Here is a 57,671-nt window from a genome sequence, read left to right on the forward strand (position 1 = left end):
AGAGGAAACACTCCTTCCCATTCCGAACAGGAAAGTTAAGCTCTATAGCGCCGATGGTACTGCATGGGAGACCGTGTGGGAGAGTAGGACGTTGCCAGGTAAGTAACGAAAAGAGATAGTTTAATTACTATCTCTTTTTTTATATGTTAATATTATAAATTTTAAAATATTATAAAAAAATTACACTTGTAAAAATATAATATATTACCTGTTATAATATGGTACTATTATATTGGAAGATTGAAATGATATGTGAAGGATGTGAATTGTTGAATATAATAATATTTATTTTAGGAATAATATGTATAGCATATTTTTTATTTGTTAATATGATCTTTGGATATACTACATTCAGTTCCTTTTATTTAGTTATAGGTATAATTATGATATTATATGGAATCTTTATAACTAAGCTATTAAAAATTGAAGCCTTCAAGAGAATATTTAAACCATTAAAATTGTTATTATTATGTGGAATATTAATATTTATAATTACTGAACTGTGTATAATTTTTTATCCTAAGACTTCAGAGAAAAGCTGTAATTATATTGTTGTTTTAGGAGCGGGGATAAGAGGAGAAAATCTAACTACAACATTAAGAGATAGATTAAATGCTACATTAGATTATATTAATAATACAAATTATGATGGTAAGATAATAGTTTCAGGAGGACAAGGACCTGGAGAAAGCATTACTGAAGCTGAGGCTATGAGAAGATATTTAGTGGAAAAAGGAATTAACAATAATAGAATAATATTAGAAGATAAGGCAACTAATACTTTTCAAAATTTCAAATATTCAAAAGATATAATAGAAAATTTAAATGAGGGTAATACAAAAAATAGTAATATTAAAGTAGTAACAACAGATTTTCATGCATTAAGAAGTAATATAATAGGTAAAAGAAACGGATATGAAAATATTAGTTTTTATACAAGTAACACTAAATGGTATCTTGTACCTTCAATGTATGCTAGAGAATTTTTTGCAGTATTTAAGTCTATAGTCTTTGACAGATAAATTTAGATTTAATTATTTGAGTATTTTCTGTATAAAATATGTTATATACTCATAAGAGTATAATATATAGATTACTATATAAATATGTTTAAATGTGTACATAGGTTGGAAAGTAGAAAATTATAAATTGGAGATAATAGTTATGGAAAGAGATATAGATAAATTAAAGGGTAAGGTAGTAAAGCATTTTAAGGGGAAGCTTTATTTAGTTATGGATATAGCTAAACATTCTGAAACAATGGAGGAGCTTGTTGTATATAAGGCTTTATATGGAGATTATGGTATTTTTGTTAGACCAAAGGATATGTTTTTAAGTAAGGTCGATAAAATAAAGTATCCAAATTGTACTCAAGAATATAGATTTCAAGAAATTGATGATGAAGATATTTTAAATATAATGAAAGTATTAAATAGTAAACAAAATATGTAAAAAGTTTCTAAAGAGTAAAAATAATGTATTATTTTTACTCTTTTTTACATTAATGCTTAAAATTTAACAAAAAAAGGCGTATAATGTTAATCAGATGTAAATGTTTTCTGAGAAAATTCTTTGAAATCAAGATATAGATTAAATTGTTATAATAGTAAATAGTTGTATATTAGTTATAAAAATAACAATACTAGGAAAATAAGTATAAAACAAGTAAAATTATAGGTGGAAATCTTATTTAATTAAAATATTAAAAGAATAAGGAGGTAACAAATTGAGTACAGGATGGCTTTTTGTATTAGCTCTAATACCTATAATATGGCTTATAGTATCCTTGGGAATTTTTAAGATGCCAGGGGATAAGGCGTGTCCAATAGCCTTATTAATAACTATATTGTTATCAATCTTTGTATGGAAATTTACCTTTATAGATAGCATAACAGCTACTCTTGAAGGGATTGCATTAGCTTTATGGCCTATAATGATTGTAATAATTGCAGCTGTATTTACTTATAATCTATCTTTACATACAGGTAGTATGGAAATCATTAAGAAAATGATGATGGAAATAACTACTGACAAAAGAATTTTAGTATTGATTCTTGCGTGGGGATTTGGAGGATTTTTAGAGGCTATTGCAGGTTTTGGAACTGCTGTTGCTATACCTGCTAGTATAATGGCGGGACTTGGATTTAATCCACTTTTTGCAGCAATAATTTGTTTAATAGCAAATACAACTCCTACAGCTTTTGGTGCTATAGGACTTCCAGTTACAACCCTTGCACAGGTAGCTAATTTAAATGTAAATGAACTATCCTATGCTGTAAGCATTCAGTTATTTTTATTTATTATTGTAGTTCCATTTATATTGGTTATGATAACAGGAAAATCTGTTAAGGCAATAAAGGGAGTTTTTGGGATTACATTAATTTCTGGAATAGCTTTTGCATTGCCACAAGTTTTAATTGCTAAGTATATTGGAGCTGAATTACCAGCAATATTAGGTTCAATTCTTTCTATGGCATCTACAGTTTTAGTAGCTAAGGTGTTTTATAAGAAATCATCTAATAAAAGTGGTAGTTTAACTATAAAAAAGAAACTTTGGGCTTGGACTCCATTTATTTTAGTATTTTTATTTATATTTTTCACTTCATCACTTTTCCCATTTATTAATGAGAAGTTAGCTTTAGTGAAAACATCAATAAAAATTTATTCAGGAAGTGGTGCAAAACCTTATACATTTTTATGGCTTGCAACTCCTGGAACATTAATAATAATAGCTACATACATAGGAGGTTTTATTCAAGGGGCAAAGTTTAAAGAAATATCAATAGTTCTTTTTAAAACAATTAAACAAATGGGTAAGTCAGCTATAACAATAATGGCTATAGTAGCTTTGGCTAAGGTTATGGGTTATAGTGGAATGATTAAGTCAATATCAGTAGTTTTAGTATCAATTACAGGTGGATTTTATCCAATAATTGCGCCTCTTATAGGGGCACTTGGAACTTTTGTAACAGGTAGCGATACTTCTGCAAACGTTTTATTTGGGGGACTTCAAGTTGAAGTTGCAAAGACTTTAGATTTAAATCCATATTGGCTTGCAGCAGCAAATACTTGTGGAGCTACTGCTGGAAAGATGATATCTCCACAAAGTATAGCAGTTGCAACAGCAGCAACAGGACTTGTTGGAGAAGAAGGAAAGATATTAAATTCAACATTAAAATTTTGTTTAGTGTTTGTAATATTATTTGGACTTATAACTTATTTGTTAGGGCCTGTATTTGGGTTTTAATTTAGAAAATACAAAAATAATTAATATTAATTATTTTAAAAGATAGGAGAGATTCAAGTGGAAATTTTACAAAGAGGTTTTGAAAAACCTACAAAGAGAGTAGAAATTTTAAAAGAGGAAATTTTAGCTGCTTTTCCTGAAATTGAAGTGGATAGAGCTAGAATTTTAACTGATTCTTTCAAAAAAACAGAAGATGAACCTATAATAATAAGAAAAGCAAAGGCACTGAGGGATCTTTTAGAAAAGATGCCTATAACAATTAGAAAAGGTGAACTTATTGTAGGTAGTTTAACTAAAAGTCCAAGGTCTGCTCAAGTTTATCCTGAGTTTTCTAATAAATGGCTTGTAGATGAATTTGATAAATTAGAAAAAAGAACATCTGATGCATTTAAAATTTCAGAAGATACTAAAAGGGAATTAAAAGAAATATTTAAATATTGGGATGGAAAAACAGTAAGTGAACTTGCTACTTCCTATATGCCAGAATCAACAAAAAAGGCTATGAAGGCAAATGTATTTACTGTAGCTAATTATCATTTTAATGGACTTGGCCATATATCTGTTGATTATGAAAAGGTCTTAAAAAATGGATTTAGTGGAATAATAAAAGAAGTTAAAAATGAAATTAATAAATCTGTAGAAAGCGACCCTAATTATATTCATAAAAAAATGTTTTGGGATTCAATTTTAATTTGCTGTAATGCTGCTATAGATTATGCCCATAGATATGCTGATCTTGCAAAGGAATTAGCAAGTACTGAAAAGGATGAGAAGAGACAAAAAGAATTATTAGAAATATCAAGAATTTGTAATAAGGTTCCTGAATATCCAGCTGAAACTTTCTATGAAGCTTGTCAATCTTTCTGGTTTATTCAATTAATAATAAGCTTAGAATCAAATGGACATGCTATTTCTCCTGCTCGTTTTGATCAATATATGAATCCTTTTTATGAAAAAGATTTAAAAGAATCAGAAAAATCAGAGGCGTTTAATAGGGAAGTACTTCACTGCTTATGGGTTAAGTTTAATGATTTAACAAAGGTTCGTGATGAAACTACAACAAAAGCTTTTAGTGGTTATTCTATGTTTCAAAATTTAATAGTAGGTGGACAAACTCCTGAAGGTAAGGATGCAACAAATGATTTATCTTATTTATGTATGGATGCAACAGGAAGTTTAAAGTTACCTCAACCTTCTTTATCAGTTAGGGTTTGGAACAATTCACCTGATGAATTTTTAATAAGAGCCTGTGAATTAGCTCGTTTAGGAACAGGATTACCTGCCTTTTATAATGATGAAGTAATAATACCTATGCTTGTAAATCAAGGTTTAACTTTAGAAGATGCTAGAGATTATGGAATTGTTGGTTGTGTTGAACCACAAAAACCTGCTAAAACAGATGGTTGGTATGATGCTGCCTTCTTTAATCTAGCTAAAGTTTTGGAGATTGCAATTAATGATGGATTTGAAAATGGAAAGAAGGTTGGAGCAGATACTGGAAAATTTGAAGAATTTAAGAATATAGATGATTTAATAGATGCTTATAAAAAGCAAATACATTTCTTTGTTAATCATATGGTTGCAGCTGATAATTGTGTGGATATTGCTCATAGAGAAAGAGCACCACTTCCATTTTTATCATGTATGTTAGATGACTGTATTCCTTTAGGAAAATCAATACAAGAAGGTGGAGGACATTACCGTTTTTCAGGACCTTTAGGTGTTGGAGTTGCTAATATTGGTAATTCATTTATGGCAATAAAGAAATTAGTATTTGATGAAAAGAAAATTTCACTAGAGGATTTAAAAGAGGCACTTAACAATAATTTTGGTAAAGATTTAGAAGACTTTGATAAAAAAATGAAATATGAAAATATTAGACAAATGCTTTTAAATAGATCACCTAAGTTTGGTAATGATATAGATGAAGTTGATGAATTTACAAGGGAAGGTTCTCTTATATATTGTGAGGAAGTTCTTAAACATCACAATCAACGTGGTGGAAAATTCTTACCTGGATTATATCCTGTATCAAACAATGTACATTTAGGTTCATTAGTAGGTGCAACACCTGATGGAAGAAATTCAGGAGAACCAATTGCAGATGGAGTTTCTCCAACTAGAGGAACTGATGTAAATGGTCCAACAGCTGCTGCAAATTCAGTAGCAAAATTAGATCACTTTAGTGCACCTAGTGGAACACTATTAAATCAAAAATTTAATCCTTCAGCAATTGATGGTGATAATGGACTTAAAAATTTAATGAATTTAATTAGAAGTTACTTTGATAAAAAGGGAATGCATATGCAATTTAATATTATAAGTAAAGAAACTTTACTTAAGGCACAAAAGCATCCTGAAAAATATAGAGATTTAATAGTTAGAGTTGCAGGATATAGCGCTCAGTTTATATGCCTAGATAAAGGTGTTCAAGATGACATTATAAAGAGAACAGAATTAGAGTTATAAGTTAAATAATAAGTATTTTAATTTATATTGTAGTGGTTAACTCTCTTATTCAAATATTTAAAAATTTTAATTAAGAAGGATAAATAATATGAGCAGTATAGTTAATTACGAAGAAAAAGGTTTAATATTTAACATACAGAGATTTTCAGTAAATGATGGTCCTGGACTTAGAACAATTGTTTTTTTGAAGGGGTGTCCATTAAATTGTTTATGGTGTAGTAATCCAGAATCCAAGCATCCTTATGAAGAGTTAATGTTTAATAATAAAAATTGTATAGGCTGTCACAATTGTGAAAACATATGTGAATATGATGCTATAGATTTTAATAACAGTTATAGAATAAATAAAGAAAAATGCATTAACTGTAACAAGTGTGTGGATGTATGTTATTCTGATGCTTTAGTAAATATGGGACAGCATAAAACCATAAAGGAAGTATTAGAAATAGTAAAAAAAGATTTTGTACAATTTAGGCGTTCAGGAGGTGGAGTTACATTATCAGGTGGGGAACCTTTAATGCAACCTAAGTTTTCAAAAGAACTTCTTAAAGGGTGCAAGGAATCTTTAATAAATACAGCAATAGAGACAACTGCTTTTGCAGAAAGCTCTGCAATAAATGAAGTTTTTCCCTGGGTGGATTTAGCATTAATAGATATTAAAAATATAGATGATGAAAAACATAAAAAATATGTTGGACAAAGTAATAAAAAAATACTTGAAAATATAAAATTAATAGATAATCTGTGCAAAAAAATAATAATAAGAGTTCCTATAATTCCAAATTTTAATTGTGATGAAGATAGTATTAGAGATATTGCAAGGTTTGCAAAAAATCTTAATAACTTACTTGAAATTCATATACTACCTTATCATAGATTAGGAGTTAATAAATATGAATGTTTAGGAATAGATTATAAAATGCCAGAGGATATAAGTAGTCCTACTAAAGAAACTATGGAAAAACTTAAAAATATTGTGGAAGAGGAAGGAATAAAGTGTAATATTGGAGCTGTTTAAAAACTTAATATTATTGTAAACGTTTATTAAAGCTTAAATATTACTTTTAAATTAGAAAGGTGTGAAACTTATGAATATTTTTGTATGTATAAAGCAAGTACCTGGTACTTCTAAAGTTGAAGTAGATCCAGTTACAGGAGTATTAAAAAGAGATGGTGTTGACACAAAGATGAATCCATATGATTTATATGCGTTAGAAACAGCATTAGAAATAAAGGAAAATGAAGGTGGAGAACTAAAGGTAATTAGTATGGGACCACCTCAAGCAATGGAAGTTATAAAAGAAGCATATGCCATGGGAGCTGATGATGGATATTTAGTATCTGATAGAAAGTTTGCTGGAGCTGATGTTTTAGCAACAAGTTATACTTTATCTCAAGGTATAAGAAAAATGGGTGACTTCGATATAATTTTATGTGGAAAGCAAACAACAGATGGGGATACAGCTCAAGTAGGTCCTGAAATGGCTGAGTATTTAAATATTCCTCATGTTGCAAATGTTAGAAGAATTATTGAAGTTAAAAAGGATTCTATAGTAGTAGAGATGGATATGCCAAACACTGTAGAAATAGTAGATGTTAAGTTCCCATGTTTACTTACAGTAGAGAAAGATATTTTCCAACCAAGACTACCATCATATAAGAAAAAGGTAGCTACAAAAGATAGAGAAATAAAAGTAATAAGTCTAAAGGACTTTGAAGATAAAAATGAAAAGAAATATGGTTTAAATGGTTCACCAACTCAAGTTGAAAGAATTTTCCCACCAGAAGTAAATAATGATAGAGAAATGTGGGAAGGCGAATCAGAAGAGTTAAGTGATAAGATGACTTCAAAATTAAAGGAACTAAAATTTATTTAGGGGGATTAATGATATGGCTAAACTTGTAATTAATCAAGACAAAGTAGGAAATATAGAAGAAATGATAAAAATATGCCCATTTGGAGCTATGGAAAATGTTAATGGAAAGCTTGAAATAAATGCTTCATGTAAAATGTGTAAAGTATGTGTTAGAAAAGGTCCAAAAGGTGCAGTTGAATATGTTGAAGAAGATGTTGTTGAAATTGACAAGAGTAAATGGAATGGAATTACAGTTTATGTAGACCACGTGGAAGGCAATATTCACCCAGTTACATATGAACTTATAGGAAAAGCTAGAGAATTAGCATCTAAAGTAAATCAAAAAGTTTATTGTTTGTTTATGGGATATAACATAAAGGAAAGAGCAAAGGAACTTCTTCATTATGGAGTAGATGAAGTTTTTGTATATGATAAAAAGGAATTAGAAAACTTTAAAATAGAACCTTATACAGCAGTTTTTGAAGACTTTATAAATAAAGTTAAACCAGCAGTTTTATTAGTTGGTGCAACAACAGTTGGAAGATCACTTGCTCCAAGGGTTGCAGCTAGATTTAGAACTGGATTAACAGCAGACTGTACTATATTAGATATAAAGGAAAATACAGATTTAGTTCAAATAAGACCAGCTTTTGGTGGGAATATAATGGCTCAAATTGTTACTCCAAATTCAAGACCACAAATGGCAACTGTTAGATATAAAGTAATGACAGCACCAGAAAGATCAGAAGAAGCTAAGGGAGAAATAAAGATATGTGATATAAGTGATGAAAAGCTTTTATCAAATATGAAGGTTAAAGAAGTAGCACCTAAAAAAGCTGAAAAAGGAATTGAATCTGCTGATGTAATAGTTGTTGCAGGAAGAGGAATTAAGACAAAAGATGATATGGAAATGATTAATGAACTTGCAGAACTTTTAAATGGAGAAGTTGCAGTTACTAGACCATTAATTGAAAATGGATGGGCTGATGCAAAAAAACAAGTTGGATTAAGTGGTAGAACAGTTAGACCAAAACTTATAATAACTTGTGGAGTTTCAGGTGCTGTTCAATTTACAGCTGGAATGAACAATTCAGATTATATTTTCTCTATTAATAAAGATGAAAAAGCACCTATATTCAAGGTAGCTAACTATGGAATTGTTGGAGATATATATGAAGTAGTTCCAAAATTAATAGAAAAGATAAAGGTTCAAAGGGGTGCATAAATTATGGATTACAAGAAGATAGAGTTAAAGGATATTGAATTTATAAAAGGAATTATAAATGATGATGAAAGAATTTTACTTGGAAATGATATAAATGAAGAATATAGTCATGATGAATTAGGAGATATAAAAAAGTTTCCTGATATAGTTGTTAAGGTAGCTTCAACAGAAGAGGTTTCAAAAATAATGAAATACGCCTATGACAATAACATAACAGTAACAGCAAGAGGTGCTGGAACTGGACTTGTTGGAGCAGCAGTTCCAATCTTTGGTGGAATTATAATTGATTTAAGTGGAATGGATAAAATCTTAGAACTTGATGAAGATAATTTAACTCTTACTGTAGAACCAGGTGTTCTTTTAATGAATATTTCAAAGTTTGTAGAGGAAAATGATTTATTTTATCCACCAGATCCAGGAGAAAAAACTGCTACAATAGGTGGAAATATAAGTACAAATGCTGGTGGTATGAGAGCTGTAAAATATGGTGTTACAAGAGATTATGTAAGAGGACTTGAAGTTGTATTACCTAATGGAGAAATAGCTGAATTTGGTGGAAAGGTAGTTAAAAATAGTTCTGGATATGCCCTTAAAGATTTAATTGTTGGTTCAGAAGGAACATTAGCAATTGTAACTAAGGCAATATTAAAACTAATGCCATTACCAAAAAAGGCAATAAGTCTTTTGGTGCCATTTAAAGATTTAGAAACTGCTATTGAAACAGTTCCTAAAATAATAAAATCAAAATCAGTTCCAACTGCCATTGAGTTTATGCAAAGGGAACTTATAATTGCTGCTGAAGAATTTTTAGGAAAGAAGTTCCCAGATAGTCAATCAGATGCATATTTAATATTAACTTTTGATGGAAATAGTAAAGAAGAAATAGAAAATAATTATGATAAAGTTGCAAAAATATGTTTAGAAGCTGGTGCTTTAGATGTATTAATTTCAGATACAGATGAAAGACAAGAATCAATATGGAAAGCAAGGGGAGCATTCTTAGAAGCTATTAAAGCTTCAACAACTGAACTTGAAGAAGTTGACGTAGTTGTTCCTAGAAATAAAGTGGCTGAATTTGTTAAATTTACTCATGAATTAGAAAATAAGATTAATATAAGGATACAATCATTTGGACATGCTGGTGATGGAAATCTTCATATATATATGTTAAAGGATAATTTAACTGAAGAAGAATGGAAAGAAAAACTAAACAAAACAATGGAATGCATGTATGCTAAAGCTAGAGAACTTAAAGGACAGGTTTCAGGAGAACATGGTATAGGATATGCTAAAGTTCCATATTTAGAAGAATCTATTACAAATGAAACATTAGAAATAATGAGGGGAATTAAAAAAGTATTTGATCCTAAAAATATATTAAACCCAGGAAAAGTATGTGAATAAAAGATTTTCATAGGTAATGAAATATTAATTTATAGTGTATCTATAAAGAAGTATTAGTTTAAAAATAAGTTAATTATAAAAAGGGCAAGGTAATAAAGTCTAAGTAGGAATGTAAATTTTAAAAAATTATTATAATATTCCTAATTAGTGTATTACTTTGCTTTTTTATTATAGTTTTTTAAGATGTTTTTATAGCTAAATAGTTAATGTTCATTTAAAATATATATTAAATTAAGTATATATTTTTAGTAGAGTTTTGTTTTTAGATAGCCCTTTAGACTTACTTAATTTGGCAGAGGGTTTTTATTAAGATGATTTTACAGTTCTATCTAAAAGCAACACTAGTTTAGAATATAGTTTAAATAAAAAAGATGCAGAATAAATAATGGGAGGTAGCTAATGAAAAATAATTGTAATTGTAGTGATTGTAGTGAAGGAGAACCAATATGTGCAAGACATATATCAATTTTTTCAGCATTATCTGATGAAGAACTTAAAAATATTATTAGTATGGTTACAAGAAAAGAATATTTAAAGGGGGAAGTTCTTTGCAGAGAAGGAGAAGTATATAATAGTTTATTTCTTATTAGAGAAGGAAAAATAAAGATTTCTAAAATAACAAGAGATGGAAAAGAGCAGATACTTCACATATTAACTAAGGGTGATTTTTTTGGAGAAACAAATCTTTTTGATGATATAATTAGTAGTTTTACTGCAACAGCTATAACTAATTCAAGGGTATGCATATTATCAAGGGGGGATTTGGAAGGTATATTAAATAAGAATCCATCTATATCAATGAAAATATTGAAGGAGTTAACTCATAGGTTATCAGAAACAGAAGATTTAGCAAAGGTTTTAGCAACTAAGGATGTAGAATCTAGAATAGCTAATATGCTTTTGGAGTTTTCAAATAAGTATGGAAAGACTGTTGATGGAAATATCTATTTAGAAGTTCCACTAAATAGAGAAGATATGGCTAATTACTGTGGTGTCACAAGGGAAACTATAAGTAGGAAATTATCTAAATTAGAAGATGATAATATTATTGAACTTAAGGGAAATAAAGTAATAATAATAAAAAATATAGATTTATTAAAAGATATAGGGGAATAAAATTCACTATGGTTAAAAAATACAATAGTTTAAAGGATATTTATAGCTCAGTCATTTGCTTAAATTTAGTATTTATAAGAATATTATTTTTTAAGTATATAGATTAAGGGCTATTTTTTTATTTGGATCTGTTTTAAATTAAGGGTGGAAGTAGATAGTATAAAAGTGGACAAATTCATATGCGGCTATTATAGCAGACAGTTAAAATAATAAAACTGTTCTATAATGGGTTCAAATCACCTTGTCCACTTTTACTTTAAATCAAAATGTATTTAAAATTATACATAAAATCTAAGGGATAAATTGAAATTTAATCAATATATTTTTGTAACCAATGCTTGAATACATTCAACTATTCTTCTGTATGAAAGTAATGTTCCACTTCGTCCATGACTTATAATCTTAGATTAAATTAATTATTACATTAAATATTTGTTTCTTTACTTAATTTAGAAACTGCTAATGAAAAACTAAATATAGCTATTATAATAATTAAACCTAATATAATAATGATTTGTAACTCATTAATAGGATCACCAGACAGTAAAGCCCTTATCAAATTTATTATATGAGTAAATGGATTTAAACTTATAGCTACTGAAAGTGCTCCTGTTAATTTATCTGCTGGAAAAAGTGCAGTACTTAAAAAAAAGATAGGTAATACAATAGCATTCATAGCCGTTTCATATACTACTTCATTTGGAAGTGCTAGGCTTATTAAGTACGTAATTGATGCTAAGCATAAAGCCGTAAAAAATATAATTAATAAAATAATTAAAAATGCTAATAAACTAGTATGAATCTTTACTGAAAAGAATAAGCTTACCAAAAACATAATTCCTACTTCTAGAAATGTACAAATTACTGCCTCGAGTAGTTGTCCAAGAACTATAAATTTCCTACTAATTGGTGCAATAAGTATCCTATAGAAACTTCCATCATTTTTCATTAAATAATTCATAATTCCACTGCTACTACAAGCTCCAAAGCTTACTAGCATTATAAGTCCTGGTAATATAAATTCTGTGTAATTATTAATTCCAAGACCACTCATTGTTTGACTTGCAACAGCACTATAAAGTATAAGCCAAAGCATTGGTTGTAATATAGTAATAACTATAGTAAATTTATTATTAAATCTCCATTTAATATTTCTTTCTAAGAGCGCTAAAATAGTCATTAAATTTCCTCCAATCCATTTGTTTCTGTTGCTTTAAGAAACACATCATCTAAAGTTGGCTTAACTATTTCAATTCCTTCAAAGTTTATCTCCATATCAATTAGCCACTGATTTATTATTGTAAACTCTTTCTTAGTATCTTTTGAGTGGATTACAACTTGTTCATTACATAAAAATACCTTATTATAATCATTAAGTTTTCTAAGTTTAGCTAAGCATTCTTTTGCTTGAGTTTTATCTTTAAATTTTATAGTGATAATATTTTGTTTAATTAAATCTCTAAGTTTGTTTGGAGTTCCTTGTATAACTTCTTGTCCATTCTTTATAATACAAATAGTATCACTTAATTTATCAGCCTCATCAAGATAATGGGTTGTAAAAAAAATTGTAGTATTGAATTCATTTCTAATTTTTTTCATCATTTTCCACATAGCCATGCGTGATTGTATATCCATACCAACTGTAGTCTCATCCAAAAATAAAATCTGTGGATTTGACATTAGATTTAAGGCAATATCTAATCGTCTTTTTACCCCTCCAGAGTAAGATGATACAGGATATGCTAAATATCGTTCTAACTCAAAACATTCTATTAATGTTTTCATCCTTTTCTCAGCTTCATATTTAGGAATTTTATATAATTTACTTTGAAACATCATATTTTCTTCTAGTGATAAATATGTGTCTATTGATATTTTCTGTGATACACATGCAATATGCTTTCTTATCTCTTTACTTTCTTTATAAACATCATTTCCAAGTATTTTTACTATACCTGAGGTTGGTTTAATATATGTTGTAAGTATCTTAATTAATGTTGACTTTCCTGCACCATTTTTCCCTAATAGGGAAAAAATTTTACCCTTTTCAACATTTAATGAAATACTATTTAAAGCTTCAACACCATTATTGTACTGTTTAAATACATTTTCTACATAAATAGCATCCATGCTACTGCTCCTTAATAGGGAATATAATTTCTGTAATATACTTATCTGGATTTCCTTTTAAAAACATCCCTGGACCTTTGATAAATACTTCTCTAAATTCACTCATTAATTCAAGTTTGTTTTGAGCTGCATATGCATCTATTATTTCATATGCATTAAACATAGTTTCATATGGACCTATATGAGTAACGCATATTGCCTTTACTCTATTAGTTTCCTTTACTTCAATTCCATTTCCACTTGGAATCATATCCGTAGGAACACACAGTTCAATATCTCCAAATTTAGTTTTAGAATTCATTTTTAAGTAGTTAAAAAATGGTGCGCCATTTACCTTTCCTCTAATTGACTTGAACACATTAGGGAACACCTTATTTGCTTCGGTTACTAGTCCTTTATATCTAATAAAAGCTACCCTCATTGGTTCTATCTCTCTAATTTCAATATTATATTTCATAAATTTAATCATTCCTCTCTTTTTTTATGCTCATCCATATTTCTGAATATCCACAATTGCTTTTCTCAGCTACAAATGGATATACCTCTATATCTGCAATTTCTGAGTGCTTATATCCTGAAAAAGGAAGCCACTCCATAAAAAAGCGTTTATAGATATTTTGTATTGACTCTTTAAAGGGTCCGTTATTTTCAAATACAACCCACATTGTTGAAGGAATTTCAAATTCATACATACCTTTTGGAGCTGGTTTATCTGTTTCTGTAGCTATATAGTAAAAAATCTCATTACTTTTATTATAAAGTGATATTCCAAAAATATTTTTTTCTACATTATTGTTTAAGTTTAAAATCTGCTGAAATATTTGACTCTTCTTTGTATTCTCCCAGAATTCTGGAATAGACTTATAATTTTCATCCATGTTATAAGTTAATGGAATTCTAACTCCAACTAGCCTTATTGGAGATTTTTCCTCTATTTTATATGTCATATCACTGCCTCCTTCTATTTGAATTGAGAATTTAATTGGAGGGTATGCACGTAACATGCAACCTTGTGATTTTGCTACAACAGGACTTATTCCATGTACACTTTGAAATGCACGGTTAAACGCTGTTGGGGATGTATAACCATATTTCAATGCAACGTCTAAAACTTTTACATCTTGTGACTGTAGTTCAAAAGATGCTTGTGTCATTTTTCTTCTCCTTATGTATTCAACTAGTGTTATCCCAGTTACATAAGCAAACATTCTTTGAAAGTAATTAGTTGAACAACAAGCTATTTGTGCTGCTTTTTCATACGAAATATCTCCATCTAAATTTTCCTCTATATATTCAATCGCCTTGCTGAACTTTTTTAACCACTGCATAATCTTACCTCCTTGATATAAGAATACTTTATCATCAAATTTATTTCCTCGCATTTTTTGATTTGATTTGTAAACTTTATATTTTAAATAGAGGTTTATAGTAGATATTATAAAAGTGGACAAATTGATATGTTCCCATTATAGTAGACAGTTAAAATAATAAAACTGTTCTATAATGGGTTCAAATCATCTTGTCCACTTTTACTTTAAATCAAAATATATTTAAAATTATGCATAGAATCTAAGGGATAAATTGAAATTTAATCAATATGCTTTTGTAACCAATGCTTGAATACATTCAACTGTTCTTTTGTATGAAAGTAATGTTCTCCCTCGTCCATGACTTCTAATCTACAGCAGTACTTTTTGACGAAATAATTAATATCTTCAAATTCACACAATTTATCTTTTGCTCCATACATGATATATGTATCTTTATTCCATGTACTAATAGGGTGTTGTTTTACATAACAGAAATAATCCCAATATAACTTTTGACCAATTGGTGTTTCTATGGTAGTTTCCGTCTTCAAACGTTCTGGTGTTATATTAAACCATAGCATCATATTTTCTATAATTCTTTCCATATTAACTACTGGTGATAAAAATAATGCCTTTTTCAACATATCATTTTTATAGGCTAAAAGACTAAAATAAGCTCCTATACTACATGCAAATAAGCTCACTTCTTCCCAATGCTCTTTTGCATAGTTCATAATTATAGATAAATCACTAACGCAAAATTATACTTTGCAAGGTGTACTATGATTTTTTCTTTCACCATGCTCTGGCAAATCAAAACTTAATACTTGATAACCTTTTTGAAGTGCTTCTTCAGCTAAAATTTGAATCACAATATCTTCTTTATTGGACATATTTCCATGTACTGCAATAAAAAGTTTTTTACTTTTTTCTCCCCATAAGACTGTAGGAATATTATTAATATTAAATCTATCCTTAATCATGTTTCCTCCATAATTTATAGAGGTGATACCCTCCATAAAAGCTCTTTATTTTTCTTGTTTCTCATAATAAATTCCTCCTTTCTCAGTTAATTCTATATAAAGTATGTTAACTGCAAATTTACTTTTCCTCATTTTTATTTTTTACACTATCTAATCCTGCTCCAATAGCTACACCAACACCTGCTCCAATGGCTAAATTATCAAATACTATTAAACCTAAAGTAACACCAAAGCATAATCCTAATACTACATAACTTGTACTTTTCATATTTTTTACATCCTAAAAATTAGTATTTATCTATGTAATATCAAAAGTGCCTTTATTTCACACCATATAATAATTATCCAAAACTTTATATTAGTATTATACATAATTTATGGATTATAATTCCAGTTTTTAGTTTTTACTATTTTAATTTTCTAGAGAATTTAAGTTAGATTTTATAAAAATTTTTAAAATTTGATTCAAATCATATTAAAACACTAAGAATTAAATTAAAATCAGCTCATAGTAATTGAGAGAAGAGATTAAGGGAGTGATTTTAATGAATAAATTAAATATAAATCAAAGCTTAGGAGATATAGTAGAGTATATCCAGGGGCTGCAAGAATATTCAATAAAGAAGGAATTGACTATTGCTGTCATGGAAATAGAACATTAGAAAGTGCATTAATTGAAAAAGATATAAATTTTAAGGAATTTTTAGACTATATAAATAAAGCTTATGATGAGTTTTTAAATTCAAAGGAAGCTTATATAGATTGGAGATTAGAAGATCCAAATAAATTAATTGAAAATATAGTTGATACACATCATGCCTTTACTTATAGGGAACTTAATGAAATAGATCAGTTATTAGTTAAGATTTTAAAGGTTCATTATAGTCATAGTGGAGAGGAATTAAAAACAGTTCATAGATTATTTGGAGCATTAAAAACAGAACTTGAAGAACATTTAATTAAGGAAGAGGAAGAGTTGTTCCCAATGATAAAGGAGTATTTAATAAATAAATCTCCAAAACTAAGGGATGAAATAATGCAATTTATAGGAATTATAGAAAATGAGCATACAGGGGCAGGACATATATTACAAGATTTATATAGAGAAACAAATGGATATAAAACACCAGAGGGTGCTTGTACAACATTTAATTTAGTTTATAAAAAGTTAGATGCTTTGGAAAAAGATTTATTTATTCATATTCATAAGGAAAATAGTATTTTATTTAAGATTCTTTAATTTAGGAGGGAATATTTATGGAACAAAAAAGAATTAATGAGTTAACAGAACTTTTAAGAAAATTAAATTCAGGAAATATATCAGAAGACTTAAGAAAAGAAGCACTAGAAATAGTTAAAAATATAGATCCAACAGAATTATCAATTGCAGAGCAAAATTTAATTGATGATGGAATGAATCCACAGGATTTAAGACATTTATGTGATATTCATATGGAAGTATTAAGTGAGGAACTTGAGAAAATAAAAAGTAAATTAGAAACTGGACATGTAGTTAATACACTTATTGTTGAACATGATAAAATTTTAGAATTTTTATCAAGTTTGGAAGAATTAAATACTAAAATACAAGACTTAAAAAGTATAAAGGGACATGAAGACTATATAGAAGATTTAAAAAATCTTGCAGATAATATATTAGGTGCAGAGCCACACCATAAAAGGGAAGAGGAAGTTTTATTTATTGAACTAGAGAAAAGAGGAATTACAGGTCCAACTAGAATAATGAGAATGGAACATGATGATTTAAGAGGGAAGAAAATGGCTTTAAAGGAACTAGCAAATTGCATAAATTATATGGATTTTGAAGATTTTAAAGAAAGGTTACAAGAGTTAACTTCATATATAGTATTTAATTTAAGAGATCATATATTCAAGGAAAATTCTATATTATATCCAACTGCCATTGATACTATAAAGGATGAAAAACTTTGGGAAGATATGAGAAAAAAATGTGATGAATTAGGGTACTGCATCTTTACTCCAAAAGAAATTTTATAAAATTTTAAGGTTGTAACATTAGTTACAGAAGAATTTAATTCAGGGTAGTATACTAAACATTGTAATCAAGGTTTGGTTACGAAATTAAAAATGAACATAAAAATCATCTAGAAATTAATTATAAATATGTTTTTTAAGGAGGAATTTGAACATGTCAATGTTTTGTTTTCAATGTCAAGAAACAGCAGGATGTAAAGGCTGTACAGTAAGAGGAGTTTGCGGAAAAACTGAGGATGTTGCAAAAATACAAGATTTATTAATTTTTGCTACAAAGGGATTAGCAACAGTAGAAGTAGAAGGTAGAAAAGTTGGGATTATAGATAATAAAGTAGATAAGTATATAGTAGAAAATCTTTTTGTTACAATAACAAATGCTAACTTTGATTTTAAGGCTATAGAAAATAGAGTTAAAGAAACTTTAAGATTAAGAGAAGATTTAAAAAAGAGAGTAGAAGCTAAAGGTGGAAATCCAGTAGGAAAAGACCTTAAAGGTTGTGCAACTTGGACTGCAAGTACAGAGGAAGAAATGATGGAAAAGGCTTCAAAGGTTGGAGTTTTATCTACAGAAAATGAAGATGTAAGAAGCTTAAGAGAGCTTATAGTTTATGGATTAAAAGGTTTAGCAGCATATATGAAACATGCTATGAATTTAGGATATGATAAAGATGAAATACATGCATTTATATCAGAAGCTTTAGTAAAAACTTTAGATGATTCATTAACAGCAGATGAATTAACAGCTTTAGCTTTAGAATGTGGTAAATTTGGTGTTGATGGAATGGCACTTTTAGATGCTGCAAACACTGGAACTTATGGAAATCCTGAAATAACTAAGGTTGATATTGGAGTTAGAAAAAATCCTGGTATATTAATTTCAGGTCATGATTTAAGAGATTTAAAAATGTTATTAGAACAAACTAAGGGCACAGGGGTAGATGTATATACTCATGGAGAAATGCTTGCTGGACAATACTATCCAGAGTTTAAAAAATATGAAAACTTTGCAGGTAATTACGGAAATGCTTGGTGGTTACAAAATAAAGAGTTTGCTTCATTTAATGGACCAATACTTATGACAACAAACTGTATTACACCAGTTCAAGATTCATATAGAGATAGAATATTTACAACTGGAGCTGTTGGATATGAAGGTTGTACTCATATAAATGCAGATGAAAATGGAAATAAAGACTTTACAGAAATAATAGAATTAGCTAAAAAATGTGAAGCACCAACAGAAATAGAAAAAGGAGAAATAGTTGGTGGATTTGCACATAATCAAGTTTTAGCTTTAGCTGACCAAGTAGTTGATGCAATAAAGAGTGGAGCAATAAAGAGATTCTTTGTAATGGCAGGCTGTGATGGTAGAGCAAAATCTAGAAATTACTATACAGAATTTGCAGAAAAATTACCAAAGGATGCTGTAATTTTAACAGCAGGATGTGCTAAGTATAAATATAATAAATTAAATCTTGGAGATATAAATGGAATTCCAAGAGTGTTAGATGCAGGACAATGTAATGACTCATACTCATTAGTAGTAATTGCACTTAAACTTGCTGAAGTATTTGGATTAGATGATGTAAATGAATTACCAATATCATATAACATAGCTTGGTATGAACAAAAAGCTGTAATAGTACTATTATCATTATTACACTTAGGAGTTAAAAACATACATTTAGGACCAACATTACCAGCATTCCTTTCACCAAATGTAGCTAAAGTATTAGTTGATAACTTTGGAATTGGTGGAATATCAAATGTAGAAGATGACATGAAGATATTTTATGGAGAAGAATAAAAAATAATCTATTTTTATAAAATAGTTTAAAATATGAAAGGTAGCATGAATTTTAGTACATGCTACCTTTTATTTTACTGCTATTTTAAAATTAATATATGTTTGTAGTTTAAAGAAAAATAAATATTGAATTTAAAACTAACATTAAATATTTACTTTATTAATTTAGCTAAGATAATAAATCTAGCATCATCAAATTCATAACTACAGGTCGAAAGAGTTAGAATTTTACTATCATTATTAAAGGTCAGTTTTCTACTAACTATTGATTTGGAATTTATCATTTTTATATAATTACTAAAATCATCTTTGTGTGAAAAATCAGTTATTAAATAATTATCTGATCCTTTTACAATAGCACCTGAAAATATTTCATAAGTATATTTTTTATTGTCTTTAAATAGATAAATGTATTTATTATTATTAAAAAAAGTTTTATCTTTAAAATTATCTAAAGTTCCAAACATACTTTTATTTTTCATATTGTGACCAAAAATAATTAAATTTTGAGATTTATTTATATTATCCCTTGAGTCTAAAAAAATAGAACCACCAATACTATTTTTTTTATAAAAATTGTGATTTAAATAAAACTCATTATTATTAGTTTGGACAACAGGGTAATTTATATTTGTTCCAGGAACTTCAATCCAAAATTTATAATCTGAATTTATTTTAGATAAATCATCTTTATTTATTAATTGAATTTCTTTGTTTACTGAGTCTATTTTATGATATTCATATAAGCGATTTATTAACATAGCGCCTGAAAATATTATTATAACTATAAGAATAATATTAATAGTCCTTTTTATAGATTTCTTCACTTAATTCACCTTTGCTTTATAAATTTAATTTAATTATAAATAAGTATATCATTTCAAAATAATTTTTACTATATATAACAAAATGTCCTATAATTTATAGTAAAGTTATGATAGAATAATAAATAATGATAATACAACGTTAAATAATGATAAGAATATGTTAAATTAGTGTAATATGTTAGAAACTAAGAAATCTATTTTTAATTTGGGCATCTAATAAAAATAGATGGAGTTAATGATGCAACCGACTAGCTTATATTTTTTATAAGGTAGTCTTTTTTTGCGAAAAAATTTACTTAATAAGGGAAAAAATAAGTTTTATTAGTAACTTAGGAGGTTTTTATGAAAAGGAAAAAGAAAATAAGAAATAGTTTTCTAATTTTAATAGGTATTATATTTTTAACTGCAGGAATAAATTTTAAGGTTTTTGCATCTAATGAAAATGAAAAAAATATAAGAACATCCAATAATGATTTGCTTGAAATAAGCAAAACTGCAAAAGCAATTCATAATGAAAGATCTGATCAATTAAAGGATAGAAGTTATAATATAGATTTAAATGTAAAGGCTAAGGAAGAAGCTTTAAAAAATCAAAAGCCTAAGGATATTATTTTGGTTTTAGATCAATCTGGAAGTATGAGGCATCCGAATTCTGGTGAAAAAAAACCAATAGATTCTTTAAAAGAATCAGTTAAAAATTTTTCCGATGGAGTATTAAAAAATCCTAAAAATCAAATATCAATTATTACTTTTAGCAATAATTATAAAGAAATAAATAATGTAAAAAAAATAAATGAAGATGGAGTTTTATCTATTGGAGAGATAGATTATAAAGGGAAAAAGCATACTATATATATAACTAAATTATTATCAAGTAGTAGTAATAGATATAGTATATATGAGGAATATTCTGGGTATATTTTTATTGGAAATAAGAAGAAAATTAGTTCAATAGAGAGAGTTATTGATTATAGTTATGGTTCAGATAAGTATTATTTAACAATAGGAAATGATGAAGATAGTAATATTATACAAGATTTCACAAATAATATAAAAGTGATAAATTCTAAAATAGATAGTATACAGGAGGGTGGAGGAACTAATACTCAAAGTGCCTTGAATAAAGTTGAAGAACAGTTAAAAGCAAGTAAAAATGATGGTAGAGAAAAATACGTAATAGTTTTTACTGATGGGTTACCAAATATGTTAGTTGATTTTTCTATGCACGATTGGGAGTATATGAATTCTAAATATAAAAAATATTTAAAAAGTATAGGCATAACAAATATTTCACAGTATTATATCTATAAGACAATTGAAACGTATAGGAATATAGAAAATCTTAATAAGGATGTTCACTTTATATCTTTGGGATTTAAAAGTAGGGATTCAGAAGCTTTTAATGGAGAGAAATATGGACCAGAGAATTTTTTAAGAAGTATACAAAATTATAATAATGAGATAGAACCAAATTGTAATGGGTTAATTTATATTAAAGATCCTAATGACATACAAAAAATTTATGATAAGATATCAAATGAGATTACAAGTGTAACAGATAATGCAACTATAACAGATATTGTTCCAGATGGATTTGAAATAGTAAAGGGTAGTGAGCAACCTAAAGGAGCAATTATAGAAAATAATAAAATAACATGGATAAAACAATCTATAGGATTAAATAATACAAAATATACTTTTAATATAAAAGCTAAAGACACTAATTTTGGTACAGAAAATTTAATAAGTGATAAAAATACAGTAGAAAATCCAAAAGTAAATATTTCTAAAGATAAAGATATGATGACAAATACAGAGGCTACTGTAAATTATACGTATAATTTAGATAATTCAAAGCATACACAAACATTTAATGTACCATATGTACAAGTTCCTAATAGAGGTAAGTTGAATTTAATAGATAATCCTAGAACATACTATTATGGAGAGAAAATTAAATTAAAGGATTTAATAAAGAAATTAAATATTAAATATGGACCAGAAGATGGATACACATATATTTGGAGTGATAATCACGGTCATAGTATTACTTTAAATAATGAAAAGAAAAATGCTAAGGTAGGAAATACTTTTGATAAAAATTCAATAGACAAGGATAGTATAACATTAACAGATGATACAACATTTACTTTAGAGATTAAGGGAGAAAGTAAATATGATAATGATGGAAAGGCTATTCTCGATTTAAAAGATAGTGTAAATATTAAAGTTATAAATCCTAAAGTTACAATAGTTAAAAAAGTAGATGGAGAAAGTAATAGTAATAATGTATTTTCATTTAAAGTTACAGGTAATAATAATACTTGGAATTTAGATATAAAACAAAATAGTACATTTACTTTAAATAATTTAAAAAAGGGAACTTATACACTTTCAGAAATTAATTCGCAAGGATATAAGTTAGAAAGTATAAAAATAAATGGAAAAGAAGTAAATTTAAATAATCTAAGTTTTTCCATAGATGATGAAAATGCTAATATACAAATAGAAATTGTGAATAAAAAACTTCCTAAATCTAATTATTATAACAATACACAAGTTATCAAAAATGAATTTTAATATTAGTTTTATTTTAAATTTAATAATATAATTATAGGAAAATTTTATGAAATATAATAAAGTACAAAGTTATAACAAATTAGATAAAAAAATATAATAAATTGGTAAAAATGTTGAAAAGTATAATATTTATGATATAATTAATTTAAATTAAAAAAATAAAAATAAAAAAGTTTAAAATTAGAAACTTGGAGATCTATTTCTTATTTGGGCATCTTGAAATAGATGGAGTTAGTGATGCAACCGGCTAATTTATATGTAAAAATATAAATTAGCCTTTTTTTATTTAAAAATTAGGCAAATTTTATTAATATTCAAAATAAATAATTTATTAGAGACTATGATATCTATTTCTTATTTGGGCATCTTGAGATAGAGGGAGTTAGTGATGCAACCGGCTAATTTATATAAAAATATAAATTAGCCTTTTTTATTTTAAAAATTAGGTAAGTTTATTAATATTCAAAAATAAATAATTATTAGAGACTATGATATCTATTTCTTATTTGGGCATCTTGAAATAGGGGGAGTCAGTGATGCAACCGGCTAATTTATATAAAAATATAAATTAGCTTTTTTTTATCTCTTTAAATTAAATATTTAAGCTAAGGAGTTTATGTATGAAAAAAAGAACAATAAAATTTAAAAAAAATAGAAAAAAGAAATATATTTTTTCATTCCTAGCTTTAGGTGTATTAATTTTAGGAAGTGTTTTTGGAACATATGCTTGGTTAACATTTCATCAAGAATTACCCAATAGGTTAACAACGGGTAAATACAATTCAGAAACACATGAAGATTTTGACCCACATGGGTGGGATAAAGGAGTAACTGTAAAGAAGAAAGTCTGGGTAGAAAATACAGGAACATTACCAGTGTATGTAAGAGTTAAAATTGTTCCATTCTGGAAAGATGGTCAAGCTTTTTCAATAGATGGAAAAGAAACTGTTAAATTAAATTTTAGTAGTTCAAAAAACTGGAAGAAAATTGGAAAGTTTTATTATTATATAAAACCTTTAAAAGGACATGACAGGACAGATAATCTTTTAGAGTCTGCTACTTTAAGTAAGGATTTACCGAATGAATATAACAAAAATAATTTTCAAATAGATGTTATTACAGAGAGTATTGCAGGTGATTCAAGTGCTTTAAAAGAATTATGGGGATTAGATGAATTGCCAAAATAAAATTTAATATAGAAAAAGGTGGAGAATGAAAAAGGTATTAAAAATAGTAGGAGATATTATCTGCTATGGAATTATAATTGCATTAATAATTTTTTCAGTGTTATTTGTAAAAAGTACTAGATTGAATGAAATGCCATCAATTGCTGGATACAGTATGTATGTAGTAAAAACTGGTAGTATGGCGCCTACTATAGACCCAGGATCATTAATAGTAGTTAAAAAAGTTAATGCAAATACACTTAAAAAGGGAGATATAGTTACATTTAAAGGAGCACAAACTGGAAATTTATTTACTCATAGAATTTATAAAGTTGAAAAAGGTAAAAAAGTACAGTTTCTAACAAAAGGAGATGCAAATGAAAGCATAGATCCAATGACATCAAGTTCTAAGAATATTGTTGGGAAGTTAGTATTTTCAGTACCACATGTTGGTGTTGCAATAACCTTTATACAAGATAATTGGCCTTTAGTTATATTATTAACTCTTGGAACATTAATATTGATAACATTATTAAAAAAATTTTTTACAATAGATAAAAACGAGAAGGAAAGTGGAGGAGAACAAAATGAAAAAGAAAAAAATTAAATTATTAGTATCATCAATGGCAGTAGCTGCAATATTAGTTGGAGGAACACTAGCTTGGTTTCAATTCCATCAAAATGTACCAAACCATTTCACAACAGGTTCAGTAAAAACAGATATAGTTGAGCACTTTAACCCTAATTCACCAGAAGTTACAAATATGCAACCTGGTGTAAAGATACAAAAAGAAGTAAGTATTAAAAATACAGGAAAATCATCAGCATTTATAAGAGTTAAATTAGATCCAGAATGGGATGCAAAAACTGAAGGTAATTTACCAAAGGAATCTGCAAAGGAGGCTGTAACACTAGATACAAACACCGTTACTAATGTTCCAGAAAATGATAAAGGATCTTGGATTTATAATGAAGGAGATGGTTATTACTATTATACTCAACCAGTTGCAGCAGGTGGAAAAACAACTTTATTATTAAATGGACTTAATTTAAAGAATAATTTTGATTTAACAGCAAAGTATCAAGATAGAGGATTAACTGTTAATGTAACATCAGATGCAATTCAAACAACAGATGGAGCTTGGCAAGATGCATGGAATAGTAATGCTGAAGATAAGGATAGTAAAATATCAAAAATTATTAGAGATCAATTAAATAGTGTTCAAACAACAAATGTTTCAACCCAAAATTCTGATTCAGAAACAAATGGAAGTACAGTTGATGGTGCAACAAATTCAGATGCACAAACACCATTAGCAAAATAGTTAAAATATTTTAATAAAGGATAATGATTATGAAAAAATTTATTAAAAGGAGTTCGTTAATAGTATCAATATTTTTAATAATATTATTAAGTAATGGAAGTATAGCAAATGCAGAACCAGTGCTTAATGCTAATGATTCTTCAGGTAATATGACAGTTCAATTAGATGGAGATGGACATTATTTCGTAGAACTAAATAATATTTCTCCAGGAGAACATTATTATAAGAAACTAACTATAAGAAATAAGCATATTTATCCATATGATGTTTATTTTAAAATAGCTTCTGAAAAAGGGGTTACTGGAAAATCTTTAGAATTATTAAAATATATAAATATGAAGATATTATATAATAGAAAAGAAATATATAATGGTACTGCAGATGGACGTTATATGAAAGACATAATGTTATTAGGAACTTCTTATCCAGGAACTAAAAATAGAATAGATGTTTATGTTGATATATCAAAAGATTTAGATAATTCTTTTTCTAATTTAGAGACTTTTAATAGATTTGATTTTTATTCTAATATAAATTATTCAGATATTAACAAAAATAATAATGGTGAAAAAGTAACTAATACTATTGATGAAAATAATACATTTAATCCCAAAACAGGAGATAATTTTAAATTTTACTTTTATCTAATTAGTATAATTCTTTGCATAATAGTTCTTATCCTTTTAAATAAAAAAGAGTCTAAAAAAGATGTATAAAAAAAGAGTGTCAGAAAGTGGCACTCTTTTTATAAATTTTAGTATAAATAGTATAAATAGTATAAAATTCAAAAAAACTCTAATACAATTCGAATTAGATAAAACATTTTTAGAAAGAGCAGAGTTTAACATATTTTAAATAAAGTAGTGGGGGCGATTTAATTAATGAAAAAGAAAAGAAAAAGTTATAGAAACATTTTGATGAGTGTAGTAATAATTACTTTTCTTACCTTTAATATGTTTCCAAGCATTGAAAATGCTAATGCGGAAGAAAGTAGTTTTAATTTGGGAAATTTAAGTCACTATAATGTTATTATTTTTGGAAATGCTAATGTAAAAAATTCAAGAGTTGAAGGGGCATTAGCTGTTGGAGGAAATATAAATGTATCAAGTGGACCAAGAGAAAAATTTGAAATATGCGCTTCTGCGAGTAAGGGAGCTAATATATCTTCAAGTTTAGTAGGTTCTGACTATATAGAGGGAAATGGACCTTCATTATTATTAGGTGGAAATGTAATAAAACAATCAAAAACTAATAATGATTTATTAGTTTGGTCAAAGCCTATAGTTACTAATGATAGTATAAGTAATGAAACAAAATTAATGTTAAGTAATACTGCGGACGGAAAACAATTAAAAGAATTAAATGAAAAAACTATAGAAAGTGAATTTGCTAATTTCAAAAATTCTACAAATAATTTTATAAATAATGTAAAAGGATTGAAGATAGAAAGTGAAAAAGCTTCTAATTTACGATTTCATGGTGATAATGGAGGAAGTTATTATAAAGAAGTCCCTATAGGAAATATTGTGAATTCTAAAAGCCAAGATGATATTAAAGGATTATATTGTAATCTATCAAAAAACAATGAAAATGTATTAAATATATCTGAGATACATCTACCAGATGTTATTGGAAGTGCAAAAGATAATAATATAAAATATTTAGTTTTATATTCAGATGCAAAAACAGTAAATCTAAAAGGTGGTGGATACTTTTATAATAAAAATTTTTTATGTAGCAGTACTGATGAATCAAATGATATGATAGCTTTCCACAATGGAAATAATACATTAAAAAAATTAGCAGAAAAAATTGTATGGGTGTTACCTAATGCTACAAATGTTAATACAGATGCTGGAGTAATTGGCACAGTTGTCGCTCCAAATGCAACATTAAAAACTAATGGTGGAGACATTGTAGGACAAGTGGTAGTAAATAATTTTAATCAAGAGAATGGTGGGAATTTTTGCAATGCTCTATTTGCTTGGAACAATTGGACAAATGTTGTAGAGAATAATGGAGGAAAAACTCCATCTAATAAAGATGATAATTATGAAAACCCTTCTTATGATTATAATAGTAATTCATTATTAAACTTAAATAAAACTGTTAATCCAGTTCATAAAGATAATTCAAAAGAACAATTAAATGACAGAAGTTATAATGTAAATTTAAGTGTTAATGCAAAACCTAGTAGTATGGAAAAAAGGGAAGGTCAAGATATAATATTAGTTTTAGATAAATCAGGAAGCATGAGAAGAGGAGTAGATAATTATAGTATTAGCCCTTTTGAAACATTAAAAACAGCAACAAAACAGTTTTCTAAAAATATGTTAAACAATGACCCTTCAAATACATCAATTGGCATTATTACTTTTAGTACTAATCAATATGTGGAAATTAAATATATAGATGGAGCATATTATGTAAAAGATAAAAATGGAAAAAATCATGAAGTTGAAATTAATGATGAAGAAGTAAGATTTATTTATAGAAATAGTAGGGAAAAAAGAGAATTAGAGAATTTATTTGGAGGTACTGAGTTTGATCTAAAACATTATGGTGATGGATACTATATTGAGGTTTATAAAAGGGCAAGCAATGAGGATGCTGAGTTAATTCAACCATTTACAAATAAATATAGTGATATAGATAATGCTGTTTCAGATTTAAAGGCGGTTGGTGGAACTGATACAATGAGTGCTATGAATATGTTAGGACCTACATTAGATAAAGTAAAAAATGATGGAAGAAAAAAATATGTAATATTCTTTACTGATGGATTACCTAATATTTTACCTGGACAAAATTTTGGAGATGGAAGCATATATAAATCTATAGATGCTGTAGAAAATAAATTTGATGACTTAACATATAACTATCCTGAGGTAAAATTTATTTCAGTAGGTTTTAAAAGTAGTGATTCTGTAAAGTATAAAGAAGAAACATATTCATTTTTAAGATATATTCAAAATTATAATACAAAAGTAAGTTCAGATGGAAATAATTTAATATTTGCAAATGATCCAAGTGAAATTGAAAGTATTTATGATAATTTAGCAAATAATATTATAAAGTTTAATTCTATAACTACTGATGCTACTATAAGGGATATAATACCCTACAATTTAATTCCAAATGTTACTCCACCACCAAAGGGGACAGAACTTAAAGCGGAATATTATGGGTTAAGTAATTTAACACCAGGTTATAAATTAGATGCAGTACCTGCAAGGGACATAAATGGTGAAATAATAAAAGGAAAGTATTGTTTAGAGGTTTATTGGGATAATCAAGTGATAGGTTATAAGCAATCTAATTATAAATTCACTTTTAAAGCTAACAATGAATATTTTGGAGGAAATAATGTTCCAGGAAATGAATATGCAGATGTAACATATACAAATGAAGTTAATTCAGATAATAATAAACTTGGACAAAAGTTTAATCTTCCAACAATAAATGTACCTAATGAATGTAGTATGGATTTAAATGATAAAACAGTAATATATGGAGATAAAGTAGATTTAAAAGATTTAATAAAAAATATAAATATAAAATATGGACCAAATAGTGGATATAATTATACATGGACAGACGAAGGTACAGGAGAAAAAATAAATGCACCTAATTATGGAAATAGAGTATTTAATCCAGAAGATAAATCAATAGAAAATTATGAAACACCATTTTATATGAAAGATAATGATAAGTTTAATTTAAAGATAACAAATAACTCATTAAAAGATAATCCACTTTATAATGAATTAGTTAAAAATTTAAATAAGACAAGTAACATAACTGTATTAAAACCAACAATAACAATAACAAAAAAATTAGTGGATGAAAAGAATAACTCCATTAACACAAATGATAAATTTGCATTTAATATTTGTGGAGGAATTTTAAATCAATCTTGGAATATGGACATAAAAGGAGATAGTCCATTTACAATAAATAATGTAACAAGAGGAGTTTATAAATTAAATGAACTAAAATCTCAAGGATATGATTTACAAAGTCTAAAAATAAATGGAAAAGAAGTAAATAAAGACAATTTAGAATTTGTAATAACAGATGCATCACATGAAAGTGAAGATAGTAGCAAATATAAAAATGATCCAATAATAGTAGTAAATAAAGATAATTTAAATATAAATATAGAAATAACAAATAAGAAAATCGAGACAAATGTATATAATGATACAAATATAAAAGAAAATAGTTTTGCTACTACTTCAATAATCAAATAAGTAGTTTAATTTTTTGAACACCTAATTATTTTTTATAATTAGGTGTTCTATTGTTATAAAAGAAATAGCCTAAATTTTATTATTAACAAAATCTTAATTGCAAGAATATAAATTAAGAAATATAATAAAAATATGTATTGAATATAATAGGTTATGGAGTTAACCTTTAACCGCGTAAAAGCTAATGACTCCTACAGATTATGGGGAAAGTATATCTGTAGGTAACCATTAGCTTTTTTATTTAAAGAAGATTTGAGGTGATGAGACAATGCAAAAATTTCAGTTAATATTAATAGTTGGCTGTGGAGGATTTATAGGAGCAGCATTAAGATATTTAATATCAATAAATGCAGCAAAATTATTTGGAGCAGATTTTCCATATGGAACATTAATAGCCAATATTATAGGTGCAATTATTATAGGTTTTGTTATGAGATTAAGCTTAGATACAGTAATGATATCTCCAAATACAAAGTTATTTTTAACAACAGGAATGATGGGAGGATTAACAACTTTCTCAACATTTTCATATGAAACAGTTAGCATGTTAAATGCAGGTGAATACATAATTGGTGCTGTTAATTTAGGATTAAATGTTATATTAAGCTTTGTAGGGGTAATTATTGGAATGGCCTTTGCAAAATTATTAGTTTAATGCAATATTAATTTAGAGGTGAGGGATAATTATGAAAACTACAGATAAGGGAAAATTAATAAAAATATTTATTGATGGTGATGATAAATATAAAGGGGAACCACTTTATACTGTTATAATTGATAAATTAAAAAAAGATGGAATTTCAGGAGCTACAATAATTAGAGGAATAGAAGGTTTTGGAGAAAATAAGAAAATACATTCAGATTTTTTAGAAGTATTAGCAAGAAAGCTTCCTATACTTATAGAAATAGTTGCATTTGAAAGTAAGGTAAAGGATATTATTGAAATAGTATCTCCTATTATTGGCAGCGGAAAGATAGCTATTATAGATAATGTAGAAATAATTACATTTGAAGATAAATAAGGATATATAGAATTAATACAAATATTTTTGTATTAATTCTATTTTTATACTTTAACTTAACATAATATAAGTATAAAATATTAATAAATAGTAAAATATTATTCATAAATAATATTTGAATTGAAAGTTTGTATTGATAAGGCTTACAATCGATTTAAGTGTAAGTTTTATTATATAAGAAAGGCGGATTTTACTTGAAGAGGATAGAGAAGATATACAATTATCTAAGTGATGTTTGTTTAGGCTATACAAAGGATAATCTGGAAGAGAACTTAGGTGTAAGTGCACAGGAAATAGGAGAAAAACTTGATATACTAAGAAACAATGTAAGTAAAGAGTTAAATCAACTTTGTAGAGATGGAAAAGTTGTAAAAATTAAATCAAGACCAGTTAAATATTTTGATAAAGAAATATTCCAAAAACTATTTAGTGTTAGACTTCCTGAAAATGTTATAGAAATAGATGATATAAATTCTTTAATTAAAGATAATAAGCAGGAAGAGGAAAAGAAATGCCCTTTTGATTATCTTATAGGATCAGAAACTAGTTTAAAGACACAAATAGAACAAGCAAAAGCAGCTATAATGTATCCTCCAAGTGGATTACACACATTAATTGTAGGACCAACTGGAGTTGGTAAGAGTTTATTTGCAAATATAATGTGCAGTTATGCAAAGCATATTGGTAGGCTTAAAGATAGTGCACCTTTTGTTGTTTTTAACTGTGCTGATTATTATAATAACCCACAATTATTATTATCTCACATATTTGGACATGTAAAAGGAGCTTTTACAGGAGCTGACACTGAAAAAGAAGGTATTGTTGAAAAGGCTAATGGTGGGATATTATTCCTAGATGAGATTCATAGGTTACCACCAGAAGGTCAAGAAATGGTATTTTATTTCATGGATACAGGAACATATAATAAACTTGGTGAAACAGAAAGAAAGAGAAAGGCAAATGTATTAATTATTGGAGCAACAACAGAGGATCCATCATCAACTCTTTTAAAAACATTTGTAAGGAGAATTCCAATAACAATTAGGATTCCAAGCTTTGAAGAAAGATCTGTTAAGGACAAAATTGATATTATAAAGCATTTATTACATAATGAGGCAGTTAGAGTAAACAAGCCAATAAAAGTATCCTCTGAAGCTATAAAAGCCCTTATTGGAAGTACTAGCTTTGGTAATATAGGACAATTAAAATCAAATATTCAACTTCTTTGTGCAAAAGGATTTTTAAATAGTATTAGTGGAGCTGGATATATTGATATTAATTTAAAAATGATGCCTAATAATATTCAAAGTGGACTTATAAGTATAAGCTCCAAAATTAAAGAAAAAGAAGAGATAGTAAATTTAGTTCCAAATGAACTTGTAATAAATCCAGTAAGAAATATAACTTTACTTGAAACTGGAGGAAGTTATGAGCCGCCATTTAATTTATATAAAATTATAGAGGATAAGGCATCTGTTTTAAGAGAAGAAGGAATGGATGAAGATGCTATAAATAAATTTATTACAACAGATATAACAGTTCATATTAAATGTTTTTACGATAAGCTTAAAGGTGGTAAGTATTCAAGGGAAGGATTACTTAAGATAGTAGATGAAAATATTTTAGCCTTTTCAGAAAAGGTTAAAGATTTAGCAGAAGAAAGACTTGGCAGAAAATATAATGATAGATTTTTATATGCTATAAGCCTTCATATGAGTGCATTTTTTAATAGGTTAAATAAAAATATAGAGCCAGATTATGAGCAAATGGAAGCTATAATAACAGAACATCCAGAAGAATATAAATTGGCAGAAGAAATATGTAAAAGAGCAGAAGAATACTTTAATACAAATATTCCAAATGGAGAGGTTACATATATAACATTACTTTTAACATCAATAGAAGAAACAGATTCTAATGGAAAAATTGGAGTTATTGTTGCAGCTCATGGTAGTAGTACAGCAAGTAGTATGGTAAACGTTGCAGTAAAATTATTTGATAGCGATAATATAATAGCAGTTGATATGCCGCTTGAAATTAGTCCAACAGATACATTGGCTATTGTTACTGAAAAAGTAAGGGAAGTAGATAGAGGTAAGGGAGTATTACTTCTTGTTGATATGGGTTCATTAAATACTTTTGGAAATATAATTTATGATAAAACAGGAATTAAGATGAGGACATTAGATATGGTATCAACACCTACTGTGCTTGAAGCTGCTAGAAAGTCATCATTAAATGATGTTGATTTAGAAGGATTATATCAATATTTAAAAGAATTTAAAGGATATAGTGTTAACACTAATAATAAAGAGGACAATAATGTTAAAGGTGCTATAGTTACAATTTGTTCAAGTGGAAAAGGTGCTGCAATAAAGCTTAAAAAACTTGTGGAAGATGTTGTTCATAGCATTTCAGAAGACAATATAGATGTAATACCTATAGGAATAAAAGATCATAAAAATAAGATAAAAGAAATAGAAAATAAAAAGAAAGTTTTAGCTGTTGTTGGAGTTGTAGATCCAAAAATGAATATACCTTTTATATCTCTTGAAAGTTTAATATCAGGAACTGGAGAAAAAGTTATTGAGAATATATTTAAGGGAGAACGTATTATATCAACAGATGATGGACGTGATGATATTGTTTTAAGTAGCCTTTGTTATGATAGTTTAAAAGAAACAATGACTTACTTAAATCCAGATAAAATATTAAATTTATTATTAGAGTTTGTTGATATATTAGAAAATAGTTTAAATAGAGAATTTACAAATTCAATGAAACTAAGAATAGCACTTCATACAGCTTGTGCTTTAGAGAGATCCTTAGTTAATGATGAATTAGAATATACTGATGATATAGATAAATTTGATGCATTAATTTTAAATAAAATAAAAAATGCTTTAATGATATTTAAAGAGTCAATAAATTTACAGCTAAGTGAAGATGAAATATACTATCTTACAGAAATGGTATTATTGTAGTATCAAGAAATGTATTAAGTATATTAATGATATATGATAATAGTATCAAAAAAATAAAAAGAGTGTATTAAATAAAAATGCATAATTTTTATATACTACTAAGGTAAGAGTGTATAAAAAGAGTGCATTTTTATATTTTTGATACACAATTTTGGCGTGAAAGTTGCTTAAGTATATTTAAGTAAGTTAAGGAGCATTTAGGAGGATGATTTATAATGAAAATAGTTTTAGCAAGAATAGATGATAGATTAATACATGGACAAATTGCAACAGTTTGGAGTAAAGCAACAGGATGTCAAAGAATAATTGTTTGTAATGATGAGGTAGCAAATGACGAAATTAGAAAGATATTATTAACACAAGTTGCACCTCCAGGAGTAAAAGCTCACGTTGTTGGAGTTGATAAGGCAGTTAGAGTATATAACAATGTTAAATATGAAAATGATAAGGTAGTATTACTTTTTACAAATCCAACAGATGTATTAAGAATAGTAGATCAAGGTGTTCATATTGAAAGTGTAAATATTGGTGGAATGTCATTTAAAGGAGGTAAAAAACAAATAACAAATGCCATATCAGTTAATGAGGAAGATATAGAGGCATTTAAAAAATTACATGAAAAAGGAATTGAACTAGAAATAAGAAAAGTAGCTTCAGATTCAAAACAAGATATTATGCCTTTATTAGAAAAATTATAAATTTAATTTATAAAAACAATTGGCAATAATTCAATTAAATTAATGAATATTGTCAATTGTATATTTTAAAAATTTTAAACGATTACTATTAAATTTAGAATACAAAAAGGGAAGGAGGAAAATTTTCATGGAAATAAGCAATGTCCAAATTCTTCTTATCTTCATTGTTGCATGTATAGCGGGTATGGGAAGTATTTTAGATGAATTTCAAACCCATAGACCATTAATAGCATGTACATTAGTTGGACTCGTATTAGGAGATATAACAACTGGTATTATAATAGGTGGTAGTTTAGAAATGATGGCACTTGGATGGATGAATATTGGAGCAGCAGTTTCACCAGACACAGCTTTGGCATCAACTGTTTCAACAATATTAGTTATTGCAGGTCATCAAAGTATTGGAGCAGGTATTGCAATTGCAGTTCCAATAGCTGCAGCAGGGCAAGTATTAACAATTCTTTGTAGAACAATTACTGTTTTCTTTCAACATAGAGCAGATATGTATGCTAGAAAAGGAAATATTAGAGGAATAGATAGATGTCATATTCTTGCGCTGTGTATTCAAGCTTTAAGAATAGGAATTCCAACGTTAATAGTTGCAGAATTCGTAGGAACTAGTGCAGTACAAAATATGTTAGATTCAATTCCAAAGGTTGTTACAGGTGGTTTACAAGTTGCTGGTGGATTTATTGTTGTTGTTGGGTATGCTATGGTTATCAATATGATGGAAGCAAGATATTTAATGCCATTTTTCTTCTTAGGATTCATTATAGCAGCATTTACAGATTTTAATTTAGTTGCTTTAGGTATATTAGGAACAATAGCTGCAATAATTTATATTCAATTAAATCCTAAATACCAAGAAAAAGAAATTATAGTGAAAAATAATTTGAATGTAAATGTGGAAGATGATGATTTAGATGATGAATTAGACTAGGAAGGAGGATATAAATATGGATAGTAAAGGAAAGAAGTTAACTAAAAAGGATAAAGTGAGTATGTTTATACGTTCAAACTTCTTACAAGGTTCATGGAATTTTGAAAGAATGCAGTCATTAGGTTTTTGTTTTGCTATAATTCCAGCAATAAGGAGACTTTATGAAGGAGAAGAAAGAGAAGAAGCATTAAAAAGACACTTAGAATTTTTTAATACTCATCCTTTTGTGGCATCACCAATACTTGGAGTAGTATCAGCTATGGAAGAACAAAAGTCAAATGGCGTAAAAATAGATGATGGAGTAATAAATGGTCTTAAAGTTGGTATGATGGGACCTTTAGCTGGTGTTGGAGATCCAATATTTTGGGGTACTCTAAGACCTGTAGTTGCAGCTCTTGGAGCTTCAATAGCCATGAAAGGTAGTTTACTTGGACCAATATTATTTTTTGTAATATTTAATTCAGTTCGTTTGAGTTTTATGTGGTTTACACAAGAATATGGATATAAAAAAGGTACTAATATTATAAAAGAAATGGGTGGAAATAAACTTCAAAAGCTTACTGAAGGTGCTTCTATTTTAGGATTATTTGTAATGGGTGCATTAGTAAGCAAGTGGACGACCTTAAAAATTTCTGTAGTTATTTCCTCTGTTACTAATGAATTAGGTAAAACAACAGATACAACTGTTCAAACAGTACTAGATCAATTATTACCAGGATTTATTCCATTACTATTAACATTTTTATGTATGAAACTTCTTAAGAAGAAAATTAATGCCCTTTGGATAATATTTGGATTATTTGCAGTTGGTATTATAGGATACGCTTATGGATTTTTAGAGGTATAATAAAAAGATTATAAATATGAAAGATAGAATAAAAATAATTTATAGATTAAAATATATTCAAAACAAAAATATACGTACAATAATTTTAAAAGTATAAATAAAATTCGCAAAATACTTGATTTTTAAAATTAAATAGATTAATATCTTATTGTAAGGGACAATAAAATATAAAAAAACGAACATTAACTCATATATAAGTCTCTAATAGGGAGAGGCGTTTCTACTGAGCTTCCGTTAAAAGCTCTTAACTATATGGTTATTTAATATTAATTCGTCTGTTTTATAAAAGGAGAGGTATTTTATGAATTATGAAGTAGTTATAGTTGGAGCAGGTCCAGCTGGAATTTTTACTGCCTTAGAATTAAATAAAAGGGAACCAAGTAAAAAGATTTTATTAATAGAAGCAGGTAGAAGTATAGATAAAAGAAGTTGTCCAAAAGTTAAGACAAATAAGTGTGTATCATGTAAACCATATTGCCATATAACAACTGGTTTTTCAGGGGCAGGAGCATTTTCTGATGGTAAATTATCACTTAATCATGAAGTTGGAGGAGATTTACCAGAATTAATTGGTGGAGATTTAGTTCAAAAATACATAGATTATACGGATAAAATATATCTTCAATTTGGGGCTGATAATAAAATTGAAGGAATTGATGATCCAGAAGGATTAAAGGATATAAGAAGAAAAGCTATTGAAGGAAATTTAAAACTGGTAGATTGTCCTATAAGACATTTAGGAACAGAAAAAGCTCAAGAGATTTATTTAAAACTTCAAAATCATTTAATAGAAAATGGAATAGAAATAAAATTTGATACACTAGTGGAAAACATAATCATAGAAGATGGAAAAATAAAAGGGGTTAAGATAACAGATTCATTAACTAGAAGTAAATGTAAAGATATATTATGTGATAAGGTTATTGTTGCTACAGGTAGAAAAGGGGCAGACTGGCTTAGTGATATGTGCATAGAACATAATATAGACCATAAGGCTGGCACAGTTGATATTGGGGTACGTGTTGAGCTTAGAAATGAAATTATGGAAAAGGTTAATAAAGTATTGTATGAGTCAAAACTTATAGGATATCCAGCACCTTTTAGAGATAAGGTAAGAACTTTTTGCCAAAATCCTGGTGGTTTTGTATCACAAGAAAATTATGATAATAATATGGCAATAGTTAATGGACATTCTTATAAAGATAGAAAATCAAACAATACAAATCTTGCAATACTTAGTTCTCATAACTTTGAAGAACCTTTTAATCAGCCAATAGAATATGGTAAAAAGGTTGCAGAACTTGTAAATATGCTTGGTAATGGCAGTATATTAGTTCAAAGATATGGAGATATCTTATCAGGTAAAAGAACATGGCAAAAGGAATTAAATAGGTCAAATGTAAAATATACATTGCCTGATGCTGTTGCAGGAGATTTAACATCGGCTATACCTTATAGAACAATGACTAATATAATTAATTTTATTGAATCATTAAATACAGTAGTACCTGGGTTTGCCAGTGAAGAAACACTTCTTTATGGACCAGAAATTAAATTTTATAGTAATAAAGTTATAATTGATAAGAATTTTGAAACAAACATTAAAGGGTTATTTTGTTTGGGGGATTCTAGTGGATGGACTAGAGGACTTATGATGGCTTCAGCTATGGGCGTAATGATGGGTGAGAAATTATCAAAAGAGCAATAAGCAATAAAAAAGATGGATTTAATTCCATCTTTTTTTATTTAATAAATAAAAAGTTTATTATTCTTAAAATGAATTTTAAATAAAGTAAAAATATCAATTTAAAATTATTTTCCTCATAAATCTATAAATTTTATCTATTTATTAATATATTATAAATATATTATGAAAATGTTTAAATAAAATCTTTTACATGTTCATTATTTTATAACTTTATTCTGATATAATTATAAAAAATAATAATATTTTTAAAATTTTTACAAATGAGGAGGAAGGAAAATGAAGAAGAAAAAGAAAATTAGTTTCCCATCAGCTTTTACAGTATTATTCATCGTATTAATATTGGCGGCTGCATTGACCTATGTAATACCAGCAGGGTCATATTCTAAATTATCCTATAATGAAGATGAAAAAGTCTTTATTATAACGACTCCACAGGGAGAGACAACTAAAGAAAAAGCAACACAAGGGGTTTTAGATAAATTTGGAATAAAAATAAGCTTAGATAAGTTTGAAGACGGTAGCATAAAGAAACCGTTAGCTATTCCAGAAACATATGAAAAAGTAGAACAAAAACCTCAAGGCTTAAAGGAAATTATAGAAGCACCAATTCAAGGTACATACGATACAATAGACATTATAATGTTTATATTCGTAATTGGGGGTGTAATTGGAGTATTAAATGCATCAGGAGCATTTAATGCAGGAATTGCTAGTCTTTCAAGAGCGACAAAAGGTAAGGAATATATACTAATAATTTTATTAACTACATTAATCTCCATTGGAGGAACTACATTTGGTATGGCAGAGGAAACAATAGCTCTGTATCCTATATTAATTCCTATATTCTTAGCAGCAGGCTATGATGCTTTAGTTTGTATTGCTAGTATATATATGGGATCTTCCATAGGTACAATGTTCTCAACTGTAAATCCTTTTTCATCAGTTATAGCATCTAATGCTGCTGGAATAAATTTTACAGAAGGACTATCTTTTAGATTTATAGGATTAGTTGTAGCAACAATTATAACAATTGTTTATATAGTAAAATATGCAAACAAGGTTAAGAAAGATCCTTCACAATCACTTATATATTCTCAAAAACAAGAAATTGAAAAGAGATTTCTTGATGAAGAGAATAAAGCTCCTGAATTTACATTTAGACTAAAATTAATGCTTATTCTATTTGCATTAACTTTCGTTGTTATGATTTATGGAGTTGCAGTTAAACAATGGTCATTTACTGAAATGACAGCTTTATTCCTAGTAGTAGGTATAATACTTGGAGTTCTTTCAAAACTAGGAGAAAAGAAATTTGTTGATACCTTTGTTACAGGTGCAGGAGACCTTATAGGTGTTGCATTAATAATAGGTGTTGCAAGATCTATAAACTTAGTATTAGATAATGGACAAATATCAGATACAATACTTCACTCATTCTCAGGAATGGTACAAGGACTTAACGGTTCTGTATTTATAATATTAATGTTATTAATATTCATTGTATTAGGATTCTTTATTCCATCATCTTCAGGTTTAGCTGTACTTTCTATTCCTATTATGGCACCACTTGCAGATACAGTTGGATTACCAAGAGATGTAATAGTAAGTGCATACCAATATGGTCAAGGGCTTATAGCATTTATAACTCCTACAGGACTTATACTAGCTACCCTTGCTATGGTAGATGTAACTTATGATAAATGGCTTAAATTTATTATGAAACTTATGGTGTATATAGCAATCTTTGCGGCAGTATTATTATTAATACAAATACACTTTTAAAACATAACTATTAAAAAACACCCTTATAAAGTAATTTATAAGGGTGTTTTTATGCCTTTTAAGAAGGCTTTTTAGCTATTATATTTAAGAATGAAGCTACTATAATAATTAAATATCCTATAATTGATAACACATCAGGAATTTCATTAAATAGCATAAATCCATAAATAGCAGCTATTATTAAACCTACATAGTCAAACATTGATATTTCAGAGGCTGGAGCATTTCTATAGGCTAGTGTTAGAAATACTTGTCCTATAATAAAGGAAAGTCCAGCAAAAATCATATAAAGTATATTTTCTTTTGTAAGTCCAGAAGTATTAATGAACATAAAAGGGAAGCAAACAATTGTTGCAACTCCAGTAAAAGAAAGTATAATTGTAAAAAACTCTTCTTTATCTCCAAGTAATCTAATCATAGTATAAGCAAGTCCTGCACAAAAAGCTGCAAATACGCCAACTAATGAAGGAATAATTGAAGCATTAAAGTGAGGCTTTATTATAAATACACTTCCAGCAAAGGCTATAAGAAGAAATAATAGCTGTTTACCTGTAATTTTTTCTTTTAAAATTAAAAATGATAGTATAACTGCAAAAAAAGGTGCTAATTTATTTATCATAGTTGCATCAGGTAATATTAAATAATCTAAGGAAAAATAAAATGCACCAATTGAAAAGGTTCCTGTTATTCCTCTTATAAGTAAAAGCATTCTAGTTCCCTTATGACCAAAGAAAGAGCCTTTCTTTTTAAAGATTATTATACAAAGAATAAGTGTTGCTACAGCGTTTGTTATAAATGTTTTTTGATAAGGAGTAACGCCAGATGCTAACTTACCAAACATATTCATAGTAGTAAAGAAAAAGGAAGCTAATATCATAAAAAATATTGCCTTTTTCTTGTGATTCATTAAATTAGACAAAGTAAAATCCTCCTGTATAGTATAAATTTAAGTTAAATATAAATAAAAATTCCTTTTAGAAGTCTTAAAGATTCATTTAATTATTAAGACTAACCTATATATTGTACAGCAATAATGAAAAAAAGTTAAGGTAATAAAGAAAGGGAGGGAGGAAACAAAAAAATAAGTAATAGAAATATAAGTTTAGTATTTAAAAATCAAATAATTAGGATAAATTGCTATATGAATATAATAGAATAAATGAAATAATATGGGAATTAGAAATTATTCAAAACTTTTTAAATTGATATTGACTTACTTTAACCTTAATAACAAAAAATGTATAAATGTAAAATAAAATAAGTTATTATAAAATTTTTAATATATGGTAAATATTTAAAATTAATCATAAAAAAATAGATCAGCACAATTAATTGTACTAATCTATTTCAATTAAAATATCTTTTGATTTAAGTTTAATTTTACTTGGAATTTCCTTTGATAGTGGTATTTCTGATAGAGAAATTTTTATATTATTTTCTACTAAATAATGCTCTATTAAAGCAACTTTTTTATCCCTATTTGGGATTAGTTGATAGAGAATATACCAGTCTTCAAGGGATGTTAGTGGTATTTTTGTATCATTTATAGTGGAATAGTTTTTTATACAATCTTTATTAAATAGATATTCATAGTTTTCATTTTCAAAATTTATAATTAATCCACTCATTAAGTCTATATCTATTCCATTTATGTTATATTCATAAAAATATTTAGTTAAGTAAGTAGAAGATTTTTCAGAAATATTTTTATTACCAATAGATTTTAAAATACTATCTGCTTTTTCTACATCTTTTAAAGCTACTAAAATATCAATGTCATTAGGTGATTTTACTAATGAATATTGATTTAATAATACAGATGCACCAACTGCCCAAGTTAAATTTTCGTCATTAAATTTTTTAGCTATATAGTTTAATGTATTAAATAACAATTAAAAACCTCTCCTTAAATACTCTATTAAGTTATCCTCTAACACATTTAAAGAATACACCATCTTGTAAGTATACAAGGTATCCATCTTGTATATATAATTCATCAAAATCACTATTAGGATTACTATCACTAGTTATATCTAAAGCTGTAATAGTTCCTTCATTTAAGCCAGTTCCCTTTAATGAATTCATATTATATCCTCTACAAAAATCTTTTTCAGATATTTTTGCAATTAAATATTTAGGATTTTCTATTTTAATATCAAAGGCATTATTAGAATAAGAATTCTTTCCAATTACTAATGTTTTACCTAAAGGAGCTCTATTATTTGAGTTTATTTTAGTTTCTCCAATAACCTTTTCTATACGCCATGTTCCATAATATTTTGAAATAGAATTGTCTTTAGCTGTAGATTTTTGTTTAGTTTCTTTTACTTTATCTTTTACTCTAGTTTCAACTACAGTATTCTTGCTTGGAGTTTTAGTTGTTTTTGTACTTTTAGCCTCTTTTTTTGCTGCTATAGTATCTTTAGTAGTTTTTGAATCCTTATTTTCATCTGTAGATTTAGCATTTTCTTTATTTTCTACCGCTTTATTATCATTTTTATTTTCATCTGTTTGATTAGATGAAGAATCTTGTTGAACTGTAGATTGCTCAGTTTGATTATTAGCAGCAGTATTTTGTGATGAATCTTTTCCACAACCTGAAACTGTAAACATACTTCCTAAAATAAGAATTCCTATAAGTAATTTTTTCATAAACTTAGTCCTCCATATAATTATTTTCTTTAGTATAAGTTATTAGTAATAAAAATAAAATTACTAAAAAGTAAAAAGATATTAATTAAAATGACATTTTTTTATTGTTGTTCTTTTGGTAATTTAGAAACTACTATATTTCTAACTGTAGTATGTAAATTAGCTATTTCTTCTTTTGAAAGATTAGTTACATCAATAGGTTCATGAATATAAACTTCAACATCAGAAGCTTTAATTTTACCACCATTAGCTTCTAGTAATTTGTATGAGCCATTAATTGTAACTGGAATTATTTTTACTTTTGATTTTAAAGCAAGTTTAAAACTTCCAGCCTTAAATTCTGCAACTGGTTTTCCTTTACTTCTAGTTCCCTCTGGAAAGACTACCATTGAGTAACCTGATTTAAGTGTTTGAATTCCCTTTACTATAGCTTCTGCAGACTTTCTTATATTGCTTCTATCCATAAAAACACAATGTATATATCTCATCCACATGCTTATTATAGGCCAGTGTTCTAATTCTTTTTTAGCAATAAATCCTTTAGGTTCATCAATAGTGCTTAATATAAGTGGTATATCAAAGTTACTTTGATGATTTCCTACAAATAATACAGCTTCATCTTTAGGAATGTTTTCTTTCCCAAATACTTTTACCCTAGCACCACTAAGCCAAATAACAAATTTTGCCCAACTATGAGTTATTTTATAAATTGCCATAGTTCTATCTTTAGTTCTTCCCTTATGCTCTAGGTATTTAACTTTTATTAAACCAATAGGCGAAATTATTAAGCTAAGTATTATTCCAGGATAAAAAAGTATGGTTCTTAACATAATACCAATCCTCTCTAATTTTAAAAAAATCTTATAAAAAAAGTATAGTATATATTGTAAAAATTTAAAAGAACTAAAGGGATAATTAACTAGTAAAGTTAAAGTTTTAGTAATAAAAGTTCAATGATTTTGGAAATAATATTTAAGAAAGAAGAGGTGAAGATTTATGAGAAAAAGTTTTGTGCCAGTTGTTATTAGTATTATAATTAGCTTATTTTTAGGAATATTCATTTATTCAAAAATAAATTATTCACAGGTTAAGAGGGAATATGTAGAAAGATTTGTGGATAAAAGATTAGTTACTGTTAATAACTCTAATAATAGTATAGTTATAAAGCCAAAGGAAAGAGATGCTATGGTAGGATATATATTTTATCCTGAAAATAATATAGATGAAAATGCATATATTCCATTAATGGCTAAAGTTGCAGAGAGAGGATTTAATGTTTATATAGTAAAGACACCCCTTCACCTTAATTTAAATGGAAATAAATTAGGTAAAGATATAATTTCTATAAATAAGGATATAAATAGTTGGATTATTAGCGGAATTAATGAAGGAGAGAGGTCTGCCAAAGAATTTTATGATAAAATAAAAGAGGATGGAAAATTTGAACTATTTATATGTAAAGATATAAAAGGAAGAAGTACATTAAATAAAGACTATTGTAATTATGATATATCAAAAGATAGTAAAATACTTATTAAATCACTAAATGAATTACTTTATTAAGATATATTAAAGAGAAATTTAATATATATTTTTAAAAAACTTAAGAGTAAATTAAGATTAGTGAATTAAACTAGTAAATATAAAATATAACTTAGTAAAGGAGTTAGTTAATGGAATGTAGAGAAGATCAAGATAGACCTGTGGTTAATAAAATAATTGGATTAACTGAAGAGCAAGTAAATGAAAGAATCTTATTAGGAGAAGTGAATAAAATTCCAAAAGCTCCATCAAAAACATTTCTTCAAATTTTAAGATCTAACTTTTTTACAATGTTTAATGCACTAAATCTTGTTCTTGCAGCAGCAGTAATAATTGCAGGATCACCAAAAAATGCAATATTTGCTGGAGTAATCATTGTAAATAGTTTAATTGGGGTTATACAGGAAGTAAAAGCAAAAAATATAATAGAGAAACTTTCAGTAATTAGTGAAGCACACTGTAATGTAGTAAGAGATGGTGTGTTAAGGAAGATTGGAATAGAGGATATAGTAAAGGATGATATTATTTATATTACATCTGGAGATCAAATTTTAGCTGACGGAGTATTAAGTGAAGGAAATGAGCTTGAAATTGATGAATCTATGCTTACAGGAGAAGCAGACCCTATTCATAAAAAGGAAGATGATAATCTTTTATCAGGAAGTTTTGTAGTTGCTGGAGAAGGGTATATGAGGGTTACTAAAGTTGGAGCTAATACATATTCTTCAAAATTGGCAGATGAAGCAAGGAAATTTAAAATTACAAATTCTGAATTGCAAAATTCATTAAATAAAATACTTAAAGTATTACTAATATTAATAGTTCCAATTGGAATAATACTTGCAACAACTCAACTTAAATTTATAAAAGCTAGTTGGCAAGATGCTGTAATTGGAACTGTATCAGGAATAATTGGAATGGTGCCAGAGGGGCTTGTATTATTAACAAGTGCAACCTTTATTGTGGCAATAATTAAATTATCCCAATATGATACTTTAGTTCAAGAACTTTCAGCAACTGAAGTTTTAGCAAGAGTTGATGTTTTATGTGTAGATAAGACAGGAACAATAACAGAAGGAGCATTAAAACTTATTGATGTTGTAAATTTATCATCTTATAAGGACAGTGAAATTGATGATGTTTTAGCATCAATAGCACATAATCTCCCAAGTAAAAATCCAACTCAACAGGCTGTGTTAGATAAATATAAAGAAGATTCAAATTTTGAAATAATAGAAAAAGTTCCATTTTCATCAAAGAGAAAATGGGGTGGAATAGTTACTAAAGATAAAGGTACATGGATATTTGGAGCACCTGAAATAGTAATGGGTAATAAATATTTAGAAATTAAATGTAAGGTGGAAGAAGAGGCAAGAAAGGGAAGAAGAGTACTTGTACTTGCTAAATCTAAACTTAATTCTTTAAGGGGAGAAAAACTTAAAGAAATAGAAAAGGCAGCCTTAGTGTTAATTGAAGATATAATAAGAAAAGATGCACCAGAAACTTTAAAATTCTTTAAAGATGAAGGGGTAAATGTAAAAGTAATATCAGGAGATAATCCTGTTACAGTATCAGCAGTTGCTACAAGAGCAGGTGTGCATGGTGCTGAAAATTATATAGATGCAAGAGAACTTCCAGAAGATATGGAAGGACTTAAAAAAGAAGTTGAAAAATATAGTGTATTTGGAAGGGTAACTCCTCACCAAAAGAAGGCACTTGTAATTGCACTTCAAGAAAATGATCATACAGTTGCTATGACTGGAGACGGAGTAAATGATGTTTTAGCACTTAAGGAAGCAGACTGCGGAATTGCCATGGCAAATGGCTCAGATGCAACAAAGGCAGTATCACAATTAGTTCTTATGAAATCAAACTTTAGTGCATTACCAAAGGTAGTTGCAGAAGGAAGACAACAAATAAATAATTTGGAGAGAGTTGCACAGTTATTTTTAACTAAAACAACTTATTCAATAATACTTGCAGTAGTATTTTCAATATTATTACTTCCATTTCCAATACAACCAATACAACTTTCATTAATAGGAAGTTGTGCTATAGGAATACCTGCATTATTCTTAGCTATGTTACCTAATAATGAAAGAGTAAAAAAAGGTTTCCTTGGAAGGATATTAACAGCTAGTATTCCAAATGGAGTTTTGATAGCCATATTTGTTTCAGCAACCTTTGTTATATCAAATAACTATGGTACATCCTTAGAAACATCAAGAACTTTAGCTGTGCTAATGCTTGCTGGAGTTAGTATGGTAATACTATTTAAAGTTGCACTTCCACTTACACCATTTAAAATTGGATTAGTTATATTAATGATGTTAATTGTTTCTTTAGGATTTATTACACCAATAGGAAGATTAATATTTACTTTAACTAAATTATCTGGAATGCAATGGTTATTGTCAGCAGGTGCAATTGCATTATCAGTTCCAATACTTGCAACTGTTGTAAGTTTAATTAGAGTTAAGAAAAATGTAGAACAATAATAATTAATAAAGGTGGGATTTCCCACTTTTATTTTTTATAAAGAAAAGTTTACTTTAATAATTGACATATTCATATTATTAGACTAAAATTTTATTTATACGCCCCTATGGTCTAATGGATAGAACAATCCCCTCCTAAGGGATAGATACAGGTTCGATTCCTGTTAGGGGTGCCATATATATTTAAATAATAGCTTAAACCTTGATGAGGTTTAAGCTATTTTATTTTGATTAAAACTCTCTAATTAAGTGCTAAAAGTTTTTATTGAGAGCTTTAATTAATTATAATGATTTTTCGAATATTAATTCAAAATGAGTAGCAGATCCATAAACTCCTGTAGGCGGAGTTAAAACTTGAACTAATCTCCAACCTTCTTTTGCATGAGCATTTATTATATCATGATAATCCTCTTTTGGTTTTGATGTAAAAATTCCTTTTAGTTCTAATTTTACAAACTTATATTCAAACATCTAAATACCTCCTTAGTTCTGATTATATTAAAATATAGAATAAATACATAAAATGAATTTTAAGTTTTATTATAATAATGTCTACTTGATACTACATATTTTTATTATATCATTTTATAAATATATCTTGTATTATTCACCTATGGTATGAATGCTTAAAAGTAGAGGATTTATAAATTTCTGTAGTAATAATGATATAGATTTTAAAATATAGGGTGCAGAAATTAATTTCTACATCCTATTTTTAGATTATTAAAAATTGAATATATATTTATTGATAAAGAAGTAAAATATAAAAAATATAGAAAATATATTATTTTATAATAAAGAATAGAGAATGATGGAAGTATTATTGCATTATTAAGTAGAAGTTTAAAATTTAATAATAAGAAAAATATAATTAATAAATTTATTATTATTAAAAAAATACTAAAAGTATATTTATAAGTAATAGATTTTAGATATTTAGTTATTATAGGTTGAAAAATTAAAAAAATAGATCCTATAAATAAAAGAATATTTAAAAAGAAATTTGGCTTATCATATGCTAGTAGTGGAGGAGTATAAGACAGAATACTTTCTAATGGAGTAGGATTAAGATTTATTATATTTGTGTAAGTAAATAGATTATAAAAAATTATAAATGAAAGTGATATATAAATTAATGTTCTAAAAGTTAATTTAAAATTTTTCAATAATTAAACCTCCTTAAATTCTATAAAACAAGTGTATTTGAAATAGAAAAAAATATCAATAAGTTAAGTTTAATACAATGTAAATTAATTATGATATAGGAGATTATAGAATGGATCATAGAGAATTAATGATGAAGAGAATAAAAGATATGGGATTGAGTTTAAAAGATGTATACAAGAGGGAAGAGGCTTACTTAAAGGCTATACATAATAAAGAATATAATAAGTATTTAGTTAATGTAGAGGATTTAGGATTAATTCAATGTTGGGACAGTAATAAAAGAAAATAAAAAGTCCTGTGTATGTTAAGGTAAGTATATATACAGTATTTAAATTTTATATAAATCTATGGATAGTATTTAGAGATAAGAATAACACCATGGAAGAAGTAGAGCAGTTATTGAAAGATTATTATAAAAATATAAAAGGGTTAGAGTTATAAGATAATCAATTTTATCGTTGCCAAAAGTGGCAACGTGTGTGTTGGTGCTAGAATTGTAAGTCATAAGATGACCAATAATTACTGTATGACATTATATTAAGGTATGGGTGTATAAAAAGTTTAATCAAAGTATAAAAGGTCATGGTATCTAACCTTACATAAGGTTTTTGTAAATTTTTAGGGTATGGGGGGTATAAAGAAAAGTTTTAGAAGGATACTGAAAGGTCGCAGTTATAGTTTTCATTCCGAAAAATTCTAAATACTAATGAAAAGGGGGTAACTCTTAAAATTTCAGAAGGTAAATGATATTTACTTACCTATAAATAATATTAAGAGATAGCAAGAAAATGTACTAGATTGAGGAAGTGGTGGAAGAGTTATTAATTAAATATTATAAATTTAATAGGTTTATAGATGAAAAATTTATAATGAAAGCTCATAGAAAATGATAGATATTTTAAATAGTTGTGATATAGAAGTTAATATTATTGAGTCACAATAAAACTGTATGATATAATTATTTTTAATCAATAAAATAAGAACGGATAGGTGTGTACATTTTGAAAAGTAATAGTTTAAGAGATATAACAGTTTTTATAGATGAGTCAGGAAGTATTCCTAAAGAACCATGTAAGGGAAATAATTATTTTATAATAACATTATTGTGTGTAGAAGATTGTAAGACGGAACATATAAAGAAAATATTTAAAAATAGTAGATTAAAGATTGCTAAAAAGAAAGACAAGTTAATGAATGAGCTTAAAAATAATAAAGAAATAAAAGGATCAATGATTAGCGAAAAAGATAAAAATATTATATATAGTAAAGTTATGGATAAATGTTCAGATGAGTTTGAATTAGCTATTATTGTTTTAGATTGTTTAAAGACTACAGAAACATTTAAAGCAAATTCATCAAGAGCATTTAATTATTTGATAAAAACCTATTTAAATAGTCATTTTAGACATTGTAGTAAATATAAAAATATTAATTCAATTAAATTTATAATAGATGAGAGAAATGTAGCTACGGGTTCTAAATATACATTGAGAGAATATTTAAATACTGAATTAAATTTAATTGAACCTTTTACTAATGAAGATATAGATGTTCATTATTATGATTCTAAGAAATATTTATTACTGCAGATGGCTGATTTTATTTCAAATACTTTTTATAGAAAAATTCAAAAAAATATTGATGATTTTGGAAATGTTGAGTTCTTATTAAAGCAAACTTGCAAAGGAAAAATTTTTAAGTTTCCGTTGGAATATCCTAAGAATTAATTGGATATAAATATAATATGTCACTGCATAAGTCCATAGTATTTACACATTTGTGCTTGGAAGAAATTCTAATCTATGGCTCAGTGACTTTTTGTAAAATACATTTAGATTTTAAAATATGCTATTGACAAGCATATTTTGCTATAATATAATTTAATCAACAAGATAAGTCCTTGTAATTCGCAAGAGATTGTAAGCAGTATTTTACTACTGTCGAACCAAGGCATTGTTAGAGTGACACTTCAGCTATGAAGTGTTTTTTCGTTTTTGTAAGGAGTTTTAAAAAAGTATAATAAGGTGACAATTCTCAAATATAAAAGAAAATACAAGCAAATGTATAAAAACATAAAAATGCTTGCAAATATAGTAAATTCAACGACTTATGCAATTTATTAAAATGTATAAAATATACTAAAATATAGGGGTTAGGGGTGCCACATATATTTTATTGCATTTGAATTAATATGTATAATCATTACATCACATAAATGAAATGCGAGTATAATAAATAGATTTAAAATTGTAAAAAGTTTTAATGGGTAAAATAATTTAACAATAAGGAGGCAAGTTTTATATTTTTATTCAGCACCTTCTCCTGAATTAACAACCTTAGTTTTATTTTCATCATCCCACATATAAATTTGAGCTTTAGATTCATCTTTATAAAATACTACAAATACACTATATGGAAATTTTCCACCTTTAAGTGGATTATAGTATGATTTTATACTTTTTATATCATTTTTATTATAACCTTCTTCAGATAATTGCCATACGGTAGTTTCTATTATTTTTTCTCTTTCATTTTGATTTCCATTAAAATATAATTTTGTTCCTAAAGTAGCAATAATAAAAAATAATATAGCAATTAACATTATTTTTATAAATTTATTCATATTATCCATCCTTTTTTGACTTTTATTTACTTTTTATTATATATAATAAAAAAATTAATATCAATTATGGTTTAATATTAAAAAAATGAAAAATAAAGGTAGATATAAAAATATTAAATTTGAATTTGGAAAATAAAAAAAGAGTCTAATGACTCTTTTTATCTAATTAATTGCTCTTATAGTTCTATATACTAGTCCTTTTTCTTTTTTCAAGTTTTTATATTCTTTATAAATTTCAAATTCTCCTAAATCCGGTGCATTTGTTCCAACATCTGTTGCAACCCCTAATGCATATCTTGAACCATTTATATTTTTTATAACCATATCATCCAGTGTTATGTAATCTATATTTTCATCTTTTCGTATCTTTTCTACATATAATAAACCGCCTACAATATTTTTCTTGGGAGCCTTATAACAAAAGCTAATTGTGTTATCTGATTCACTTACATAGTACTTTCCTCTCCAATTTGCAGGTAATTCCATTTGTATTCCTAATCTTCTATTTACATAGTGTATGTTACCTTGATTTTGAACAGTTTTCGTTACTTTGTTATTAGTAGTTTTACTATTTGAAGAATTTTTATTTGTGCGTTCTTCTTTTTGTTTATTTTGCTTTTCAGCTTCTATTTTTTTCTTTTCGTCCTCTTTTTTCTGATCTGTTTTTTTATTTAATTTAGCTTTTAAATCATTTATTTTTTTATTTTGTATTTCTGTTAACTCTTTATTTTTTAAGGCATCTAAATTTTTACTTGCTTCATCTAAATTTCCATCATTAATTAATTTATTTACGTCATTTATTTTAGTATCTATTTCTTTTATTTCATCTAATTTTTTATTTATATTATTTTTTAAAGTATCAATATCATTTTTTATATTATAATTACTATATTCATTAGGTAGTTTTGAAATTTCTTCATTAGCTTTATTATATTCCTTATTTTCATATAATTTTTTTGCATTTTCAAAATTGGTTATTATGTTATTTAATAAATTTGCCTCAGAATTACTTGAATCCTCTTTTAAAATTTCATTAATTTCTTTTTTAGCTTCACTATATTGACCTGAATTTATATCATTTATAGCATTTTCTATTTGTTTTTTTATCTTATTTCCACAACCAGATAAAATTAAAATACCACTAAAAAGAACTATTAGCATAAATGATATATTTTTGACCTTTTTCTTATGTATTTTTTCCATAAATCATCCTCCTTAATAGATAAAGATAGTATAAATTTTAATTTTTATACTATAGAATTATTTAGCTAAAAAGCTAATTGCAGTTAAGCCAATACCCAAATTCTTTTTAAGTAATCCAGTAGTGGAAATATCCATATAAAATCTACCAACTTCTGGGCTAAGTGTTTCTTTATCTTTTGCTTTACGAACTGCTAGTTGTCGTAGAGATTCTGCTAATTTTATTGTTTGTTGTTCAAAGTCCTTTACCATCTCAACTGAATTTTTAAATTCAACTAGTTTAGAGCGTTCATCATCAAGAGTTTGTGTATTTAAAATTAAATCATAAACTCTTGATAATAGATCATTTTGTTTTTCTAATCTTTTTTCTTTTTTCTTCAATGTAATTACCTACTTTCTGTTTGAAGCTAGCGATATTTAATATAAACCTATTATGGTTCTTATAATTAAAATTATATATTAAATATTAAAATATAGGTAATAAATGTTAGTTTGTTTTGGTAAAAGTTAAATTTTATAATATAATTAATGTAAAATATAATAGAAAAAGGGGGAGATTTATGAAGAAAAAAATATTTATAATTAATATTTTTTTGTTAGTTGTGTGGTTAATATGTTTAAAATTTATAGATTATGAAATAAGATTAAATAATCTTATGTTCACAAATATTAGTATAAATTTAATAGCAAGTATTTTTACTGTATTATTATTTTCCTTATTAGTTCAAATAATAATGTATTTATACAAGTTTGTGCATAAAAGAAATAAAAAATTATATTTAGAAATAATTGCAGGATTAGGGATTTTTTTAGTTGTTGCTAGTATGGTAATGTACTTAATGATTGGATTTATTTTCTTTGCATTTGAAGGACCTGAATATACTGTTGAAAAAGATGGAAAAAAGATGGTGGCATATGTAAATAGTTTTACACATGTTTATGTAGAGTATTATGACTATATAAATCCATTTGTACATGGAAATAAAATAAAGATAGGAGAAGATTATGGAGCTGGTGGATATGATCCATTTAAGTCAAAAGAAAAAGTAATGTCTAAAAGAATTACATACTATAACGATAATGAAGAGATAATTAAGGAAGCATCAATAGAAAAATAAATTTATTAAAAATGGAGAAATACACTGATATGAATATTATTATTACTTTTAAAAATACAATAAATGATTTTATAGATTGTATTTATTATTTTGAAAAATTTTCAAAGCCATCAAAAAAATTTTACTTTTCCTATATTTTTTTACCGATATTCGGTATAGGAGTTTCAATTGTAGATATACTTATAAATAAGTACTTTTCTATTTTTAATCTAATTACTATAATCTTTTTTTTACTAATTTTTATTTTTTCGTCAACAATCTATAATTATAATTTATATAAAAAAGCTAAAGAATTAGTAACTGATTATAATGATATTAATAAAATTATAGATAATAAAAAACATATAATATTATATGATAACTATATTTTATTTAATATTTTAAATAAAGATAACTCTGAAAAGAAGATTTATTTTAAGGATATATTTGAAGTAATTATTGATAATACTCGTATATTTATTTATACAATTGAAAACTTATCAATAAGTATTCCTATATCTAACTTTGAAAACTGTGATGAAAAAGATATCTTCTTAAAAAATTTATCAAATATATCAAATTGTAAAATAATAAATAATAGAACCAGATATTTTAATTAAAATATCTGGCTCTGGTTAAGAATAAGTCCATTTTATTTTTTTAGATATATTTAATAAGATATCTTGCAAATTAGCGTCTTTCTCAATATATTTTCTGTCAGTTTTATTATTTTTATTTATAATTACCTTTCCTAAAAATTCTAATTTTTTAATTTTATTATTTACTCCTATCATATATTGAGCATTAGGAGTTCTGAAAACAATTTCTGATTGTGCTAAATATTTACTTTTTTTATCAAAATTATTTTCGGAATAATTTATTTCTTCTTTAATTATTTTTTCTATCAATAATTTTTCTTTTTTATTATCTAAATTTAAATTTTTATTGAATATTATATAACTAGATGTATATCTAGTATTATCAATATTTCTTTTTACTTCATATTTATTAAGAAAAGTCTTTAGCCCTAAATATTTAATACCTAAAACTATTATTAAAACCATTATAAAACTAATTAATAATCTTTTTTTCAATCATATCCCTCCCCATTTAATATATTATAATATATTAATTTAATTGAGATATAGATAATTAAGTTTAGTTTTTGGGAAAAGTTAAATTTTATAATATAATTAATGTAAAATATACTATAAAAGGGGGTAATTTATGAAGAAAAAAATATTTATAATTAATATTTTTTTATTGGTTTTGTGGTTAATATGTTTAAAACTTATAGAACATAAAATAAGATTATCTAATCTTATTTTAACAAACATTAGTATAAATTTAATGGCTGGTATTTTAACTATATTATTATTTTCCTTATTAGTTCAAATAATAATATATTTATATAAGTTTGTGCACAAAAGAAATAAAGAATTATATTTAAAAATAATTGCAAGATTAGGAATTTTCTTAGTTGTTACTAGTATGTTAATGTATTTGATGGTTGGATTAATTTTATTTTCATTTGAGAGGTCGGATTATATTGTTGAAAAGAATGATAAAAAAATGATAGCTTGTGTTAGTGGGTTTACTGAAGTTATTGTAGAATACTATGATTATATAAATATATTTGTAAGAAGAGATAAAATTAGAATATCAGAATATTATGGGGAAGGGGGAATTAATCCATTTTCTAGAGATCCAAAATTAGAACCAAAAATCATTAAATATTATGATGATAATGGTAATGTAATAGAATAATTGGATGTTCTATATTGTAATATAAAACTTAAAATTTTAAAGAGTGAGGTGCATACATGGATAGACATAGTATAAAATCTTTAAGATATTTTGCTATTTTCATAATAATTGCAAATATTATTGGAAATATATTATTTTTATTAAAAGTTAAAGGTTATAAATTTTCATTTTTGGGGAACGTAGATATTTATTTAATAACTAGATTTTCATTATTTTGTTTGATTGCAGTATTTTTAGGAGTAGTTTTGAATAAAAGTGATAAATTAAAGGAAGAGGAAAAGAGTAGATTACAATCTAAATTAAGACCGGTATTATATTTTAATATAATATTTGTTATTTATTGTTTGATTACTTTATTTGTATTTAAAGTAAGAGTACTTTTTGTTTCATCTATAATAATGGAGTTAGCGTATATAGCAATTATAATTTATAGTAAAAGATTATACATATCATTAATGGTTGATGAACATAAGCTTAAATGGCAAAAAGTTATGTTGGGAGCGGATTCAAATATTGAAGATAGCAATATTTTTTGGAGATTAAAAATATGGTTTTTACCATTTGAAAGAGTGCCATTTAACAAGAGAAAATTTGAAGGCGTTTCAATATTATATATAATTGCATATGTATATGCTTGCTATATATTGTCTTTTAAATCTCCTGTAATTTGGATATTAACAATTTTTATATTAAAATCAATTATTGGGATTATAGAATATATTTTAGGGTTATATACTTCATTAGTAGGTATTTGTACTGGTATTGACGAAGCTTCTGGAGGCAGTAAAGATAAGGTGCATTGGATAGTTTATGTAACTGATTATGTGCATAAGAGAGAAATAGTTTATAAAACTTATGACAAGCCTTATTTTAAAAAAGATGATAAAGTGAAAATAATTCATAGTATATTTTTAAAGTATGTAATTAAAGGAAGTCTAATAAGAGATATGTTTTTATAAATTAATAATATGAAAAGTAAGGGTAAGATTAAATTTCTTATCCTTTTATTTATATTAATGTAAAAAGACCAGAAATATAACTTCTGGCCTAAATCAAATAATATTAGTAATTGTATAATTATGTGTTTATAAAATTTATTTTATTGAATTAATAATTTTAGGAACTTGATCTTTCATATTTTTGTATGTAGAATATTCAGAATTATCATCAGGAAATCCTATATCAGTAGGACCTCCAATAAAATATTTCTTATTTTTTATTGTTATATATTTTTTTGAGTCTATGCTGTCATATTCAGCATGGTTTATTGATTTATCATTAGCATTAGCAATAATAAATAAAAAACCTTCTAAATTATTTGACTTTTGAGGTTTAAAATATACAGATAATGAGTTTTTGGATTCCTTAATTATATATTTATTAGTCAAACTTTTAGGGAATTTAATTGTTAAGTTTAAGGATTTAGCTTCATAGGGAATAGAAGGAATATTTGAATATATTTTATAAGCAAATAATAAAATTATTAATATTATTAGTGAAATTGGTATTAATTTTTTCATTAAATTTTATCCTCCTTTAGTATGAGCTTTACATTTAGCTTATGAGTATATTTAAATTTTAAATATTATTACCAATTACGCCCAGAATCACCAGCCATAGAATTTTTAGTTAAAGTAGGTTTTAAAACAGAATAGTGTTTTAATTCTCCATTAGAATTGAAAACAAATAAAATTTTATATTCTGAATTTATTTTATAACCATATATTATTTCATTTTTTTTGAGAGTTTTATTATAATCTGGATCACCGAAAAAGTTCTTGATTAATTTAGAATTTAGATTATTTAAAGTTTTATCAAAGGAACGTATTTCAAAAATTTGACTTCCTTTATTGCAGCCAAAAGCTAAGTTATAAGAATTAAAAGTAAAATATGTACCTTTAGCATCAGGAACAAAATCTTCACTATTTGCCTTACCTAATTTAGAAATTACAGTATCTATAGGTTGTCCAATTTTAAAATTAGAATTTATAACTGTTCCTTTTTCGGCAGAAGATTTTATTTTAGTAAGTAGAATTGAAATTTTTTTATTTATATTTGATGAATTATTATTAGAATTATTATTGTTTGATTTGTTTTTATTTTGAGAGGGTTGAGTATTAACCTTATTATCAGATTTATCAATTGTCTGTTCTGAAGATGTGTTTTGCTTATTATTATCAGTTTTTTTAGTATTATTACAACCTAAAAAAAGAACAGAGGATATGATAATAAAAGACAAAGAAAGCAATATTTTTTTCATATTAAGCACTCCTTTTCATAGAAATTTAAGTATATTATACATATATATAGAAAAATTTACATTAAAGAAAGTTTAATATTTAATAACAAAGTTGTTACTTATTTTAAACTAGGGATAAAAATAAAGGTTAAAGTTTATAATTATAGAATTTAATAAAGGACAGTAGATAGTTTCAAATTTGCACAAAACTATTTACAGTCCTTCTTAATTAAATATTTTAAATACCACTATTTAATATTATTTTGAAGTTCTCTCATCCATTTTTCTATTATTTGATTTTCATGAGGGATAGGTTTTCTATGTTTTTTATAGTTAGTCATAAATTTTGTTAAGTCATTATATAACTTTTCTAAATCCATATCATCAATTATTTCTTTGTTTGAATATATATTTCCAAGAGCTTCTCTCTTATTTTCAGATTCTTGTAATGCAGTTAATAACTTACCTGCTAATATTTTTTTGCCATCAGCTTCTGCTGCAATTAAAGCTTTTAATCTTTCTTCAGTGTGTTTAGATGTTATATCATAAAAATCATCATATAAACCAAATTCTTCTATGAAGTTTTTGAATGCTTCAAAATTATTTTCATTTTCAAATATTTCTTTAAGTTCAATTTCAGTATATCTCATATAAATCACGACTCCTAACTTTTTTATTTATATTATAATATATTGAGTTTTATAATTTTTAATAGGAAAATATAATATATATAAAATTCTTATAGTTTTTTACAAAACATATCAATCTAGATATATCTTTTTAGTAATTAAATAGTTTATTTAGCACATTAAGTATAATTATATGAAATTTGCAAGATTATAATTGAATCAAAAATTAAATTGAAATTATAGATATTTAATAAAAATATTAAATATAACTTGAATGATATATTAATATTTAATGATAAAAATTGAAATTTAACAAAAATGTTTAACATAAAATAAATAAAAGAAGAGAGAGTATTTTGTTGCATTTGGAATAAAAAGGAAGTATAATTATTATATAAAAGTTATATTCATATAAATATAAGGAGAATTTATGATAAAAGAAATATGTAGAATAAATACTTTAAACAAAAGAAAATCTATAATTATTTTAATGGTATTATTATTTATTACTTTCATAACGTTATATATCTACAGACCTTATATATATTCAAATAATATATTT

Annotated in this window: 52 protein-coding genes, 1 tRNA gene, 1 rRNA gene, 2 pseudogenes and 6 riboswitches (1 of these 62 running past the window's edge); of the genes and pseudogenes, 37 read left to right on the forward strand and 19 right to left on the reverse strand. The window is 26.3% G+C overall.

Annotated elements, in window-relative coordinates:
- From rrf to J2S18_RS10865, 10 genes are all read left to right on the forward strand, one after another.
- Window positions 1-100, forward strand: a 5S ribosomal RNA gene (gene rrf, locus J2S18_RS10820); the annotation flags it as partial.
- A gap of 169 nt (window positions 101-269) precedes the next feature.
- Window positions 270-1,022, forward strand: coding sequence for a YdcF family protein (locus J2S18_RS10825; protein WP_370873842.1), 753 nt, complete (start codon window positions 270-272; stop codon window positions 1,020-1,022).
- 142 nt (window positions 1,023-1,164) lie between these two features.
- Window positions 1,165-1,452 carry a DUF1653 domain-containing protein gene (locus J2S18_RS10830; protein WP_307486839.1) on the forward strand — a complete coding sequence of 96 codons (288 nt, stop codon included), beginning with the start codon at window positions 1,165-1,167 and terminating at the stop codon, window positions 1,450-1,452.
- Between the two features lie 274 nt (window positions 1,453-1,726).
- Window positions 1,727-3,247 carry an L-lactate permease gene (locus J2S18_RS10835; RefSeq protein ID WP_307486841.1) on the forward strand — a complete coding sequence of 507 codons (1,521 nt, stop codon included), beginning with the start codon at window positions 1,727-1,729 and terminating at the stop codon, window positions 3,245-3,247.
- Between the two features lie 57 nt (window positions 3,248-3,304).
- Window positions 3,305-5,716 (forward strand): glycyl radical protein, encoded by a 2,412-nt coding sequence (locus tag J2S18_RS10840; RefSeq protein ID WP_307486842.1) that lies wholly within the window; start codon window positions 3,305-3,307, stop codon window positions 5,714-5,716.
- Window positions 5,717-5,804: 88 nt separating this feature from the next.
- Window positions 5,805-6,734, forward strand: coding sequence for a glycyl-radical enzyme activating protein (locus tag J2S18_RS10845; protein WP_307486844.1), 930 nt, complete (start codon window positions 5,805-5,807; stop codon window positions 6,732-6,734).
- Between the two features lie 70 nt (window positions 6,735-6,804).
- Window positions 6,805-7,593, forward strand: a complete 789-nt coding sequence (locus tag J2S18_RS10850) for an electron transfer flavoprotein subunit beta/FixA family protein (protein WP_307486846.1) — start codon at window positions 6,805-6,807, stop codon at window positions 7,591-7,593.
- Between the two features lie 13 nt (window positions 7,594-7,606).
- Window positions 7,607-8,797 (forward strand): electron transfer flavoprotein subunit alpha/FixB family protein, encoded by a 1,191-nt coding sequence (locus J2S18_RS10855; protein WP_307486847.1) that lies wholly within the window; start codon window positions 7,607-7,609, stop codon window positions 8,795-8,797.
- A gap of 3 nt (window positions 8,798-8,800) precedes the next feature.
- The gene (locus J2S18_RS10860) at window positions 8,801-10,201 is read left to right on the forward strand and encodes an FAD-binding oxidoreductase (protein ID WP_307486849.1); all 1,401 of its coding nucleotides are present in this window, start codon (window positions 8,801-8,803) and stop codon (window positions 10,199-10,201) included.
- Between the two features lie 399 nt (window positions 10,202-10,600).
- Window positions 10,601-11,317 carry a Crp/Fnr family transcriptional regulator gene (locus J2S18_RS10865; RefSeq protein ID WP_307486851.1) on the forward strand — a complete coding sequence of 239 codons (717 nt, stop codon included), beginning with the start codon at window positions 10,601-10,603 and terminating at the stop codon, window positions 11,315-11,317.
- A 424-nt stretch (window positions 11,318-11,741) separates the two neighbouring features.
- On the opposite strand, the gene J2S18_RS10870 is transcribed toward J2S18_RS10865, so the two are convergent.
- The 6 genes and pseudogenes from J2S18_RS10870 to J2S18_RS10895 all read right to left on the reverse strand — a co-directional run bounded on the left by J2S18_RS10870 (window position 11,742) and on the right by J2S18_RS10895 (window position 16,008).
- Window positions 11,742-12,497, reverse strand: a complete 756-nt coding sequence (locus J2S18_RS10870) for an ABC transporter permease (protein WP_307486853.1) — start codon at window positions 12,495-12,497, stop codon at window positions 11,742-11,744.
- Window positions 12,497-13,447: an ABC transporter ATP-binding protein gene (locus J2S18_RS10875; protein WP_307486855.1), complete on the reverse strand. Its 951-nt coding sequence runs from the start codon at window positions 13,445-13,447 to the stop codon at window positions 12,497-12,499. The genes J2S18_RS10870 and J2S18_RS10875 overlap by 1 nt, the downstream gene beginning before the upstream one ends.
- A gap of 1 nt (window position 13,448) precedes the next feature.
- The gene (locus J2S18_RS10880; RefSeq protein WP_307486857.1) at window positions 13,449-13,904 is read right to left on the reverse strand and encodes a GyrI-like domain-containing protein; all 456 of its coding nucleotides are present in this window, start codon (window positions 13,902-13,904) and stop codon (window positions 13,449-13,451) included.
- A 4-nt stretch (window positions 13,905-13,908) separates the two neighbouring features.
- On the reverse strand, window positions 13,909-14,775 hold the full coding sequence (locus tag J2S18_RS10885) for an AraC family transcriptional regulator (protein ID WP_307486858.1): 867 nt from the start codon (window positions 14,773-14,775) through the stop codon (window positions 13,909-13,911).
- A gap of 260 nt (window positions 14,776-15,035) precedes the next feature.
- Window positions 15,036-15,740, reverse strand: a pseudogene (locus J2S18_RS10890) (alpha/beta hydrolase).
- Window positions 15,741-15,858: 118 nt separating this feature from the next.
- Window positions 15,859-16,008, reverse strand: a complete 150-nt coding sequence (locus J2S18_RS10895; RefSeq protein WP_307486860.1) for a hypothetical protein — start codon at window positions 16,006-16,008, stop codon at window positions 15,859-15,861.
- A gap of 277 nt (window positions 16,009-16,285) precedes the next feature.
- Here J2S18_RS10895 and ric point away from each other — a divergent pair.
- The 3 genes and pseudogenes from ric to hcp all read left to right on the forward strand — a co-directional run bounded on the left by ric (window position 16,286) and on the right by hcp (window position 19,563).
- A pseudogene (gene ric / locus J2S18_RS10900) lies at window positions 16,286-16,980 on the forward strand (iron-sulfur cluster repair di-iron protein).
- 17 nt (window positions 16,981-16,997) lie between these two features.
- Window positions 16,998-17,759 carry a DUF438 domain-containing protein gene (locus J2S18_RS10905; protein ID WP_307486862.1) on the forward strand — a complete coding sequence of 254 codons (762 nt, stop codon included), beginning with the start codon at window positions 16,998-17,000 and terminating at the stop codon, window positions 17,757-17,759.
- Between the two features lie 151 nt (window positions 17,760-17,910).
- The gene (gene hcp / locus J2S18_RS10910) at window positions 17,911-19,563 is read left to right on the forward strand and encodes a hydroxylamine reductase (protein ID WP_307486863.1); all 1,653 of its coding nucleotides are present in this window, start codon (window positions 17,911-17,913) and stop codon (window positions 19,561-19,563) included.
- A 152-nt stretch (window positions 19,564-19,715) separates the two neighbouring features.
- Here hcp and srtB read toward each other — a convergent pair whose 3' ends face one another.
- Window positions 19,716-20,390 (reverse strand): class B sortase, encoded by a 675-nt coding sequence (srtB, locus tag J2S18_RS10915; protein WP_307486865.1) that lies wholly within the window; start codon window positions 20,388-20,390, stop codon window positions 19,716-19,718.
- 171 nt (window positions 20,391-20,561) lie between these two features.
- Window positions 20,562-20,649: riboswitch (cyclic di-GMP riboswitch) on the forward strand.
- 83 nt (window positions 20,650-20,732) lie between these two features.
- Between srtB and J2S18_RS10920 the strand changes: the two genes are divergently transcribed.
- From J2S18_RS10920 to J2S18_RS10985, 14 genes are all read left to right on the forward strand, one after another.
- Window positions 20,733-22,970: a VWA domain-containing protein gene (locus tag J2S18_RS10920; protein ID WP_307486867.1), complete on the forward strand. Its 2,238-nt coding sequence runs from the start codon at window positions 20,733-20,735 to the stop codon at window positions 22,968-22,970.
- A gap of 173 nt (window positions 22,971-23,143) precedes the next feature.
- Window positions 23,144-23,228: riboswitch (cyclic di-GMP riboswitch) on the forward strand.
- Between the two features lie 66 nt (window positions 23,229-23,294).
- A riboswitch (cyclic di-GMP riboswitch) is annotated at window positions 23,295-23,379 on the forward strand.
- 63 nt (window positions 23,380-23,442) lie between these two features.
- Window positions 23,443-23,527: riboswitch (cyclic di-GMP riboswitch) on the forward strand.
- A gap of 63 nt (window positions 23,528-23,590) precedes the next feature.
- Window positions 23,591-24,157, forward strand: a complete 567-nt coding sequence (locus tag J2S18_RS10925; protein ID WP_307486868.1) for a BsaA family SipW-dependent biofilm matrix protein — start codon at window positions 23,591-23,593, stop codon at window positions 24,155-24,157.
- A gap of 25 nt (window positions 24,158-24,182) precedes the next feature.
- The gene (locus J2S18_RS10930; protein ID WP_307486870.1) at window positions 24,183-24,743 is read left to right on the forward strand and encodes a signal peptidase I; all 561 of its coding nucleotides are present in this window, start codon (window positions 24,183-24,185) and stop codon (window positions 24,741-24,743) included.
- Window positions 24,724-25,461, forward strand: a complete 738-nt coding sequence (locus tag J2S18_RS10935; protein WP_307486873.1) for a BsaA family SipW-dependent biofilm matrix protein — start codon at window positions 24,724-24,726, stop codon at window positions 25,459-25,461. The genes J2S18_RS10930 and J2S18_RS10935 overlap by 20 nt, the downstream gene beginning before the upstream one ends.
- A gap of 29 nt (window positions 25,462-25,490) precedes the next feature.
- On the forward strand, window positions 25,491-26,177 hold the full coding sequence (locus J2S18_RS10940) for a hypothetical protein (protein WP_307486874.1): 687 nt from the start codon (window positions 25,491-25,493) through the stop codon (window positions 26,175-26,177).
- A gap of 165 nt (window positions 26,178-26,342) precedes the next feature.
- On the forward strand, window positions 26,343-29,714 hold the full coding sequence (locus tag J2S18_RS10945) for a collagen-binding domain-containing protein (protein WP_307486875.1): 3,372 nt from the start codon (window positions 26,343-26,345) through the stop codon (window positions 29,712-29,714).
- A 140-nt stretch (window positions 29,715-29,854) separates the two neighbouring features.
- Window positions 29,855-29,915, forward strand: a riboswitch (Fluoride riboswitch).
- A gap of 67 nt (window positions 29,916-29,982) precedes the next feature.
- Window positions 29,983-30,369: a fluoride efflux transporter CrcB gene (crcB, locus tag J2S18_RS10950; protein WP_307486876.1), complete on the forward strand. Its 387-nt coding sequence runs from the start codon at window positions 29,983-29,985 to the stop codon at window positions 30,367-30,369.
- Between the two features lie 31 nt (window positions 30,370-30,400).
- Window positions 30,401-30,736, forward strand: a complete 336-nt coding sequence (locus J2S18_RS10955) for a DUF190 domain-containing protein (protein ID WP_307486877.1) — start codon at window positions 30,401-30,403, stop codon at window positions 30,734-30,736.
- Window positions 30,737-30,930: 194 nt separating this feature from the next.
- On the forward strand, window positions 30,931-33,720 hold the full coding sequence (locus J2S18_RS10960; protein ID WP_307486879.1) for a sigma-54-dependent transcriptional regulator: 2,790 nt from the start codon (window positions 30,931-30,933) through the stop codon (window positions 33,718-33,720).
- 215 nt (window positions 33,721-33,935) lie between these two features.
- On the forward strand, window positions 33,936-34,418 hold the full coding sequence (locus J2S18_RS10965) for a mannose/fructose/sorbose PTS transporter subunit IIB (RefSeq protein ID WP_307486883.1): 483 nt from the start codon (window positions 33,936-33,938) through the stop codon (window positions 34,416-34,418).
- Between the two features lie 127 nt (window positions 34,419-34,545).
- On the forward strand, window positions 34,546-35,358 hold the full coding sequence (locus J2S18_RS10970; RefSeq protein ID WP_307486885.1) for a PTS mannose/fructose/sorbose transporter subunit IIC: 813 nt from the start codon (window positions 34,546-34,548) through the stop codon (window positions 35,356-35,358).
- A gap of 16 nt (window positions 35,359-35,374) precedes the next feature.
- The gene (gene manZ / locus J2S18_RS10975) at window positions 35,375-36,205 is read left to right on the forward strand and encodes a PTS mannose transporter subunit IID (RefSeq protein WP_307486887.1); all 831 of its coding nucleotides are present in this window, start codon (window positions 35,375-35,377) and stop codon (window positions 36,203-36,205) included.
- Between the two features lie 169 nt (window positions 36,206-36,374).
- A riboswitch (purine riboswitch) is annotated at window positions 36,375-36,476 on the forward strand.
- Window positions 36,477-36,506: 30 nt separating this feature from the next.
- Window positions 36,507-37,913, forward strand: coding sequence for an NAD(P)/FAD-dependent oxidoreductase (locus J2S18_RS10980; protein WP_307486889.1), 1,407 nt, complete (start codon window positions 36,507-36,509; stop codon window positions 37,911-37,913).
- Between the two features lie 276 nt (window positions 37,914-38,189).
- Complete coding sequence (locus J2S18_RS10985) at window positions 38,190-39,695, forward strand: YfcC family protein (protein WP_307486891.1); 1,506 nt, start codon at window positions 38,190-38,192, stop codon at window positions 39,693-39,695.
- Between the two features lie 58 nt (window positions 39,696-39,753).
- Here the strand turns inward: J2S18_RS10985 and J2S18_RS10990 are convergent, their stop codons facing one another.
- The 4 genes from J2S18_RS10990 to J2S18_RS11005 all read right to left on the reverse strand — a co-directional run bounded on the left by J2S18_RS10990 (window position 39,754) and on the right by J2S18_RS11005 (window position 43,177).
- Window positions 39,754-40,602: a DMT family transporter gene (locus tag J2S18_RS10990; RefSeq protein WP_307487012.1), complete on the reverse strand. Its 849-nt coding sequence runs from the start codon at window positions 40,600-40,602 to the stop codon at window positions 39,754-39,756.
- Window positions 40,603-41,032: 430 nt separating this feature from the next.
- Window positions 41,033-41,587, reverse strand: a complete 555-nt coding sequence (locus J2S18_RS10995; RefSeq protein ID WP_307486892.1) for a nucleotidyltransferase family protein — start codon at window positions 41,585-41,587, stop codon at window positions 41,033-41,035.
- A gap of 31 nt (window positions 41,588-41,618) precedes the next feature.
- Window positions 41,619-42,347, reverse strand: coding sequence for an LptM family lipoprotein (locus J2S18_RS11000; RefSeq protein ID WP_307486893.1), 729 nt, complete (start codon window positions 42,345-42,347; stop codon window positions 41,619-41,621).
- Window positions 42,348-42,448: 101 nt separating this feature from the next.
- A complete protein-coding gene (locus tag J2S18_RS11005) occupies window positions 42,449-43,177 on the reverse strand; it encodes a lysophospholipid acyltransferase family protein (protein ID WP_307486894.1) in 729 nt (242 codons plus the stop codon).
- 166 nt (window positions 43,178-43,343) lie between these two features.
- On the opposite strand from J2S18_RS11005, the gene J2S18_RS11010 reads away from it, so the two are divergent.
- From J2S18_RS11010 to J2S18_RS11020, 3 genes are all read left to right on the forward strand, one after another.
- On the forward strand, window positions 43,344-43,910 hold the full coding sequence (locus J2S18_RS11010; RefSeq protein WP_307486895.1) for an alpha/beta hydrolase: 567 nt from the start codon (window positions 43,344-43,346) through the stop codon (window positions 43,908-43,910).
- Window positions 43,911-44,020: 110 nt separating this feature from the next.
- Window positions 44,021-46,387 (forward strand): cation-translocating P-type ATPase, encoded by a 2,367-nt coding sequence (locus J2S18_RS11015; RefSeq protein ID WP_307486897.1) that lies wholly within the window; start codon window positions 44,021-44,023, stop codon window positions 46,385-46,387.
- Between the two features lie 101 nt (window positions 46,388-46,488).
- A tRNA-Arg gene (locus J2S18_RS11020) sits at window positions 46,489-46,563 on the forward strand.
- Window positions 46,564-46,669: 106 nt separating this feature from the next.
- On the opposite strand, the gene J2S18_RS11025 is transcribed toward J2S18_RS11020, so the two are convergent.
- Window positions 46,670-46,858, reverse strand: coding sequence for a DUF4177 domain-containing protein (locus tag J2S18_RS11025; RefSeq protein WP_307486898.1), 189 nt, complete (start codon window positions 46,856-46,858; stop codon window positions 46,670-46,672).
- Window positions 46,859-47,663: 805 nt separating this feature from the next.
- Between J2S18_RS11025 and J2S18_RS11030 the strand changes: the two genes are divergently transcribed.
- Complete coding sequence (locus tag J2S18_RS11030) at window positions 47,664-47,843, forward strand: hypothetical protein (protein WP_307486900.1); 180 nt, start codon at window positions 47,664-47,666, stop codon at window positions 47,841-47,843.
- 712 nt (window positions 47,844-48,555) lie between these two features.
- Entirely contained in the window at window positions 48,556-49,281 is a 726-nt protein-coding gene (locus J2S18_RS11035) for a DUF3800 domain-containing protein (RefSeq protein ID WP_307486902.1), read from the forward strand.
- 578 nt (window positions 49,282-49,859) lie between these two features.
- Here J2S18_RS11035 and J2S18_RS11040 read toward each other — a convergent pair.
- The 3 genes from J2S18_RS11040 to J2S18_RS11050 all read right to left on the reverse strand — a co-directional run bounded on the left by J2S18_RS11040 (window position 49,860) and on the right by J2S18_RS11050 (window position 51,758).
- Complete coding sequence (locus J2S18_RS11040; protein ID WP_307486904.1) at window positions 49,860-50,177, reverse strand: DUF3139 domain-containing protein; 318 nt, start codon at window positions 50,175-50,177, stop codon at window positions 49,860-49,862.
- Window positions 50,178-50,339: 162 nt separating this feature from the next.
- A complete protein-coding gene (locus J2S18_RS11045) occupies window positions 50,340-51,380 on the reverse strand; it encodes a coiled-coil domain-containing protein (protein ID WP_307486906.1) in 1,041 nt (346 codons plus the stop codon).
- Between the two features lie 57 nt (window positions 51,381-51,437).
- Window positions 51,438-51,758, reverse strand: coding sequence for a bacteriocin immunity family protein (locus J2S18_RS11050; protein ID WP_307486908.1), 321 nt, complete (start codon window positions 51,756-51,758; stop codon window positions 51,438-51,440).
- A 179-nt stretch (window positions 51,759-51,937) separates the two neighbouring features.
- On the opposite strand from J2S18_RS11050, the gene J2S18_RS11055 reads away from it, so the two are divergent.
- Window positions 51,938-52,495 carry a hypothetical protein gene (locus tag J2S18_RS11055; RefSeq protein WP_307486910.1) on the forward strand — a complete coding sequence of 186 codons (558 nt, stop codon included), beginning with the start codon at window positions 51,938-51,940 and terminating at the stop codon, window positions 52,493-52,495.
- Between the two features lie 29 nt (window positions 52,496-52,524).
- Window positions 52,525-53,094: a hypothetical protein gene (locus tag J2S18_RS11060; RefSeq protein WP_307486912.1), complete on the forward strand. Its 570-nt coding sequence runs from the start codon at window positions 52,525-52,527 to the stop codon at window positions 53,092-53,094.
- A 15-nt stretch (window positions 53,095-53,109) separates the two neighbouring features.
- Here the strand turns inward: J2S18_RS11060 and J2S18_RS11065 are convergent, their stop codons facing one another.
- The gene (locus J2S18_RS11065) at window positions 53,110-53,568 is read right to left on the reverse strand and encodes a hypothetical protein (protein ID WP_307486913.1); all 459 of its coding nucleotides are present in this window, start codon (window positions 53,566-53,568) and stop codon (window positions 53,110-53,112) included.
- A gap of 133 nt (window positions 53,569-53,701) precedes the next feature.
- Here J2S18_RS11065 and J2S18_RS11070 point away from each other — a divergent pair, with 133 nt between their 5' ends.
- Both J2S18_RS11070 and J2S18_RS11075 read left to right on the forward strand, forming a co-directional pair.
- On the forward strand, window positions 53,702-54,241 hold the full coding sequence (locus J2S18_RS11070) for a hypothetical protein (protein WP_307486915.1): 540 nt from the start codon (window positions 53,702-53,704) through the stop codon (window positions 54,239-54,241).
- Between the two features lie 56 nt (window positions 54,242-54,297).
- On the forward strand, window positions 54,298-55,200 hold the full coding sequence (locus J2S18_RS11075) for a hypothetical protein (protein WP_307486916.1): 903 nt from the start codon (window positions 54,298-54,300) through the stop codon (window positions 55,198-55,200).
- A 135-nt stretch (window positions 55,201-55,335) separates the two neighbouring features.
- Here the strand turns inward: J2S18_RS11075 and J2S18_RS11080 are convergent, their stop codons facing one another.
- The 3 genes from J2S18_RS11080 to J2S18_RS11090 form a co-directional block, all read right to left on the reverse strand.
- A complete protein-coding gene (locus tag J2S18_RS11080; protein WP_307486918.1) occupies window positions 55,336-55,761 on the reverse strand; it encodes a hypothetical protein in 426 nt (141 codons plus the stop codon).
- 68 nt (window positions 55,762-55,829) lie between these two features.
- Window positions 55,830-56,501 carry a YjgB family protein gene (locus J2S18_RS11085; RefSeq protein WP_307486920.1) on the reverse strand — a complete coding sequence of 224 codons (672 nt, stop codon included), beginning with the start codon at window positions 56,499-56,501 and terminating at the stop codon, window positions 55,830-55,832.
- A 227-nt stretch (window positions 56,502-56,728) separates the two neighbouring features.
- Entirely contained in the window at window positions 56,729-57,130 is a 402-nt protein-coding gene (locus J2S18_RS11090) for a hypothetical protein (protein WP_307486921.1), read from the reverse strand.
- A gap of 409 nt (window positions 57,131-57,539) precedes the next feature.
- Between J2S18_RS11090 and J2S18_RS11095 the strand changes: the two genes are divergently transcribed.
- Window positions 57,540-57,671, forward strand: the 5' portion of a protein-coding gene (locus J2S18_RS11095; RefSeq protein WP_307486923.1) for a hypothetical protein. The gene runs 252 nt beyond the window's last position; only the first 132 of its 384 coding nucleotides appear in the window; the start codon lies at window positions 57,540-57,542; its stop codon lies off the right edge, out of view.

The sequence above is a fragment of the Eubacterium multiforme genome (genome assembly GCF_030813415.1).
Taxonomy (GTDB): domain Bacteria; phylum Bacillota; class Clostridia; order Clostridiales; family Clostridiaceae; genus Clostridium; species Clostridium multiforme.

Bases quoted from the DNA above. Each gene is read 5' to 3' on its own strand.
- J2S18_RS10830 (WP_307486839.1), top strand. From the start codon at position 1,165: ATGGAAAGAGATATAGATAAATTAAAGGGTAAGGTAGTAAAGCATTTT.
- J2S18_RS10845 (WP_307486844.1), top strand. From the start codon at position 5,805: ATGAGCAGTATAGTTAATTACGAAGAAAAAGGTTTAATATTTAACATA.
- J2S18_RS10850 (WP_307486846.1), top strand. From the start codon at position 6,805: ATGAATATTTTTGTATGTATAAAGCAAGTACCTGGTACTTCTAAAGTT.
- J2S18_RS10855 (WP_307486847.1), top strand. From the start codon at position 7,607: ATGGCTAAACTTGTAATTAATCAAGACAAAGTAGGAAATATAGAAGAA.
- J2S18_RS10860 (WP_307486849.1), top strand. From the start codon at position 8,801: ATGGATTACAAGAAGATAGAGTTAAAGGATATTGAATTTATAAAAGGA.
- J2S18_RS10865 (WP_307486851.1), top strand. From the start codon at position 10,601: ATGAAAAATAATTGTAATTGTAGTGATTGTAGTGAAGGAGAACCAATA.
- J2S18_RS10870 (WP_307486853.1), bottom strand. From the start codon at position 12,497: ATGACTATTTTAGCGCTCTTAGAAAGAAATATTAAATGGAGATTTAAT.
- J2S18_RS10875 (WP_307486855.1), bottom strand. From the start codon at position 13,447: ATGGATGCTATTTATGTAGAAAATGTATTTAAACAGTACAATAATGGT.
- J2S18_RS10880 (WP_307486857.1), bottom strand. From the start codon at position 13,904: ATGAAATATAATATTGAAATTAGAGAGATAGAACCAATGAGGGTAGCT.
- J2S18_RS10885 (WP_307486858.1), bottom strand. From the start codon at position 14,775: ATGCAGTGGTTAAAAAAGTTCAGCAAGGCGATTGAATATATAGAGGAA.
- J2S18_RS10895 (WP_307486860.1), bottom strand. From the start codon at position 16,008: ATGAAAAGTACAAGTTATGTAGTATTAGGATTATGCTTTGGTGTTACT.
- J2S18_RS10905 (WP_307486862.1), top strand. From the start codon at position 16,998: ATGGAACAAAAAAGAATTAATGAGTTAACAGAACTTTTAAGAAAATTA.
- hcp (WP_307486863.1), top strand. From the start codon at position 17,911: ATGTCAATGTTTTGTTTTCAATGTCAAGAAACAGCAGGATGTAAAGGC.
- J2S18_RS10920 (WP_307486867.1), top strand. From the start codon at position 20,733: ATGAAAAGGAAAAAGAAAATAAGAAATAGTTTTCTAATTTTAATAGGT.
- J2S18_RS10925 (WP_307486868.1), top strand. From the start codon at position 23,591: ATGAAAAAAAGAACAATAAAATTTAAAAAAAATAGAAAAAAGAAATAT.
- J2S18_RS10930 (WP_307486870.1), top strand. From the start codon at position 24,183: ATGAAAAAGGTATTAAAAATAGTAGGAGATATTATCTGCTATGGAATT.
- J2S18_RS10935 (WP_307486873.1), top strand. From the start codon at position 24,724: ATGAAAAAGAAAAAAATTAAATTATTAGTATCATCAATGGCAGTAGCT.
- J2S18_RS10940 (WP_307486874.1), top strand. From the start codon at position 25,491: ATGAAAAAATTTATTAAAAGGAGTTCGTTAATAGTATCAATATTTTTA.
- J2S18_RS10945 (WP_307486875.1), top strand. From the start codon at position 26,343: ATGAAAAAGAAAAGAAAAAGTTATAGAAACATTTTGATGAGTGTAGTA.
- crcB (WP_307486876.1), top strand. From the start codon at position 29,983: ATGCAAAAATTTCAGTTAATATTAATAGTTGGCTGTGGAGGATTTATA.
- J2S18_RS10955 (WP_307486877.1), top strand. From the start codon at position 30,401: ATGAAAACTACAGATAAGGGAAAATTAATAAAAATATTTATTGATGGT.
- J2S18_RS10965 (WP_307486883.1), top strand. From the start codon at position 33,936: ATGAAAATAGTTTTAGCAAGAATAGATGATAGATTAATACATGGACAA.
- J2S18_RS10970 (WP_307486885.1), top strand. From the start codon at position 34,546: ATGGAAATAAGCAATGTCCAAATTCTTCTTATCTTCATTGTTGCATGT.
- manZ (WP_307486887.1), top strand. From the start codon at position 35,375: ATGGATAGTAAAGGAAAGAAGTTAACTAAAAAGGATAAAGTGAGTATG.
- J2S18_RS10980 (WP_307486889.1), top strand. From the start codon at position 36,507: ATGAATTATGAAGTAGTTATAGTTGGAGCAGGTCCAGCTGGAATTTTT.
- J2S18_RS10985 (WP_307486891.1), top strand. From the start codon at position 38,190: ATGAAGAAGAAAAAGAAAATTAGTTTCCCATCAGCTTTTACAGTATTA.
- J2S18_RS10990 (WP_307487012.1), bottom strand. From the start codon at position 40,602: ATGAATCACAAGAAAAAGGCAATATTTTTTATGATATTAGCTTCCTTT.
- J2S18_RS11000 (WP_307486893.1), bottom strand. From the start codon at position 42,347: ATGAAAAAATTACTTATAGGAATTCTTATTTTAGGAAGTATGTTTACA.
- J2S18_RS11005 (WP_307486894.1), bottom strand. From the start codon at position 43,177: ATGTTAAGAACCATACTTTTTTATCCTGGAATAATACTTAGCTTAATA.
- J2S18_RS11010 (WP_307486895.1), top strand. From the start codon at position 43,344: ATGAGAAAAAGTTTTGTGCCAGTTGTTATTAGTATTATAATTAGCTTA.
- J2S18_RS11015 (WP_307486897.1), top strand. From the start codon at position 44,021: ATGGAATGTAGAGAAGATCAAGATAGACCTGTGGTTAATAAAATAATT.
- J2S18_RS11025 (WP_307486898.1), bottom strand. From the start codon at position 46,858: ATGTTTGAATATAAGTTTGTAAAATTAGAACTAAAAGGAATTTTTACA.
- J2S18_RS11030 (WP_307486900.1), top strand. From the start codon at position 47,664: ATGGATCATAGAGAATTAATGATGAAGAGAATAAAAGATATGGGATTG.
- J2S18_RS11040 (WP_307486904.1), bottom strand. From the start codon at position 50,177: ATGAATAAATTTATAAAAATAATGTTAATTGCTATATTATTTTTTATT.
- J2S18_RS11045 (WP_307486906.1), bottom strand. From the start codon at position 51,380: ATGGAAAAAATACATAAGAAAAAGGTCAAAAATATATCATTTATGCTA.
- J2S18_RS11055 (WP_307486910.1), top strand. From the start codon at position 51,938: ATGAAGAAAAAAATATTTATAATTAATATTTTTTTGTTAGTTGTGTGG.
- J2S18_RS11060 (WP_307486912.1), top strand. From the start codon at position 52,525: ATGAATATTATTATTACTTTTAAAAATACAATAAATGATTTTATAGAT.
- J2S18_RS11070 (WP_307486915.1), top strand. From the start codon at position 53,702: ATGAAGAAAAAAATATTTATAATTAATATTTTTTTATTGGTTTTGTGG.
- J2S18_RS11075 (WP_307486916.1), top strand. From the start codon at position 54,298: ATGGATAGACATAGTATAAAATCTTTAAGATATTTTGCTATTTTCATA.
- J2S18_RS11080 (WP_307486918.1), bottom strand. From the start codon at position 55,761: ATGAAAAAATTAATACCAATTTCACTAATAATATTAATAATTTTATTA.
- J2S18_RS11085 (WP_307486920.1), bottom strand. From the start codon at position 56,501: ATGAAAAAAATATTGCTTTCTTTGTCTTTTATTATCATATCCTCTGTT.
- J2S18_RS11090 (WP_307486921.1), bottom strand. From the start codon at position 57,130: ATGAGATATACTGAAATTGAACTTAAAGAAATATTTGAAAATGAAAAT.